A 55,965-nucleotide genomic window follows, 5' to 3' on the forward strand; every position below is an offset into this window, starting at 1 on the left:
CTTTTGTCTCGCGTCCCAGCGGTAGCGACTAGCGACTGCGTCGCATGCGCTTCGACCGCTCGGACGCGAGACGGGCCGCGAACGGGCTCGTAAGACTCGCCCTCGACGTGGTTGGGAGTGCGCTGTGCCGGGTTCGTTCGACGGCTTGCCGGTGTGCGGCGGTTTGGCGATCCGGGGGTCCTGGCGCGAGGATGTACGCCATGTCGGATCCAGTCGATGTGCCGATTGATGACGACGTCATTCGGCTCGGCCAGTTCCTCAAACTGGCGAACCTGATCGATTCCGGTTCGGAGGCCAAGACGGTGATCGCCGCGGGCCTGGTCCGGGTGAACGACGAGGTCGAGCTGCGCCGCGGACGTCAGTTGCACGTCGGCGACGTGGTCGCCCTCGCCGGTCACAAGGTCCGGGTCGCCCCGGACTGATCAGCTCAGGATTCGGCGCGCACCACGATGCCGTCGTGGTCGCTGTAGAGCATGTCGCCGGGCACGAAGGTGACGCCGCCGAACTCGACGATCACGTCGCGCTCACCGCTGCCGGTCTGGGTGCTCTTGCGGGGGTTGGTGCCCAGCGCTTTGATGCCGATGTCGAGGGTGCGCAGGATCGCCGAGTCGCGCACCGCGCCGTTGACGATCACGCCCGCCCAGCCGTTGTCCACGCCGCGGCCCGCGATGATGTCGCCGACCAGGGCGGTGTGCACGCTGGCGCCGCCGTCGACCACGAGCACCGCGCCGTTGCCCGGCTCGCTCAGCGTCTGCTTGACCAGCAGGTTGTCCTGGAAGCAGCGGATGGTGGTGATGCGCCCGGAGAACACCTCGCGGCCGCCGAATTGGATGAACTGCGTGTCGCAGCTACGGATCTCGGGGCCGATCTCGTCGGCCAGATCGGCGGTGGCAATGTTCACTGATTCGGTCACGGGTGTCAGCTTAGGGGTGGCGGGCCGAGCGGTGGCCGCGACCGGTTGCTCGATGTGAGCTCGGTCGCTACTCGCGCCGCGAACGCGCTGTTATGTCTGGCCCTCGTGATGGCGATAGCGCAATTCGTACCGCTCCCGATCGCGGTCGGTGATCCTGTTGTGGTCGAGCAGGTCCGGGCTCAGTCCATGCTGGATCAAGCGGAAGCGGCGCCACACGTAGCTCAGCGCCACCGTGAAAACGACCAGCGGGACGATCATCATCACGATCATGCCGATCTTGAGCGGCATCGGTCCTGGGAACAGCAGCACCAGCGCGAAGAACGGGATGATCGGCACGAGGAATCGGACGAGGTACCGCTCCATGGCCCCGTGTCCGACGAGGTCGTGGACGACCCACTCGTGAAACTCCTCCGGGAGTTCGCGGCCCAGATCGTAGGTGATCCGCTGCCCAAATGTGGGTTTGTTCATGCATACAGGCTATGCCCGTGATATATGCCACCGCCAGCGTCGCGACTGCGGTCAGCCGCCTCCGACCACGGGTTTTCCGGCCGCCGAGCGGGCGCGGCGCCCTGCATGGTTTCCGCGCCTGCGCCCGAACCGCGGCCGGATCAGGCGCGGCTCGCGTGGTACGCCGCGATCTCCTTCACGAGATTGTCCGTGGTGTGCTTGACCGCGATCTTCACGAACGGCTCGATGGTCTTACCGAGCGCCTTGCCCGCGAGCCCGCCCGGCACGCGGAAATCGATGATGGCGTCGACGGTGCACAGCGCGTCGTCCTTGGCGTGGAACAGGAAGGTCGACACGATCTCGAAGCCCTTGATCGACTTGATGCCGATCGCGTAGTTCTCCTCCCACCGGATCACCTCGACACGCGAATGCAGCGAGGCGGGACCGAGCTTCATGTGGCCGTCGAAGACGGCGCCGACGCCCTCGGTCTGCTCGCCGATCGGAGTGAAGGACTGGATGCCGTGCAGAAAGTTCGGCAGGTTCCGGTAGTCGTTGACGTACTGAAACGCTGATTCGGCCGACGCGGCACAGTCTTCCACGATCTTCACTTCGGTCATGCGGGCAACTGTAACGGGTTTCCGAAGGGGGAGCCGATCACGCCGTGACGGCGAGGGTCGCCGCCAAACCGAAGGCCACGGCCATGACGGTCACCTCCAGCACCGCGCGGCGCAGCGAACCCGACGCGTCCATCCGGTGGTCGGCGGCCAAGCGGACCCAGCCGCGCCGCCACCACCAGCCGAGCACGAGCAGACCGGCGAGCACCGCCGTCTTCGCCAGCAGGATGCGGCCGTACCCGGTGCTCAGCAGCGGTTCGAGGCCGCCGAGGCGGACGATTCCGTTCACCACGCCGGTCGCCGCGACCACCCCGATCAGCGGCAGCGCCAGCGCCGAGTACCTCGGCAGCGTCGCCGCCCACTCGCCGCGCGTGCGGACCACCAGCGCGAGCGCCACCAGCACGCCGAACCAGGCCGCCGCCGCCAGCGCGTGCACGGCGGCCAGCACCGAGCCGAACGGTTGCTGCGACATGTGCCCGGTGATCGGCCGCAGCGCGAGCGCCACCGCGGCGAAGACCAGCACCAGATCGGTGGAAGCGGCATCGGAACCGCGGAAGGCCAGTGCCGAATATCCGGCCACCGCGGCGGTCGCGACCAGGATGGCGATGCCGACCTGACCGCCGCTGATCTCGGTGAGGAAGGTGCCGAACCGATCGGCGGACAGCTGCCGCACCGGAACCCCGACCACCTCGGCCGCCTCGAAGACCAGCACCGCGAACTCGGTCACGAACCAGGCCCCGGCCAGCGCGGCGAGCATGCGCCACGGCGGCGCCAGCCGTTCGTGCAGCCGGGGCAGCGCGGCGAGTCCGAGCACCGTCGCGCCCAGACCGTCCGCGAGGACCCGCACCGCTCCCTCGGTGGGCGCCGTTCCCGCGGTGAGCAGCCAGGCCAACCCGACTCCGAGCAGTCCGGCCGGGACGATCAGCAGCAGTGCCCCCGCGTCCCGGCCGCCGGTCGCCCCGCCGCTCACCTTCTTCTCACCGCCGCTGCCCGCCGCGGAAGCCGATCAGGGCCACGGCGAGACCGCCGCCGAACAGCACGACCGCGCCGAGCACGAAGATCCACACCGGGATGCCGTCGGAGCCGTCGTCCTCGGTGGCCCTGCCCTTGGCGTCGGCGCGCGGGCCCGGCGTCCCCTTACCCGCCTGGCTGAGCGTGAACGTCCGCTTGCCCGTGACCGGATGACCGTCCGCGGAGGTCACCCGGTAGGCGATGATGTACTCGCCGACCGGGCCGAGATCGCCCACTTCGACGCTCACCGACTTGCCGTCGACGACCGGCTCGCCCTCCGACCAGAGGTTTCCGTCCGGGCCGGTGAGGGTCAGCGACGGGAAGTTCGGCTGCAACTCCTCGTTGAAGGTGACGCTGATCCGGCCGGGGCTGGTGTCCACCGTCGAACCGTCCTCCGGCACGCTACCGACCGCCGCCGAGTGCGCGGCGGCGACGCCCGCGGTGGCCAGCCCGACGCCGAACAGCAGCAGCACGGCGGCGAGCGCGGCGCCGAGGCGGCGAATCGCCTTGGCGGACGGTCGAATCGCGGTACTCATGAGCGCCTCCTGAACAGGCTGCCGAGGCCGAGCGAGATACCGAGCACGCCGAGGGCCAAGCCGATGCCCGCCAGCCAGCGGGCGGTGTCGTCGGTGTCGTCGTCCTGCTCCGCGGCGCCGCTGTCCACGCGGTGGCCGTCGGCGTTGTCGTCTCCGCCCGCCGCGAGGGTCAGCGTGGGCGCGGGGTGCTCCGGCTCCGCGCCGTCGGGGCCGACGGGCTGGTTCCAGTCGACGACCTTGCCGTCGCTGTAGGTCTGCTTGGCCGGGAAGCTGACCGTCTCCGCGCTGGGCAGCGGGCCGAGCGAGACGACGAAGCGCTGGAACTGGCCGGGGCCGACGCCGGGCGCGCCGGGGTCCGCGGTCCAGGTCACCGCGACGGCCTCGGATTTGTCGTTGCGCTCCACCCGTGCCGTCCAGCCCGGCATGGGCTCGGTGCGGGCGCTGCGCACGTTGGGCAGCGTCACGGTGAGCGCGGTGGTGGACGCGGTGTCCGATTCGGTCGGCACCCGGAAGGTGACGACGGAGTACTTGCCCTGCTGGGCGCCGGGCGCGTCGACGGTCACGTGCGCGGCGGCGACACCGCCGGAGAGCAGCACGAAACCCGCGGTCGCCACGGCGCCGCAGGCGCGCGAAAGTGAACTTCGCATGGGAGAGGCTTTCTGTCCGAAGGGAATTGGGAGCGGGTCAGGCGAGCGCGGGCGGGGCGCGCGGCCCGATGGGCCCCTGCGGAGGAAAGCGGTAGGTCGGAGTCGAGGGATCGGTCCAGCGGCTGAACCGCGCGACCGGGACATTTCGCGGTGCGTTCAGGGCGGCACGAACCGCGCGGGTGATGATTCCGTAGAGGCGCTCTGCGGCCATGATCAGGACCGCGCAGACGATGGTCGCGAGCACGTGCGCGCCCAGCATCCAGCCGGTCGGCAGGAAGCCCGCCACCGGGGCATCGCCGCGTGCGATGTGCGATGCGCGCTCCCCGTGCGTGTGCCCGAGTAGCCCGGCCAACACCGCGTGCCCGCCGAGCTGTCCGGCCGCGAGTGCGGCGAGCAACCGTCCGGCCCCACGTCCGCTGCCGTGCGCGGCGAGTTGTCCGGCCGCGAGTAACCGCTCGCGTCGACGTCCGTTGCCATGCTCGGAGCGATGGCGGCTGTCGCGGCCGACCGAATCGCGGTGTCGTGCGGCGTCTTCGGGTCGCCAAAAGCCGCTGCTGCCAGGCGATTTGCCACGCCGGACGACTCGTCGTTCGCCGGAGCCGAAGCGCTGCCCGTCGCCCGGCCGCCTGCGATCGGGCGTGCGAGCGGCCGACGTCCGACACGGTGCGCCGTTCCGTGCGAATCCGGTCGCCGCGCACCCCGCCGCGACCGAAATCGTTAGCAGCAGGGCGAATTCCGGTGAATCCGGGTAGCCCCCGCCCGCGGCGCCGTGCGCGGCGACGCTGAGCAAGCCGACCAGCGCGCCGACCGAGCCGCCGCGCGGCAGGCCGGTGCTGGGGTGCATGGCGGGGACGGCGTTCAGTTCACACCGAGGCGGGCGAGCACATCGGCCTCGATGCCGGACAGCTCGTGCGAGATCGAGGTGTGCACCGCGCGCCTGCGCGAGGCGGGCATCTGCTCGGCGGTGCGGACCGCGGCGCCGAGACTGTCGAGCCGGGCGCGGGTCGCGGTGACGAACTTCTGCGTCTCGCCGCCCTTGTCGTCGATCTTGCCGAGCGCCGCCTCGGCGTTGGCGAGGCGGGCCTGCAGCTTCGCGCCGTGCCCGGTGTAGTCGCCGAGCTGGTCGACGCCGATGCCGAGCTGCTGCGCGCGCCGGGTGTCGAGCTGGCCGCGGACGAAGGTCGCGCCGCGGTAGGCCAGCGGAGCGAGCACCGGAACGAGCACCCGTGCCACGCCGAGGTACTTGCGCACCTGGCCCGCGCTGAACACGTCACGTTCGGCCTTCGCGGCCAGCTTCAGCGCGGCCTTCTCCTCGGCCTGCAGCGTGGCGATCTGTGCTTTGGCGACCTTGGCCTGGGTGCGGGCCTCGGCGCGCTTGGCCTTGCGATCGTTCTTGGCGAACAGCTTGGCCTCCATCGCGGCCTTGTGCTTGAGGGCTTTGGCCTCGGCCCGGCGACTCGGACGCCGCTTGCGCTTCGTGAACAACCCCATCGGAAGGCCCTCCGTCAATGCTGTGTGCCAGGGCAGCGCTCTCGGCGCGAGGCCGTCTGCCGTCTACCACGCGGTTTGCGCCCACCTTATCGGGTCGACGGCGGCGGCAGCGAGGGCACACCGTGTCCTGTCGGGGGTCTGGACCATACTGCATACGTGTATTCGGGCAGCGGTGACCGCGAGGGTCGCAAGGAGGACGGCTCGGCCGCGGACCGGTCGGGCGAGCTCACAGCCGCGCCCGTGGAGCCCGCGCCGAGCGCGCCGATCGAAACTGCGCCCGGCGCGCCGATCGAGGACTCCGCGCTGAGCGCGCCGATCGAAACACCGCCGCGCGCATCGATAGAAGCAGAGCCGCGCGCGCCGATCGAAACGGCGCCGGTCGCGTTCATCGACGCGCGGGCCTTGATCGGATGCCGACACCGCCTGCGCTTGGACGCGGCCAACCCGGGGCTGCTCACCGACGTCGCGGAGGATCCCGGCGTGCGCCAGCGCCGGGAGGCCGCGACAGCGCACCGCAACCGGGTGCGCGACGCGCTCGTCGCCGCCGATCCGGACAGCTGGGTGATCATCGACCCGGCGACGCGCGCGTCGGATCGCGCCGCGGCCACCATGAGCGCGTGCGCCGCTGGGACGCAACACATCTGGGGCGCGCTGCTGCCGCAGGAACCGGACACCGGACGCCGCGGCGGTTCGGAGATCCTGCTCCGCGACCGCGATCGCGGCGGCTACATCCCGATCATCGTGGTCAACCACAAGGTCACCGACCCGCGCAAACCGGAACCGGCCGACTTCCACCCGACCACCTCGGACCTGTATCGCTGGGACCCGCGCCCCGATCCGTCGCGCAAGCTGCGCCAGCAGCCGCGCGATCAGCAGCGCCTCGCCCACCTCTACCGGATGCTGCAGCGCCACGGGCTGGCCAGTCCCGCGCTGGTCGGCGGCGTCATCGGCTACCACTTCGACCGCATCCTGGTGCACGACCTCGGCCCGGTGCTCGACGATTACGACCGCCGCTACGCCGACCGCATCGCGGTGGTGCGCGGCGAACTGCCCACGGTGCCGTCCAAAGTGCCCGAGTGCAGGCAATGCCCTTGGTGGACAAGGGGAGTCGAGGGACCGAGCTGCGAGGGCTGGCTGGCCGAGCACCGCGACGTCAGCCTGGTCGCGCCGGGCTCGCGGGCCGACGTGCTGCGCGGGCACGGCGTCGAGACCATCGACGACCTGGCCGCCTGGACCGGCGACGACCCGGAGGACTGGCAGCACGGCCCGTTCGACGAGGCCGTTGTCACCGCGCGCGCCTGGCTGGCGGGCGCGCCGCTGGTCCGCCGCTTCGACCGGGTGCACGTGCGCCGCGCCGACGTCGAGGTGGACGTCGACCTGGAGAGTTTCCAGGAGCACGGCGCGTACCTGTGGGGCACGTTGCTGGACGGGCGCTACCGGCCGTTCGTCACGTGGGACCCGCTGCCCACCGAGGACGAGGGCCGCTCCTTCGGCGAGTTCTGGACCTGGCTGATGACGGTGCGCGCCGAGGCCGCGACGGCCGGGAAGACCTTTGCCGCGTACTGCTATTCACGCACCGCGGAGGACAAGTGGCTGTACGAGTCGGCGCGCAGGTTCGCGGGCCGACCCGGGGTCCCGACGGTGGACCAGGTGCGCGCGTTCGTGGACGGGCCGGAGTGGGTGGACATGTTCCAGGCCGTCACCGACCAGTTCATCTGCCCGAACGGCAAGGGGCTCAAGAAGATCGCGCCGGTGGCGGGCTTCGCCTGGCGTGATCCGGAGGCGGGCGGCGAGGCGTCGATGAGCTGGTACCGCCAGGCCGTCGGCTACGACGGTGCGCCCGATCTGACCCAGCGCACCCGCCTGTTCGAGTACAACGAGGACGACGTGCGCGCCACCCAGGTGCTGCGCGAATGGATGATGCCGCGGGTGCCGAATCCGCACTGCGCCGAGCTGGAGGTGCCCGCGCTCGCCGACTTCGGGCGCGCGCCGGAGTTGCCCGCCGGTGGCCGCGGCGCGGCGCCCTCGCTCGGCCGCGGCGCCTGATCGGGTGTTCGGCCGCGCCGTCGGTGCGCGGCGGTAACATCGCGTCGTGACTCAGCACGTCGAACAACTCGAGTTCCAGGCAGAAACCCATCAGCTGCTCGAGCTGATGATCCATTCCGTCTACTCCAACAAGGACACGTTCCTGCGGGAGCTGATCTCGAACGCGTCCGACGCGTTGGACAAGCTGCGGCTGGCGTCTTTTCAGGACAAGGACCTGCACGTCGACACGTCCGACCTGCACATCGAGCTGGAGGTCGACAAGGACGACAGGGTCCTCACCGTCCGGGACAACGGCATCGGCATGTCCCGCGCCGAGGTCGTCGACTTGATCGGCACCCTGGCCAAGTCGGGCACCGCGGAGCTGCGCAGGCAGCTGAAGGACGCGAAGACCGACGCCGCGGCCGAGGAGCTGATCGGCCAGTTCGGCATCGGCTTCTATTCGACCTTCATGGTGGCCGACAAGGTCACCCTGACCACCCGTAAAGCAGGCGAGACCGAGGGCACCCGCTGGGAGGCGGGCGCGGGCAGCTCGACCTACACCATCGAGGCCGTCGACGACGCGCCGCAGGGCACCTCGGTCGCGCTGCACCTCAAGCCCGCCGACGAGGAGGACCACCTCTTCGACTACACCCTGGAGTGGAAGCTCAGGGAGATCGTCAAGAAGTACTCCGACTTCATCGCCTGGCCGATCCGCATGCAGGTGGAGCGCACCGTCACCGAGGGCGAGGGCGAGGACAAGCAAGAGAAGACGATCCTCGAGGAGCAGACCCTCAACTCGCAGAAGGCGCTGTGGACGCGCCCGAAGAGCGAGGTCTCCGAGGAGGAGTACAAGGAGTTCTACAAGCACGTCAGCCACGCGTGGGACGATCCGCTGGAGATCGTTCCGCTCAAGGCGGAGGGCACGTTCGAATACCAGGCGCTGCTGTTCATCCCGTCGCACGCGCCGTTCGACCTGTTCACCCGCGAGCACAAGCGCGGCGTGCAGCTCTACGTCAAGCGGGTGTTCATCATGGACAACTGCGAAGAGCTGATGCCGGAGTACCTGCGCTTCGTCAAGGGTGTGGTGGACGCGCAGGACCTCTCGCTCAACGTCTCCCGCGAGATCCTGCAGCAGGACCGGCAGATCCAGATGATTCGCAAGCGCCTGGTGAAGAAGGTGCTCTCGACGGTCAAGGAGCTGCAGGGAGCCGAGGACCAGGAGAAGTACCAGACCTTCTGGAAGGAGTTCGGCCGCGTCCTCAAGGAGGGCCTGCTCTCGGACTTCGACAACCGCGAGACCATCCTGCAGGTCTCCTCGTTCTCCTCGACGAACTCCGAGAACGAGCTGACCACGCTCGCGCAGTACGTCGAGCGGATGAAGGACGGCCAGGACGCGATCTACTACATGACGGGCGAGTCCCGTCAGCAGGTGGAGAGCTCCCCGCACATGGAGGCCTTCCGTGCCAAGGGCCTCGAGGTGCTGATCCTCACCGATCCCGTCGACGAGATGTGGGTCGGCTCGGTGCCGGAGTTCGACGGCAAGCGGTTCCAGTCCGTCGCCAAGGGCGAGGTGGACCTGGAGACCGAGGAGGAGAAGAAGGAGTCCGAGGCGCTGCGCGAGCAGCAGGACAAGGACTTCGCCGAGCTGCTCGGCTGGCTCGGCAAGACCCTGGAGGAGAGCGTCAAGGAGGTGCGCCTGACCAACCGGCTCACCACCTCGCCCGCCTGCCTGGTCGGCGACGTCTTCGACTTCACGCCGATGCTGGAGCGGATGTACCGGGCCTCGGGCCAGATCCTTCCCGAGACCAAGCGCATCCTCGAGCTCAACCCGACCCACCCGCTGGTCACCGGCCTGCGCGACGCGTACGACACGCGCAAGCAGGACGCCGACGAGGGCAAGGTCCCCGAGCTCACCGAGACGGCCGAACTGCTCTACGGCACCGCGGTGCTCGCCGAGGGCGGTGAACTGAAGGACCCGGCGCGCTTCGCGCACATCCTCACCGATCGGCTGACCCGCACGCTGTGATTCGCTGAACCCGAAGGCCCCCTCCCAGGAGGGGGCCTTCGTCGTCTGCGCCCCCTGGTGCCGTAGCGATGCTCCCACACGCCGCGTATACGCCTCACATAGGCGGTGGCTATGTGAGGCGTGCCGTACTTGTGTGCGGGAGACCTGTGGCTCCCGGCGGTGCGGTCGGGCGCGGTTCGGTTTCGAGTCCACGGACGGGTGTCCGGATGCCTTCGTACGAGGTCCCTAGTCCGCTGATGAGGGTTTGCTGCCTGGGCCGTGCGGGTTACCGAAACCTGTGGGTAGGAGTGCCAAACTTATTGTGCGCATTGCGATTTGGCTTACATCGGGTTGGCGTCCACGAGATTGCTGGGGTAGGGTCGGATGTAGCGAAGGGGAGTAGCCCCCAATCACACAGTCGACATACTGACCCGCCGCCTCCCCGAGGCTCGGGTCCGGTTGTGTGAACCGGGTTTTCATCCGGTGGGCGAGACCTTCGGCCTGAACAACCATTCGTTGTCGGCCGGAGGCGTACCCAGATCTCCGGCAGGCAGGCCGGAGACCCGGGAGTACGTCACACAATGATCGCCACCATCCTGCTGAGCATCGGCATCGTCTTCCTCGCCGAACTCGGGGACAAGTCCCAGCTCATGGCGCTGACGTTCGCGTTGCGCTATCGCTGGTGGGTGGTGCTCGGCGGCATCGCGACCGCGACCGCCGGTGTGCACCTGATCTCGGTCGCGGTCGGTTACTTCCTCGGCGCGGCCCTGCCCACCCGCGCCATCTCCTTGGTCGCCGCCCTCACCTTCCTCGCCGTCGGTCTGTGGACGTTGCGCGAACACCTCGGCGCCCCCGACGAAGGCGACGAGCCGCGACCGCCCCGCTCCACCGCGGCCCCGTTCCTCGTCGTCCTCTCGGCCTTCCTGCTCGCCGAACTCGGCGACCGGACCATGTTCGCCACGGCCGCCCTCGCCACCGACAACAGCTGGTTCGGCGTGTGGCTCGGATCCACCGTCGGCATGGTCGCCGCCGACGCGCTCGCCATCGCGGTGGGCATCGCGGTGGGCAAGCACCTGCCGGAGCGGCTCATCGGCATCTGCTCGGGGCTGTTGTTCCTCTACTTCGGCAGCACCACGTTGCTGGGCGCGGCGGTTCCGTCGCTGGGTATGTGGGCGAGCGCGGGGATCGCGGCGGTTGTTCCGGTGACGGTGGGCGCTGTCGTCCTGATGCGCCGCGTTCGGGCGGCGTCGGTGGTCGCGGTCGAGGGCGTTGTCGCGGAGTCGGCCGACGGCCAGTTCTCGGGACGGTGATCAGGCGCGGATCTCGTCGGCGACCATCGCCGACCCGTAGAGATCACCGCCCCGCCGGACCATGTCGAGCAGCGGCGCGGACAAACCGCGCAGACCGTCCAGGTCGTCGGCCGCGATGCGGGCGGTGACCATCGCGCTGACCGCCGCCGCGAAGGTCTGGCAGGCGAAGCGCTGCTGTTCGGTGTGGGCGTCGAGCACCTCGGCGATCAAGGCGACGAAGGAGTCCTGGAGCTGGGCGCGGCGGGCCAGGGCGTTGGAGCCGACCGCGTAGACCTCGACCAGGTAGAGCCGGGCGTAGGCGGGGTCCTCGATCAGGCCCTCGAAGTACGCGTCGAGCAGCCGTGCCATGCGGTCGAGATCCGGTCCGCGCGTGGCGTTCTCGTCCTCGGGGCCGGACGCCTCGGCGATGCGGGCGACCAACCGCTCGACGGCGCGCTCGTAGGCGGCCTCGAAACAGTCCTCCTTGGAACGGAATTGCTCGTAGAAGGTCTCACGAGAGACGCCAGCCACCTTCAGCACGGCCGCGACGGAGGTGCCGACATAACCGGTGACCGCCATGGTCTCGGCCATCGCGTCCAGGATCCGGTCCCGCTGGGACGCGATCACCTGCTCCCGAGGTAAACCGTGCCTGCCCCTGGGGAGTTGGCGGGCGGTGCCTGCGGTGTCGGTCATGCGGTGGCTCCGGGTGTTCGGTGGGGCAGGTGTTCGACGGGCGGGTGCTGTGGCAGCGCCGCGCCGATCAGGCGGGCCGCTCCATTCTGCGGGGTCGGGTGGGCTGGTCGGTGGTCAAGGGTGTGTCCTCCGTGCGGGCGATCTCCAGGGCCTCGGCGACTCCGCGGCGCAGCGCGGCGTCCACGAGGCGCTGGGCGAGCGGGCGGAAGGGCAGCACGACGGCCACCCACCAGGGCGAGACGACCTGGCGGCGGCGCCGGACGATGGCCCGTTCGGTGGCGTCGATGGCGGGGCCGAGCGGTGCGACGCCCGAGACCGTGGCGCGGCCCAGAATCGCCCGCGCCGCGGCCGTGCCGAAACCGCGGGTGGTCATGTCGGTGTCCAGCTCGGCGAAGTAGGCGACGCCGACCTTGGCGCCGGTATGCCTGATCTCGTTGCGCAGGGTGTGGCCGAGCGCCTCGACGCCCGCCTTGGACGCGCTGTAGGCGCCCGCGAGCGGCAGATTCACCACCCCTGCCAGCGACGAGACGATCAGCGCGTACCCCCTCGGATGGCAGATGTGCGGACCGGCGGCGCGCAGCGTGTAGTAGACGCCGAGCACGTTCACCGCGAGCGTCTCCTCCATCACCGAGGGATCGCCGCCGATCAGCGCGAGCTGCTTGGCCACCCCGGCGTTGGCGACCACCACGTCGAGCCCGCCGAGTTCGCTCGCCAGCGTCGTCACCACCCGCTCCACCTGGGCGGGGTCGCCGATGTCGCAATAGCGCCACGGCGCGTCGCCGCATTCGCGCGCCACCTCGGCCAGCAGATCGGGTTCGAGTCCGAGCAGCGCGACCGAAGCCCCGTGCGCGTACAGCTGCCTGGCGAGCGCGGCTCCGATGCCCCGCGCCGCTCCCGTGATCAGCACCTTCCTACCGGCGATCGCTGGGCCGGAGAACAGCTTCATGCAGCGACGATACCACCGATGAACAGCGATGTTCGCAAATATTTCGCCGCGCGCGAACCACGATCATGGAGTCGTTCCCGACCCCTCCCGAGTTACACACCGGGCGCACCTTCTGCTCGCTCCGGCCGTGAGAGGGAGTCGTGCTGTATCTCTCACCGCGTACCTATTAGGGTGCAATTGACGAAGGGCCAACTGGCTGTCACGAACGAGAGGACCATCGTGGAGATTTCGGGTTCCGCCGCCATCATCACCGGAGGCGCATCCGGCCTCGGCGCCGCCACCGCCAAGCGGTTCGCCGAGCTGGGCGCCACCGTCTTCGGCCTGGACGTGCCGCAGTCGATCGAGCGCGCCGGTGACAACGTGCCCGCCGGAGTCACCCTCATTCCGGCCGACGTCACCAGCAACGACGAGGTCGCCGCCGCGGTCGCGCAGGTGGTCGAGTCGGGCGCGCCGCTGCGCATCGTGGTCAACTGCGCCGGTGTCGGCTGGGCCGGTCGCATCCTGTCCAAGAACGGCCCGCACGATCTGGAGCTGTTCCGCACCGTCATCACCGTGAACCTGCTCGGCACCTTCAACGTCATGCGCTTGGCCGCCGACGCCATCGCCAAGACCGACCCGGTCGACGAGTACGGCCAGCGCGGCGTCGTCATCAACACCGCCTCGGTCGCCGCCTTCGAGGGCCAGGTCGGCCAGATCGCCTACTCCGCCTCCAAGGGCGGCGTGCACGGCATGACCGTCCCGGCCGCGCGCGATCTCGCGCAGTTCGGCATCCGCGTGAACACCATCGCCCCCGGCATCATCGACACCCCGATGCTGGCCGGCGTCACCGAGGAGTACCGCAAGGGCCTCGAGGCGGGCGTGCCCTTCCCGTCGCGCCTCGGCCGCCCGGAGGAGTACGCGCAGCTGTCGCAGTACATCGTCGAGCACGACTACCTGAACGGCGAGACCATCCGCATGGACGGCGCGCTGCGCATGGCGCCGCGGTAATCTCCGCTCGAAAAGCCGTCTCCGATTCGCTTCGGGGGCGGCTTTTTTCGTGGTCAGGGCAGGGGCTTGTGGCCGATGCCGAGGAAAGCGGTGGTGGCCAGCGGGGTGTTCGGACGGTAGTTCTCGACGAGGTAGGCCCGCATGGCCTCGGAACGCGCGGCCCACTCGTCCTCGCCGATCGAGCGCCGCAGCACCGCCATCGGCGCGCTGCCACGCGACATCTGTTCCCAGAGCCGATCCGCGTCAGGGTAGGACACCGATGTGGTGTGGCGCTGGATGGACACCCCGGCGAACCCCGCGCCGCGCATCTCGGTGGCGAACACCTCCGGATTCTCCAGGCTCAGGAAGTTCGGCTGTGGCTCCTGGATATTCGGATCGCCCGCCGCCAACGCGCCGAAACGCATCCGCATCAAGGGGGATTCGGCGACCGGCGCCCAGCTCGACACCACCGCGACACCGCCTGGCCGCAACACCCGGAACAGTTCCGCGAAACCCTGGATCCGGTCGGGGAAGAACATCAGGCCGAACATGGAGAAGCCCGCGTCGAATTGATCGTCCTCGAACGGCAGCTGCTGACCGTCGCCGACGCGCACGTCGACGTTGGTCAGCCCGGCGTCGCGCGCGGCGGCACGGAGGCGTTCGAGCATGTGCTCGGCGAAATCCACGGCCTGCACCCGGCGGACCCGCGCGGCGGCGGGCAGGCTCAGCGTTCCCGGCCCCGCCGCGACGTCGATGATGTGCGCGTCGGCGGGCAGATCGGCGATTTCGAGGGCGCGGTCGGAGAAGGGCGCCATGATCGCGAGCGCGGATTCGGCGTAGCCGTCGGCGACCAGATCCCAAGGTTCGGCGGCGGCGAGGGGATTACCGGACATGTCTTCCACGATCCTTTCGACCGTCACAGGCTAACTGTGTAGCCCCCTCGCAAACCACCGACTCGCGCGAATGTCGCTGTGCGCGTGCGTGTTCGCGCACGGTTCACGGCGAAGTGGCGCCGTCCGCATCCGCGGAGCAGCGCGCGCAGCCGTAATGGTGCCGGATCGAGTGGCGGATGTGGCCACTCGGTCGGCGGTCGACGGTGCGTTTCAAGCGGCGAGCAACATCGCGAGCACGGCGGTGTCCGGATCGCAGATCGGATCGAGGCCGACCCGGCTGACCAGCGAGGTGACGGTGCCGTCGGATTCCGCCTCGGCCCAGGCCGCGCGGTGTTCGAGGCCGAGGTGCGGCACGCCGGGCAGCAGTACGCAGCCCGAGGCCGCGCCCGCGCATTCCGGCAGCGACGGGCGGGTCTCCGAGGGCGGGTGCAGCATGAGCAGCGCGGGCGGCACGTGGTCGGCGAACCGGCCGGGCTCCAGCGCCTGCTCGCCGAGCACCGTGCCCTCGGCCAGCACCAGCCCGACCGTGCCCGGCTCCGGATCGTCCGGCAGCTCCTCGCGGACGCCGAAGACGGTCGAGGTGGCGAGCAGGCCAGGCAGACTCGCGACCCGCACCGCGAGCACGAGCACCTGCGCCCATTCCTTGGTGGTGTCCGGCCAGCGACCGGAGATGACGAAGCCGCGCAGCGATCCGCGCGAGTGAAACGGCGTGACGCCGATCGGCCCGTTGGTCCGCATCGTGCCTCCCGAGATGAACCGGGGGCGGTCTTGCCCGTCCTCGAACTGTTGGATTCAGAGGATGACTCACGGATCATCTGGCACACAAGTACCAATGAGTGCTAATCGGCAGCGGACGCCCTGATCGGGCGGCAGACACGAAAAAGCCCGCCGGGCGATCCACTTCCCGACGGGCCAACTCGTAATCCAACTCGCCGCCCGAGCACTCCCAGCCACCTCGAGGGCGAGTCTCACGAGCCCGTTCGCGGCCGTCTCGTTTCCGAGTGGTCGAAGCGCATGCGCCGGAGGCGCGAGTCTCGACCGCTCGGAAGCGAGACATAAGGGCCGCGAACACGCGCGCGCCAGCGCGCCAACAACTCAGCCGAAGATCAGGCCCTTGCCCTGGGTGACGGCGCGAGCGAAGCGCTCCTGCACGTCCTCCCAGTTGACGACGTTCCAGAACGCGGTCACGTAGTCGGCCTTGACGTTCTTGTACTGCAGGTAGAAGGCGTGCTCCCACATGTCGACCTGCAGCAGCGGGATGATGCCCAGCGGGACGTTGGCCTGCTGGTCGTAGAGCTGGAAGGTGAGCAGCTTCCCGCCGAGGGTGTCGTAGCCGAGCACCGCCCAGCCGGAGCCCTGCAGGCCGTTGGCGGCCGCGGTGAACTGCGCGCGGAACTTGTCGAACGAACCGAACTGGTCGTCGATCGCGGCGGCCAGGTCGCCGACCGGCTTGTCGCCACCGTTGGGGGAAAGGTTCTTCCACCAGATGGAGTGGTTCACGTGGCCACCGAGGTGGAACGCGAGGTTCTTCTCGTAGAGGAAGATCGCGCCGTGATCACCGGACTCACGAGCCGCCTCGAGCTTCTCGAGAGCGGTGTTCGCGCCCGCGACATAGGCCGCGTGGTGCTTGGAATGATGCAGCTCGTTGATCTGCCCGGAGATGTGGGGCTCCAGGGCGCTGTAGTCGTAATCCAGATCTGGCAGCGTGTACTCAGCCACGATGTCCCTTTCTCAGTTGTCGGGCTGTGGCGCCCGGATCGGGCGCTTCCAACCATCATTCGTACACCCGCTCGGTTCCAACCGGGTGGTGTGCCCCCACATTCCATCGGAGATCTGATGATCACGCAGGGGTTGCTTGCGGCGTGAGCGAACGCAGTGAGCGAATCATGTGCCAGCGCGCACCGCGCATGCCGGAGCCGAGCGCCAGCGAGGCGCAGGCGTGAGCGGAAGGGCGATTCGACCGCGAGCATTCGTGAGTAGCATCGAACCATGTCGTTCTTCGACGAACTGGTCGGACGGATCCGCCTCCCCGAGCCGGTGATGGTGGCGCCGGACCAGGCGCTCCCCGGCCGCGAGGAACCAATTCTGGTGCCGGATACCCACTTCGTGAACGGACATCCCCTCCGTCCGCCGTTTCCGGAGGGCATGCGGGTGGCCGTCGTCGGTATGGGTTGTTTCTGGGGCGCGGAGAAGGGTTTCTGGGAACTCGACGGCGTCTTCACGACGGCGGTCGGATACGCGGGCGGGTACACCCCGAACCCGTCCTACGAGGAGGTGTGCAGCGGCCGCACCGGCCACACCGAGGTGGTGCTCGTCGTCTTCGATCCGGCGGTGCTCGATTACGCGAACGTGTTGCGGCACTTCTGGGAGGAGCACGATCCGACCCAGGGCATGCGCCAGGGCAACGATCGCGGAACGCAGTATCGGTCGGCGATCTTCACGCTGGACGACGAACAGGCCGAGCTGGCCAGGGCTACCGCGGAGCACTACGGAAAGCGGCTGGCGGAGGCGGGATACGGGTCGATCACCACCCAGATGGCTCCGCTGCCGACGCCGGGCGCGGATGGGCCGGGACCGAATCTGTCCGGGTTCTATTACGCCGAGGCGTATCACCAGCAGTACCTGGCGAAGAACCCGGGCGGTTACTGTCCGGTGCACGCCACCGGGGTGAGTTGCCCGGTCGGGCTCGGAGCCTGAGAGTCCTTGTGCCACGGGCCTCGTGCCGTGCTCGGCGGTCTCCAGATGCTGCCGTTCTCGGTGGTGACGCGCGTAGACGCCTGAACACGAACCGCCGCGCACCCGGTGTGATCGGACGCGCGGCGGTCGCGGAAATCTCTACAGCGGCGGAACGATTCCGGGGCGGATGGTGCGCGGATCGCCCGCGTCGTGCGCCTTCCACCAACGAACACCGCCCGCGATGAAGTCGGCGGGCGCGATCTCCTTGCCCTTGGCGTCGTGCACCGTGAGGCTGTCGAACCACACTCGGACGTCGAGTTCGCGCGGGTCGATGCCCTCCTCCTGGGAGAACTCCAGCACGTGCGAGGGGGTGTGGTCGTCGATCTTGGTGTCGAAGCTGAGCAGTTCGCGCCACAGCGCCCACCCGCTGTCGTCGACGTCGATGAATTCCCAGCCGTGCAAACGGCCGCCGCCGAAGCTGCGGATCGCCTCGTCGAGGCCGTCGAGCTGCAACGGAAGGATTCTCGCCTCGATGTCGTCCCAGCGCTGGACGCGCAGCGAGGCCGCGACCCGGCTGACGCCGGTGAAGGTCAGGCGGACTTGGTGATCCTGCGGCGCCGCCTTGTCGGCGGGCAGCGTCAGAACGGTCAGATCGAGGCGCAATATCGCCGCCTCGGTATCGACCTCGAGCCCGAGGCAGGTCGCCTCCGAGATCGCGGTGTTGAAACCGGTGGAGTCCAATCCGTCGAGTAGCCCCCTGCGCACGTCCATGGCCCCAGGCTACCGACAGCTCCAGCTGGAACCCGGTATTTCATTTTTTCTAGTGTTCTCGTTTTTTCTGGAACCGAATCGTTCCCCGCGCCGTCCAAGTAAGTGTCGGGACCCGCTCGGCCGCGGTTCCGAGGCGGCGGCGAACGACCGCTCCGGGATGGATCAAGGAGGGGAGTCCCGGATCGGTCGTTCGTGACGCGCGCTTCGCCGCGGATCAGCTGAACCGGGCCGGTGGGTCCCGATCCCGTCTGGACGACGAGGGAACGGATTCGCGGGACGATTGCTTATAGCCGCGTCCTGTGAGTGTCCGAGAACCTGATAGGTCCCGCCTGTGGATCAGCTTGTGGATTATGTGGATAACTCTCATGGAGAGGTCGAGGCCGCCCCGGACGCGCGCGTGACCGCAACGCGGGCGACGGCACGTACGTGCGCCGATCATGGCAGGATCGAATCGTGACGAGCTCCGAGATCCCGTCGGTGTCGGTGGCGGACCTGCCCGGCGAATTCGACCACAGCGAGCGACCGGACCAGGTCCGGGCCATCCTGCTCGACGTGCGCGAAGACGACGAGTGGCAGCTCGGGCACGCCCCTGGCGCGATCCACATCCCGATGGCCGATGTGCCGGCCCGCACCGAGGAGCTGGACTACGACGCCGAGGTCTACGTCGTGTGCAGGCAGGGCGGCCGGTCGATCGAAGTGGTGAAATACCTGGCCTATATCGGTTTCGAGGCCGTGCAAGTCAGCGGTGGCATGGTGGCCTGGCAGAAGTTGGGTCGCCCGCTGGTCGGCGAGAGCGACCAACCGGCGAAGATCTACTGACGAAAGAGCGAGGTGCCCAGGCAATGAGCGTCAGGCCGGGAAGCGGCTGCCCGCGCGACCACGCCGGGCGAGCGAAGGACACGCTGTGAGTACCATGCTGCAGCCCTGTGCGCGCTGCGGCGCGCGGTGGGCCGTGCACGGGACCCCGATGCACTGGTGCCCGCGCTGCCACGGCGTGCTGCTCTCGCCGGGCCCCCTCGACGCTCCCGCCGAACGGCGCAATTACCGCTGGGTCGCGCGCCGACCCGACCAGCGGCACGGCAGGCCCGTCGCGACGGGGGCTCGCAAGCCCGCCGCGCCGACCCCGCGCTACACGCAGATTCCGCGCTGGGGTTTGCGCGACGAACCGGCCGCCGCGGCCGACGCGACCCCGCGTCGGCGCACCGCCGTGCTGGCGGGCTGGGTCACGCCGCTGCTGCTCGTCACCGCGGGGATGTTCGCGGTCGCCGCGGTCGGTGAGCTGGTGCGTTACGTCATCCTGCTGGTCAACCGGACCCGTCTCATCGATCCGTGGGCGCTGCGTTTCTCGGATTGGCTGGTCACCGGGTCGTCGCTGCTGGCGCTGGCCTTGGCGCTCGGCAGCGGCGTCGCGCTGCTCGGCTGGCTCGTCGAGACCCGCCGCGCGGTATTCGCGAAGGCGGGCCGCAGCGATCCCCGTTCCGCTCCTGCGCTCGTCCTCGGCTGCCTGATACCGGTGGTGAATCTGGTCTGGCCGGGTGTGTTCCTCACCGAGATCGCCACCGAACGCGACGACCCCAGGGCCCTGCGCGCGATCCGGATCTGGTGGTGCGCTTGGGTTTTCGGCGGACTGATGGCCGCAGCCGCGCTGCTCTGGCGGACCGCGGATTCGCTGCAGGTCAAGGCGGACGGCGTGCTGTTCGCGGCGTGGACCGACGCGGTCGCCGCGGCGGTGACGGTGCTGACGCTCTGGGCGCTGCGACTGCTGGACGGGCGCGACCTGTTCGGGCGGCTCCGGTTGGCGCGCCGCTGGGTGGTCGCAGTCGATCCGCCGGTGCCGGTCATCGAGCCGGTGCACCCCGCCCGCGCCGCGGCGCCGGTCCGGGATGCGGCCGACGCCGACATCATCGAGGATCGGGATACCGACAGCGGTGCCGTTCAGCACGAGGAGGTCATGGCCAAGTGAGCCAGAGCAGTCGCGCACCGTTCGTCGTCGCGCACCGTGGCGCTTCGGCGGCGCGTCCCGAGCACACGCTCGCCGCGTACGAACTCGCGCTCCAGGAGGGCGCGGACGGCGTGGAATGCGACGTCCGGCTGACCAGGGACGGACATCTGGTCTGCGTGCACGACCGCACGGTCGACCGCACCTCCACGGGTTCCGGGCTGGTCAGCGAGATGACACTGGACGAGTTGCGCTCGCTCGATTTCGGCGGTGACGGCCAGCCTGCCTCGGTGCTGACCCTCGGCGAACTCATCGAGCTGGTGCTCGACTGGCGCAGCAGGCCGACCAAGCTGTTCATCGAGACCAAGCACCCCGTCCGCTACGGCGCGCTCGTGGAGAACAAGCTGCTCGCCGAGCTGCAGCGCTTCGGCATCGCCACGCCCGCCTCGGCGGACCATTCGCGCGCGGTCGTCATGTCGTTCGCCGCGACCGCGGTGTGGCGGATCCGCCGCGCCGCGCCGCTGCTGCCCACGGTGCTGCTCGGCGAGTCCTCGCGATACCTCGGCGGCGGTGCGGCGACCACCGTCGGCGCGACGGCCGTCGGGCCGTCGGTGAAGACGTTGCGCGAGCACCCGGATCTGGTGGACCGGGCCGCCGCGGCGGGTCGCGCGACCTACTGCTGGACCGTGGACGATCCCAAGGACGTGCGGCTGTGCGCCGATCTCGGCGTCAGCTGGGTCGCGACCAACCACCCCGGCCGCACGAAAACCCTGCTCGCCGCCGCTTGATTCGTACTGCCAGACGCCGATACGACCATGTTTGGCGCCGTGCGAGATTCGCGTTCCGCGATTCCCGCGTTCCGCGCCGTGGCGCATCGCGGCGACAGTCACAGCACCCTGTAGTTTGAGCCCTCGTGGGTAAGAGCAAGCGCAACAGTCCGAAGCCCGGAGGGAACCGGGCGCAGCGTCTCGCCGAGCGCAAGGCGGCGCAGGAGCAAGCGGCCAGTGCCGTCACCCGGCCGTTCGAAGGGTTGGCCGCGGAATGCGATCTGGTCGCACTGCGGGAATTCGTGCCGTCGGCGACCGCGACTCTGAAGCTGTCGCCCGAGGTGGCCGCCGAGCGTTCGGTCGTGCTCGCCACGGTGCTGCCCGGCGCGGTGGCCGCGCTGGTCCGCGCCGGTGACGAGCCGACCGGTTACGTCGGCACCCAGGTGCAGTTCCAGGGCGCCGACCCGGCCGCCGATATCGCCGCCGCGATCCTGTGGACCCAATCCGCCGAGCCCGGTGACTCGCTGACCTCCGTCGAGAGCGTCGCGGGCGGTCCGCGGCTGGCCGACGTCATCGATCCGGGCGCCGACCTGGAACTCACCGTGCACCAGGACTTCGACTGGTGGGTGCCGGAGGGCGTGACGCCCGATCCGCAGGTCGCCGCCACCATCGAGCAGGCCAAGCAGGCGATCATGCCGTCGGCGCGGCTGGAGCTCGGCGGCGATGCCGTCGGTGCGGCCTGGTGGGTCGACGCGGGCGAGAAGGCGCACGTGCGCTGGGTCCGCCCGGAGAACGAGGACGATTTGATGCTGGCGCTGGCCCGGCTGCACGCCTCGGGCGGGCTGCACATGGGCGAGGGTTCGCGCTTCGCGGGTTCGTTCCGCACGCACGGGCTGCTGGTGCCGGTGTTCGACCTGGATCCGGAGCGCCACCCCAGCGAGTGGACCGAGACCGCCGCCGAGTTCGGCGTCCGCCTGCTCGGTGCGCTGGCCACGGACGCGCCGCTGACCGCCGACGAGCGCCGCTCGCGCGATGGTCTGCGCTCGCGTCAGGTGACCCTGCGCTGACTCCGGAAATTCCCCGGAGCAATTTTGTGAAAAACTCTTCTTTCGGATCTGTCGCGGGATAAGTTCTCACCATCACCGTTACTGGTGATGGTGCGGTTTACCGCACCGCACAGATGAGGAAAGTAGGGAACACCATGGACGCCATTCTTGCGCTGCTCAAGACGCTGCTCAGCTCGTTGAGCGCCAGCTGAGGCAACCATCTCGGTCCGAACAGGCCCAGCTCGTCGCGAAGAGCTGGGCCTGTTTGCCGAAATGCCTTTTCAGATGTGGCCGCCCGCTGTCGAGGGCGCGCCCGAGGTATCGGCGGGAGAACTCATCTCCCGTGCGATGAAATTCTCCAGGTCGAACAGGTTCGAGCCGGCGCGGTCGGCGATGTTGAGCAAGGTCGTCATATTCGCGACCTCCTCGACCTGTTCCTTCAGGAACCACTGCATGAACTGCTCGCCGAGGTAATCGCCCTCTTCGCGGGCCGTGCTCGCCAACCGGATGATCTGGTCGGTGACGGTCTTCTCCTGGTTGAGAGCCAGGGCGATCGGTTCCCGAACATCGTCGAAATGCGACTTCGCCGGATCGATGCCGGAAAGCTCGATGCTGATATCCCGGTCGAGGAAGTACTGCACGATCATCATCGCGTGATTGCGTTCTTCCACGGCCTGCGCGTAGAACCGCTTGGCCAGCTGCGGCAGATCCGCATTGTCGAACCACACCGCGATCGCGATGTATTGGTGTTCGGCATTGAATTCGTGCCGGATCTGGTCGTGAAGCAGGCTGTGGAATTTGCTGCGTGGGGATTCCGGATGGCTGGACATGACGCCACATTAACGCTGGTCAGGGCGCGTGTCATCCAAGTGCACCCTTATTGAGGCTAGTATTGCCTAATTAAATGTTCGCTGCGCCAGCCATTTTCGGCGCCGAAATGTCGGGCTTTGCCGGAGCGCGTACCTCGCGCGCCACGAACTGTTCGACGTCGAAGAGGTTGCCCTCCCGGTCGAGCACCGTCAGCAGCGTCGTCATCCCGGCGACGTTGTCCAGCTGCGCTTTCAGGAACCACTGCGTGAACCGCTCGCCGAGGTAGTCGCCGCTCTCCCGCGCGGCCTTCGCGAGCGCGGTCACCTGTGCGGTGTATCCGCGCTCCGCCTCGAGCAGGAAAGCCATTGCGGCGCGCGGAGATTCGAAGTCGGAGCGGATCGAGTCCAGCCCGCCGACCCGGATCTCCAGATCCCGGTCGAGCAGGTACTGCACCATGCGCAGCGCGTGCCCGCGATGTTCCTCCGAGCGGGCATAGCAATGTCGGGCCAACTGCGGGAGCCGGTGCGAGTCGAAGTAGACCGCGCCGGCGAGATACTGCTGCGCGACGGTGAATCCGTGCCGGATCTGATCGCGCAGCAAGGCCGGGAAGGGCGGGGCGCCATCGGTGTCGGACATACTCCGACGCTACCGCGTGAGCAGCTCTTCCGGGATGGATCTGTCGTCCGCGAGCGCCTCGAAGAACGCGCCCGCCTTCGTCTTGTCCCAGAGCAGCACGTTGCCGATGCCGGAGACGTCGTCGAATCCGCCGACCGGCACCGTGGTCGCGACCGTGTCGCCGCGCATCGCCCAGCCGAGGCGGCCGAGGTCCCAGATGTGATCGCCCTCGTCGACTTTCAGCGAGCGCGCCGTGTCGCCCGCCAGCGGCCACAGCTTGAACGGATTGGCCAGGGTGGCGCCGCTGGTCGCCTTCTGCAGCAGGGCGGCCATGAAGAGACGCTGGTTGTTCATCCGGTCGATGTCGGCGAGCGCGGTCGCCCTCGACCGCACGAAGCCGAGCGAATCCGGTCCGTTCAGCTTCTGGCAGCCCGCCTCCAGGTTGATCCCGGCGAGCGGGTCGTCGATGGGCTTGGGCACGCAGACGTCGATACCGCCCAGCGTGTCGACGATGCCCGCGAAACCGGCGAAGCCGATCTGGGCGTAGTGGTCGATACGCAGGCCGGTCGCGACCTCCACGGTCTGCACGAGCAGCTGCGGCCCGCCGATCGCGAACGCCGCGTTGAGCTTGTCCTTGCCGTGGCCGGGGATGCCGACGTAGGAGTCGCGCGGCAGGCTGACCAGCGTGGTCGGGCCCGACTTCGGGATGTGCACCAACATGATCGTGTCGGTGCGCTCCGGCCCGACCTCGCCGCCGGTGGCCAGCTCCTGCTCCTGTTCGGGGGAAAGCCCGCCGCGACCGTCGGAGCCCACCAGCAACCAGTTGGTGCCCGGGGTGTTGCCGACTCGGTCGGTGTATCCGGCCAGGGCGTCGATGCGGGTGAGCTTGCCGTCCAGGTTGATCACCGCTGCGACCGAGCCGACGACCAGGAGCAGCAGGAACACCAGGAACCAGCGGAACGGACGCCGCTTGCGGCGCGGGCGCGGAGCGCGATCGGCGCGCGGGGGAGCGGCGGGCGGCGGCGGTGTGCCACGGCGTCCGCGCGGGCTCGGGGCGTGGGTGCGCGGGACGGGATCGTGGAATGGCTCGGGTTGTTGCGTCGGTGCGTACTCGGGTTCGGCTTTGCGCATGCGCGGGGGTGCTTCGTGCGAGTCCCGGGGGACCTGCGAATAGGCGAGGGCCTGGGCGTTGGGGTCGGCACCGTCGCGGCGGAGGATTTTGGTGGTCCGATCGATTCGGCCGTGCGGAGGGTGGCCGTGTTGGGCGGCCGCGTCGCCGTGCGGCGGGGCGGCGCTGTAGCCCGCAGCGGCGTGACCCGGGCCGGGAGCGTCGGCTCGGCCCGAGCGCGGGATATCACCTCGGCCATGGGGCGGTGGCGGGACGGCGGTGCGGCCGTGCGGCGGTGCACCGGCGTGGCTCGATCGCTGGGTAGCGGCTTGATCTGGGGGAGGCGCGGCGGACCGGCCTCCGGGCGGGGCGGCGCTGGCCTGCGGGGTCCGACCTGGCGGCGGTGCGGCGTGGCCCGGACGTGCGGTGGCAGCGTGGCCTGGCGGCGACGGGTGCCCACCCTGTGGCGGTTGTGCGGGGCGGCGCTGTGCGGGCGGAACGGCATCGCGGCCGTGGGGCGGGTTGGCTCCTCGGCCGTGTTCTGCGGGCGGGATGCCCTCGCGGCCGTGCGGCGGGTTGGCCCGGCCGCGTTCCGAAGGCGGGACGGCGCCTCGGGGCGGTGGCGGGGCGGCGGCGCCTTGCTGGGGTGGTTGCGGCACGCCGGGTCGGCCCTGCGGCGGCGGCACCCGGCGCGTCCGCGCGTTGCGGGGGTCGTCGCCGTTCATCACACTGACTCTACTGATCGGGGGCGGCACTGGTTTCTTCGATAATCACCCGGCCGGGGGTTTCCGTTACGGCAGCCAGGAAACGTGTCCGCGCAGCGCCGTGTAGCCGATGTAGGCGACCGCGTCGATGGTCGCGTGCGCCAGGATCAGCGGCCACAGCCGGTTGGTGCGTTGCCAGTAGCGGCCGAAGATCAAGCCCATCACGAGGTTGCCCAGACCGCCGCCGAGCCCCTGGTAGAGGTGATAGCTGCCACGTAGCAGCGCCGAGGCGGCCAGCGCGGAATTCTCCGTCCAGCCGAGTCTGCGCAGCCGAGTGATGAGGTACGCGACCACCAGGATCTCCTCGGCGAACGAATTCGCGCAGGCGGACAGGATCAGCACGGGCAGCCGCCACCAGTGCTCGTCCAGCGAACTCGGCACGATCGTCACGCTGAACCCCATCGCGTGCGCGACCAGATACAGCCCGAGCCCCGGCAACCCGATGATCGCGGCCAGTACGAGTCCGGGCACCCCGTCCGCCTTCGGACGGAACCGCGCGAGTCCGATCAACCGCGGCCCGATCCCGCTGCGCCACAACAGGTACAGACCCAGCGCCGCCCACCCGGCCAGCCGCAGCACCCCGAGCACCTGGAACAGCAGATCGATCAGCGAATGGTCGGAGCGCGAGGCGTTCAGCGCGACCGTCCGCCCACCGACGCCTCCCGGCCCCAGCGCACTGTCCACCAGCGAAAGCGCCGCGCTGACCCCGCTCAACCCGAAGGTGACGGTCAGCACGATCGCGATCTCGATCCGAATCCCGAGACGCTCCCGGTCCGTCAACTCGGATTCGCCAGGGGCATCCGACTCAGCGCGCATGCGTCGAATCTAGCGACGGGTCCGCGTCCGGGCGCTCGTCACCCGTTTTCGACGAGGCCACCACGCAGGCGCCCACTTCCGATGGGGGTCGATCGGCCGAGTCGCGGTCGCTTCTGCCAGCTCCGGCGGAGGCGACCGATCCACGGCCGCGGTCATATGCGGCGGAGGCCGTTGAGGAAGGGGCAACCCGCCAGGGTGCGGACGGCGCGGCTCAGGGATTCGATGTCGTTGGCCGGGGCGCTGAACGGAAGGCGGAAGTCGTGGTCGCCGTCGTGACCTTCGACGCGCAGGGTGACGCCGTAGCGGTCGATGGCGAGCGGGTGCACGGTGCCGGTCTGCAGGCGCGGCGGCAGGTGGCGGGCGAGCTGGGCGATGACGTCGGCGTGGTCGGCGTCCATGTGCTGCAACCAGGCCGACTCCATCGTGCAGAACGGGTCCGGCTGGGCGAGCCGCAGTTCCTCGACGCAGACCGCTTCGGCGCCGGTGGAGTCGGCCATGACGGCGCTGTTGATCACCAGGCGCAGCAGCGTCGAGGTGTGCCCGACGTCCAGCAGCGCGGGGTCCGGGTTGTCCTTGGCGACCTCGCCCGCCAACGCGCGCTGGGCCTGCACCGGCACGGAGCGCACGGTTCCGCGCAACCACACCAAGGCGCGGACCGGCTCGCGCAGCGGCAGCGGCGCGTGATCGGTGAGTTCGAGCACCGCCGCCGCGCCACCGGGCCCGGAGTTACCGATCAGCACCGCGGCGAGCGAGCCGTTCGGCACCGCCACAACCACATCCCCGCACTGGCGCAGGTGATGCACCGACGTCGGGGTCGGGTCGATGCCCGGCAGCGCGAGAACCGCCTGCTCCGCGTGGGCGCACGCGCTGCGCACCCGCTCGGCGGTGCTAGGCGCGACGGTCGGATTCGGCATGCGGACCTCCGTGGTGATGGCGGCGGCGTCAATTAGGTAAACCTAAGCTAAGTGAGCCGCCCTCGATCTGCAAGCGTTACCTTCCGGCTGATTCCAGAATCTGGGCCCGCTACGGTGATCTCGTGGGAGATGCGACACCAACGGCAGGCCACGGCGCGAACGAACCGGTGCTGGTCACGCTGTCCACCCCGGCCCGGCGCAGCCTGGTCGACGGGCTCGTCCGCCCCGTCGGCTCGGTTCCCGAGGTCCCGGCTTTGGACGCCGCCGCTCCCGACTCCGAGATCGCCGACTTCCTCGCCGCCATCGCGCACTCCGATACCGGATTCGTCGCGCGCACCGACGATGGTGAGCGCGCGGTCGCCATCGTTGCCGCGACCGCTGCGGCGTTGTGCGGTGAGGACATTCGGGATGCGCTGGTTCGGCCGGACATCGGCTTTTTGACGGGGTTGAAACCGCCGGCGGTCGAGGCGGTTCGGGGGGTTCTGCTTGCTGTGGAGACCGGTGCGTCGGATCGGGTTCGCGCTGCGTTGGATGTGCTTGCGCCCTGAGTTGTTGTCCGCTTCGGGGGTGTGGCGGTCTGGTGAGCTGACGGTTTCCGAAGTGGGCGGCTTCGGAAGGGCGCGCTGCCTTGTTCGAAGCTGACTGCTTTCTCTCACCTCCTTCCGGAAATCACCAGCTACTCACCCCGAAGAACGCGACCACAGCCAGATGACCACGCCGGGAGACGCGCCTACGTCCAATGACGGCGGGAGGTAAGTCGGGTACGGCACCCGACGTGCCCAGCACCGTTCGAGGAGAACCTGGGTAGGAGCTCGTGAATGCGCAGGTGAACCCGAGGAACAACGTCCCTCGACACACACGCACACCAACTCGACGACGAACGCCCGATCAAGCACCGGGACCTGACGCGCACTAGATTCAGGACCGCTGACCGGCACCCCCAGCGAAGGACGCACCCCCACGAACCGGTTTGCTGTCTCCTCACCGCTTGTAATGTCGTAGGCGTGCCGCGCATCGCGTATTTCGGACCGTCCGGAACCTTCACCGAGATGGCCCTCGCCAAGCTCGAGTCCTCGGCGGTCTTCGACGGACCCGTCGAGCGGGTCGCCGCGCCCAGTCAGGGCGCGGCGCTGGATCTGATCCGGTCCGGTGATGTCGACGGCGCGGTCGTTCCGATCGAAAGTTCCGTGGAGGGGTCGATCTCGGCGACGCTGGATTCGCTGGCCATCGGGCCGCGGTTGCAGATCGTCGCGGAGACCGAGCTGGAGGTCAGCTTCACCATCCTGGCGCGGCCGGGCACCGAGCTGGCCGACGTGCGCACGCTGGCCGCGTACCCGGTGGCCGCCGCGCAGGTGCGGATGTGGATCGCGCGGCGCTTGGCCGACGCGGAGATCTACACCTCGGCCTCGAATGCCGCCGCCGCCGAGGACGTCGCGGAAGGGCGCGCCGACGCGGCCGTCTCCACCGCGCTGGCGGGGGAGCGGATCGGGCTGACCGCACTGGCTTCCGGTGTGGCCGATCACGAACAGGCGATCACCCGCTTCGTGCTGGTGACCCGGCCGCGTGTGGCCCCGGCGGCGACCGGCGCCGACCGCACCTCGATCGTGTTGGAGCTGGCGAACGAGCCCGGCTCGCTGATGCGCGCGTTCGCCGAGTTCGCGACGCGCGGCATCGACCTGACCAGGATCGAATCCCGGCCCACCCGAACGGGTATGGGTACCTACCGGTTCTATCTCGACTGCGTCGGGCATATCGATGACACTGCGGTGGCCGAGGCGCTCAAGGCGCTGCACCGCACGGCCCGGATCCGTTTCCTCGGTTCCTGGCCCGCGACTTCGGCGACCGGGACGCCGCCGCCGTCCGACGAGGCGGCCGCGGAGTGGCTGACTCAGTTACGAAAGGGGGTGGCGGACTTATGAACGAGATCGCGGGCAAGCTGATCCTGGTCCGGCACGGGGAGACCGAAGGCAACGTCGCCAAGATTCTCGACACCAGGGTGCCCGGACTGCCATTGACCGAACGCGGTGCGGCCCAAGCGAAGACGTTCGGTTCGAACCTGATCGCGCCCCCACGCGCGCTGCTCTCCTCGGCCGCCCTACGCGCCAGGCAGACCGCGAGCTACATCGAAGCGGCGACCGGCGTCGCGGCCGACGTCCTCGACGACGTGCACGAGGTCCAAGTCGGCGAACTGGAAGGGCTGAACGACCCCCATGCGCACCGGACCTTCCAGCGCATCTACCGCGCCTGGCACGAGGGCGACCTGACCGAGCGAGTCCCCGGCGGCGAAAACGGCGAGGACGTCCTGGCGCGATTCCTCCCGGTCATCGAAACCCTGCGCACGTCCTTCCTGCTGCCCGAGGCGGGCGGCGGCGACGTGCTGCTGGTCAATCACGGCGCGGCGATGCGATTGGTCGCGCGCACCCTCAGCGGAGTGGCGCCGCCGTTCACCACGAACAACCACCTCGACAACACCGAAACCATCGAACTGGTCCCACGCCCCGACGGCGGCTGGGACTGCATCCGCTGGGGCCGCTTCGTCCCACCCTTCGGCTACGAGGTCTCACCCACCGCCGACGACCCGATGGGCTGAGAACCTGAGTTCGCCGCCATGCGCGGGCCGCTGACGGACCAAGTCCGCCAGAACCCGAACCCTCGAGCCTTCGACCCCCCCGAACCGCCGAACCTCGCTGAGCCCCGAACTACTTCGCCACTCCCCGCGGAAAATCCTCCCGCTCCGGCAGCGTATTCATCAGATCCAGCAACGCCGTCCGCAGCCGCGCCGTCGTACCCGAACTGATCGACGACCACTTCGTCCCGTCGTCGGCAACACTGGCCGTGATCAGGAACCGCCCGTTGCGCGTATTGAAGATCGCGATGTGATTGTCCGAGATGTCCCGGGTCCCGTCGCCGTACGCCACGCCGGAAATCTGTGCGTGCGAATGGATTTCGACCAGCGCCGAGGCCAGCGTCTGCGCGTCGCGATTCGGGTTGCACACCTTCGCCAACCGGTTGGCCGTCGCCGCGGCGTCGCCGGTCTCGTTGAATATCGGGGCGAGCAACTCGGTCTCGACGTTCATGCTTTCCAGCTCGAGCGGCTCGGCCGGACCGAGCGCCGCGACGATCGGTCCCGGCAGATCCTCTTCCACCTCGTCGATGACGTAGGACTCCGGCCCGCGGAGGGCGACGACCACCAGGTCGTCACCCTTCGCGAGACACAACCGGCTGACCTGTCCCTCGACGTTCCACCGCAGCGCGAGCACCCAGTGCGGCCGGTACAGCGTCCGCAACCGGTCCTCGAGCTCCCGGTGGACGATGCCGTCGATCAGGAAGTCCCGCTCGGTGAGCGACTGGGCGGCCACGTCCATCGCGGCGTCGTGGTCGGTCTGGTTGTCGTAGCGACCCATCGCTTGCAGCACGACGGGAAGCTCGTCGAACTCCAGTTTCTCCAGGAGAAACTGCATTTCGTCGAGCGACAACGTGACGCCCCCGAGCATCGACGGGCCGCGGCCCGCACCCAGAATCGTCACTTAGCCGTCCCGGCAGGGTCGGCGCCGATCACGCCATCGGCGGAGAAACGACCGTCGGTGAAGTGATCGCCGCGCAGGTAGTCCGCGCTCTTGTGCACCGACTCGTCGTCCTCGGCGCCGCGCGTGTTCCCGAGCAGCGGGCTGCCCGCGGGGTTGGTGGCGGCCGGACGGACCGGCGCGGCATCGACCCGGGCGACGACCTCGGCCACCGGAGCCGCGGCGGGCGCGTTGGTCGGCAGACCCGAACCCCAGCCGTCCGGCAGCTTCAGCGAGCCGTTGTTCAGGTTGACGCTCGGTCCGAAGGTCGCCGAGCGGGTCGAGGCTGCGGTCGCCGCGGCGCCCGCCATGCCGCCCGCCATCATCGTCATCGGCGCGGCTGGCGCGACGCTCGGCGCGCCCACGCTGGTGACGGCCGCGATCGCGTTGGCGCCGAGGTTGCCGACGGTGCTCACGCCACCGGTGGCGACGGTGCCCGCCACGTTGGCCACCTGGGTCGCGACGCTGGCGACGGCCGGGTTGTTCACCACCGAGACGGCGGTCGCGATGGCCGACTGCACCGGGTCACCCTGGAAGGTGGCCTCGGCCGAGCCGGGATCCGCGGCGCCCGCGCCGTTGGCGATCGGCGGCGGGTTGTAGAACTCGCCGGGGGTGGTGACGGTCGCGGTGGTCGCGGCCTCGTAGGTCTCCATGACCAGCGCGGCGCGGATGTCCATCGCGTGCTTGGCGAGTTCCGCCGCCTCCCACGCGCCCGACACCGCGCCCGCGGGGTTCGCGGAGACGAAGACGGCGGTGTTGGTGGCGACGATCTCCGGCGGACTCGGCATGGTCAGCGCGGCGACGGTGTAGGCGGTGGCGTTCGCCGCGGCCTTGGCTCCCATCGAGGCGGCCATCACGCCCTGCTGCTCCGCCCAGCCGGTGAATCCGACCAGCCGGGACAGCGCCGCGATGCCGTTGACACCCTGCATGCCGACGCCGAGCTCGGCCATCACGCGGGTGACGGTCGCGGTCGCGTCGACCCAGGCCGCGGTGAGCCCGCCCCACGCGGTGGCGGCGGCCGAGATCGGTACGGCGTGCGCGCCCGAATGGAGCAGCGCGGAGTTCACTTCGGCCATGCGGGGCAGCCAGAACACCCCGGTGATACCTGCGGTCATGCTTGTTTCTCCCCTTGTGTCTCGATGTCCGCGATCAGGCGCCGATGGTGCCCGCGACGCCGTGCATCACGCCCGCCTTGACGACGTCCTCGGCGACGTGGGTGGCGAGCTGCATGCGCAGGACGGCGGCGGCATGGTGCAGCTCGAGAATGCCCTGGGCGACGGAGCCGTCGTGCGTCGCGGCGGCCTTGTTGAAGTGGTGTGCGGCGAGCAGCGACACCTCGTCCGCGCCGGACGGCAGGACATGCGTCGCCGGGGCGGTCACCGCCGCGGCGGCAGCCAGTCGTTCGGCCAGCAAGTCCAGCTCGGCAGCGGCGGCGAGGATGATCTCGGGCGAGATCGAAACGTGGCCAACCATTACTCGACTCCTTCTAGTGGCGGCTATGGGGCGGAACCACGAGAATTCCCCCTACGAGTGATAGGACGCGACAGCCACGCGATCGGTTCCATCGAATCCCCTACTTCTTTGCGATCTTGCCAGCCGTCCGCGCTCCCCTGCGCACCGTGTCCGTCCGGATGAACGCGGCTCGCACAGACGACTTGGTAAAGACTAGCCCCATCCCAGCTGATGCAACCGGTCTTCGTCAATGCCGAAATAGTGTGCGATCTCGTGGATCACAGTGACAGCGACCTCTTCGACGACCTCCTCGTCGTCGGCGCAGATCTCCAGAATCGCGTCGCGATAGATGGTCACGGTGTCGGGAAGGGAGCCGCCGTATTGACTGTCCCGCTCGGTCAACGCGATTCCGTGATAGAGCCCGAGCAAATGCGGGTCTTCCATATTGCGAGGTTCGATCAGCACGACGACATTGTCGATGGCGCGCGCGAGCTCGGCCGGAATCAAATCGAGTGCGTCGGAGACCAGTTCCTCGAACCGGTCTTCGGACATGAAGACCGCCATGGGTACACGCGCCCTACCGCGGCCGCGGTTGCGGCGGCAGCGGAGCGGCGCCGGGCAGCGGCGCGGGGGTGGAGCGACCCGAATTCGGCGGCGGCACAGGGGCTTGGCCGTTGATCAGGATCTCACCCTTGGCCGTACCGGTGATGGGCGCGAAACCCTCACGGTCGGTGCCCTTGCCGATCATGCAGTCCAGCTTACGGCTGCCCGCGAGCCAACTGCGCGCGTCGACGTAGTCGAAGAACAGCGTCAGCGTCTTGTCGCGGATCGCCTCGGGGGAGCCGAGGTAGTCGGTGGCCGCGTTGGCGCACTGCTCCTCGACGTACTTGTCCTGCTCCTCCTTGGCGGGCGGACCGCCGGTGAAATGCGCGCCGAGATCGACGGTCGCGATGATCTCCACCGCGTGCGCCTGCGCGCAGTCCACCGGATCGGTCGGCAGATTCTGGTTGATGCCGAGACAGGTGCCCGCCTGGAAGACTCTGGACTGGTCGTGTTCCACCGCGCTGCCCTGCGAGGGCAGCGGCGTTCCGGTGCTGCCGGAGAACTGAAGACCGCAGCGCAGGGTGCGGTCGCCGTTCTTCCAGCCCTCCGGACTCGGATACATCAGGCCGACGACATAGCGACCGCGCGGGTCGAACTTCCCGTTCATGTACTGCTGCACCGAGGGCACGCAGTGCTCTTCCTTGAGCTCGGTGAGTCGCAACGAGTCCGGGAAGCGCGAGCCGGGCCCGAATTCGACGCCCGGGTACCTGCTCATGTCGATGTCGGCGGCGACCTCGAACAGGTGCCTGCTGCCGCAGGACACCTTCACCAGGTCGCTGCGGTCGGGTTTGGTCCAGCTCAGGCAGTCGCCCTTGGACGCGGTGCCGAACTCCTTGTCCAGCACGGTGTGCGCGGGCGCGCCCGGGTTGTGCGCTTCCAGGCCTGCCTCGTTGTCGAAGCCGGTCACGAAGAGCGTGACCAAAGCCGCGGTGACGGCGCCCGCCGCGACGGCGAGCAGACCCCAGCGCAGCGTCGGCGCGGACAGGTGCAGTCCGCCGCCGTCGGTCAGCGCTTGGCGCGCGGACGTCAGGGATCGAGGGAACGAACCCGAGCGCGCCGATGCACCCGCCGGCGACTTCTCGGGCTGCGGAGTCTGGGACACATCATCGGAGGACATCGCGGTCCATCATGGCAGCGTCTGCCCTCCGGTGCCACGACCTGGCCGAATCCGCGCGTCTAGGTTCTGTCTCGAGTTTCGTCCGGCGCATCCGCGGATGATCCGGCCGGACTGCGAGACAGGGCCTAGCCGCGGAACGCGGAAAGGAACAATCCGGGCAGCCGCGCCGGATTTCGGTCGGCGTAGAACTCGGTGAGCTTGCGGCCGGTCGTGGCGGCGGTGCTGTTGTCGACGAACCACGGCGGTTTGGGCGAGAGCGCGAGCTCGCCGCCGAGCAGCGACCGAGGCGCGGGCCGGAACGGTCCGCGCACCACGGTGCGTTCGACGTCGTCGAGCAGGAAGGCGTTGTGCACCACGCCGATTCCGCTCTGCACGTCGTCGACGGTGTGGCCGGGGAAGGCGCCCCAGCTCGCGCGCGGTGACAGGAAGGCGAGGCCGGTCCACGCGTTCACCGCGACGGTCCCGTAGCGAAGACGCTCCACCGCGCGATCGAAGGCGGTGCCGAGCCTGCCGATCGTCTTGGGATCGGCGAGCACGTTGGCGCCGAGGGTTCCGGTCAGCTCGGTGTTGGCGAAATCGACCGCGCGTTCGAGGAATTCGCCGCCGCGCCCGGGCAACTCGACCACGCCGAGCACCGGCGAGAAGTACTCGGTGCGCAGCAGGGGCGTTTCGGCCGACGGCAGACCGTCGATCAGCACCCGGCCTTGGCCGAGCCGCTCTGCCGTCGGATAGGAGGCGAGCGCGTCGGCGACGCGGGTTTCGCTGCCCGGGTAGTAGGCCGTCCGCTGCGGCGCCAGCTCGAGCGCCGTGCGCAGTTCGTCCAAGAAGCGGTCCTTCTGCGGCCAGTCGGCGGCGAGCACCACGGCTTGCGCGGCCACGCAGTTGTAGCCGCCGTTGTGCAGCCGCTGGGTCGCGATGTGCCGGGCCTGGTAGCTCAGGTCGGCGTCGGACCAGTCGCCGGGGACGACGATGGTCGGGGAGACGCCGCCGAGCTCGCTGGTGATCGGCTTGTCCAGCAGCGGCGTGCCCGCCCGCCGGTTCGCCTCGCCCTCGGCCCCGCGTCCCCAGACGATCGCGTCGTGGGTGTTGGCGCTTCCGGTCATGTGCACGTGCGCGACATCGGGATGGCGAACCAGGTAGCCGCCCGCCTCCGCGCCGCCGACCAGGATCCGCAGCACGCCGAGCTCGATGAGCGGCGCGAAGATCATCTCGAACACCGTGAACAGCGGATCGGTGATCGGGTTGAGCTTGAGCGCCACGACGCGGTTGTGCGCGTACAGCTCGTAGAGGGTGTCCAGCGGCGGGATCGAGGTGATGTTTCCCGCGCCGAGCACCGCGCCGATGCCGCCCGTCGCGGCGGGATCGAGCTGACCCAACCCGGCCTGGCGGCGTGCGGTGGCGGCGTCCACCCCCGGTCGCAGCCAGACCTCGCCGCGGAAGCCGCTGAGCAGCAGCCGGTCGTAGACGTCGAGGGGCAGGATCGGCACCGCGACCCGGTCGCCGGGCGCGGTGGTCAGCCGGACGCCGTCCAGCGGGCTGCGCCCGGCCTCCAGTTTCGCCAGGGTGGCCGAGAGGGCTGCGGTGGCCTGCAGGAGCGTCAGCGGGCCGGACATCCACTCCTCGCCGACCAGCGGCGAGTCCGCGTCCAGGTCCTTGACGGTGCGAGCGGCCTGCACCCAGTCACCGGCGAAGCGGCCGGTGCGTTTGTGGATCTCGTCGAGCAGTTCCCTGCGCTTGCCCAGCGGGGTGGCCGCCCAGGTCTTCTCGCCCGCGGCCAAGTCGGCCAGGGCATTGTCGATGGTCGTCTCGTCGAAAGTCGTGCCCACAAGCCAACTATGCGCGCGCAGCGCCCCGAGTGGCCAGGAACTGGACATATCGGCGCAAACAGGTCGGCGGAGCGCGCCGGCCGGAGTCCATCGGCGGTCACGACGGAAGGCCGAGCTACGCCGATCGGACCCGCTGAACCCGCAGACCGATATCGGGGTGAAGTGCCGACGGTCCGCCGACTAGGCTGATAGCCCATGATCGACCTCCGACTCCTGCGGGAAGACCCCGACGTGGTGCGCGCCTCGCAGCGCGCCCGCGGCGAAGACCCCGCCCTCGTCGACGCCCTCCTGGAGGCGGACGCCGCGCGCCGCGCCGCGGTCGCCACCGCCGACAACCTGCGTGCCGAGCACAAGGCGATGGGCAAGCTGGTCGGCAAGGCGTCCAAGGAGGAGCGCCCCGCGCTGCTGTCGCAGGCGCAGGAGATGTCGGTGAAGGTCAAAGAGGCCGAGGTGGCTCAGCACGCCGCCGACGCCGACCTGGACGCCGCGCATCGCGCGATCTCGAACGTCGTGCAGGACGGCGCGCCCGCGGGCGGCGAGGACGACTACATCGTCCTCGAAACGGTCGGCACGCCGCGCGAATTCGATTTCGAGCCGAAGGACCATCTGGAACTCGGCGAGGCGCTCGGCCTGATCGACATGGAGCGCGGCGCCAAGGTGTCGGGCGCCCGGTTCTACTTCCTCACCGGTTACGGCGCGCTGTTGCAGCTGGGTCTGCTCCAGCTGGCCGCGCAGAAGGCCGTCGCCAACGGCTTCACCATGATGATCCCGCCGGTGCTGGTGCGCCCGGAGATCATGGCGGGCACCGGCTTCCTCGGCCAGCACTCGGCGGAGGTCTACCACCTGGCCGACGACGACCTGTACCTGGTCGGCACCTCGGAGGTGCCGCTGGCGGGCTACCACTCGGGCGAGATCCTCGACCTGAGCGGCGGCCCCAAGCGGTACGCGGGCTGGTCGTCGTGCTTCCGCCGCGAGGCGGGCAGCTACGGCAAGGACACCCGCGGCATCATCCGGGTGCACCAGTTCGACAAGGTCGAGATGTTCGTCTACACCACGCCGGACCAGGCCGAGGCCGAGCACCGGCGCCTGCTCGACTGGGAGCGCGAGATGCTCGCCGCCATCGAGGTGCCTTACCGCATCATCGATGTCGCCGCGGGCGATCTCGGCAGTTCGGCCGCGCGCAAGTTCGACTGCGAGGGCTGGGTGCCCAGCCAGCAGACCTACCGCGAGCTCACCTCGACCTCCAACTGCACCACCTTCCAGGCCCGCCGCCTCGCCATCCGCTACCGCGACGAGAACGGAAAGCCGCAGATCGCAGCCACTTTGAACGGAACGCTGGCGACAACACGCTGGATCGTCGCGCTGCTGGAGAACCACCAGCAGGCCGACGGTTCGGTGCGCGTGCCCGAGGCGCTGGTGCCGTTCGTCGGCACCGACGTGCTGCGACCCGCGGGCTGACCACGGGCAATAGCCACTGGTTCGCCACGGGTGGATTCCGGGGATGTGGCAACCAGTGAGATGCCTTGTGTCTAGGCTGTTCCCCGTGCGAGGAATCGGGGCGCGCGGCGATACCCGAACCCGGGTGCGGGCGGCATCGGCGCTGGCGACGGCAATGGTCATGGCTCGAACCACCGGGGCGTTCTACGTCATGGGTGGTGTGCTTGGCCTGGTGATCACGGCCATCGCACCGGGCGACGAGGGTAATCGGCCACTGGTCGGGACGGCGGCGGCGATCGCGCTGGCGCTGGGTCTGACGCTGCTCGCGTGGGGTCCGCGCCTGCCGCATTCCATCCACCACGGCTACGTGGCGATCGCGACCGTGCTGGTGACGATCGCGGTGCATTCGTTCCCGAACACGGTCGGCGGCATCAGCCTCGCCTCGTTCTACGTCTTCATCGCCTGCGACGCGGCCCTGTTCTTCCGGTGGCCGCAGGCGATGGCGCACATCGCCTTCGCCATGGCGCTGTGTCTGTGGGCGCTGCCCGCACGCGACCTGCCCTGGTGGTCGGGCATGATCCCGGCGGGCGTGACATTCGGCGTCGGCGTCGTCGTCGGCATCCTGACCAGGATGGCCTCGGAAGCCGATATCGACGTGCTCACCGGACTGTTGAACCGCCGCGGCTTCGACCGCGCGCTGAACACCGCGATCGCGCAGGCCACCCGCAACGGGCAGGGCCTTTCGCTGGTGCTCGTCGACCTCGACCGCTTCCAGAAGATCAACGATCATCTCGGCCACCGCGCGGGCGACGCGGTCTTGCAGCGCGTGGCCGACACCTGGTCCAAACTGCTGTCCGAGGAACAGCGGCTGGCGCGCTACGGCGGCGACGCCTTCGCGCTGCTGTTGCCGAACACCACCGAACAGGCCGCGATCCTGCTCACCGAGCAGTTGCGGGCGGCCGTCACCACCGGCTGCTCGGCGGGTGTCACGTCGTGGCAGCCCGGCGAGTCCGGCTCGCTGCTGGTGAGCCGGGCCGATGTCGGTCTTTACCGCGCCAAGCAGGCCGGTCGCAACCGGACCGTGCTGGAGTCCTCCAGGCAGCTGCCGCTGGCGGTCGAACTGCGCGAGGCCATCGACCGCGGCGCGCTGGACGTGCACTACCAGCCGATAGTCAGCCTGACCGAGGGCGGCGGCAAGGCGGTCGGCGTCGAGGCGCTGCTGCGCTGGTCGTCCAGCGCGCAGCCGGACGTCACCACCGAGGGACTGATCCGGGTCGCGGAGGAATACGACCTCATCTCCGATCTGGACGAACTCGTGCTGCGCCGCGCCTGCGCCGACGCGGCCCGCTTGCAGGAGACCTTCGCGCAGCTGGACCTGACGCTCAACGTCAACGTCAGCGGGCTGGAACTGGCCGAAACCGGTTACGCCGACCGGGTTTCCGACATTCTCGCCAGCACCGGATGGCCCGCCGACCAACTGGTGCTCGAGGTGACCGAGAGCGAACTGGCCGCCGAATCCCAGACCGCCATCGCGAATCTGCACACCCTGCGGGACCGAGGCGTGCGCATCGCCATCGACGACTTCGGCACCGGCTACTCCTCGCTCAGCCGCCTCGCCACCCTGCCGAGCGACATCATCAAGGTGGACCAGTCCTTCGTGGCGGCCATCCGCTCCGATTCCCCGGCCCCGCCGCTACTCGGCGTGATCGCGGCGCTCAGCAGCGCGCTCGATCTACAGGTCATCGCCGAGGGCGTGGAGACCGAGTACCAGGCCGCGGTGCTGACCGAGCTCGGTTTCGCGCTCGCCCAGGGGTACCACTACAGCGATTCGCATCCGGTGTCGGATCTGATCAACGACCTGAACGAGGGGCAGGGCCGGGTCGGCTCCGGGTTCGCCGACCGGGAGATCGGCGACGATCCGATGCCCGCGGCGAACGGCTGGCTGCCGCTGGGCTGAGCCCCGGAAAATCGCTTGACGCGGACGCGGCCCGGCGTCGAAGCTGGAGGACATGCGCTTGATCATCAACGGTTATTGAGCTGCACGCGCACCCTCCACGCGACGTGGTCGTGATCACGGTGTCCGTGGTCTCACCGCGCGTGCGGTGCTGTTCAAGGGATCGCGCGATCTCATCCCGCTCTACGCGCTCTACGCGCTGCTGTTCGCCGAACACGGCCTGAACACCGCGCAGATCTCCTCGCTGCTCGCACTGTGGTCGATCACCGCGTTCGTCCTGGAGGTGCCCTCGGGCGGCTGGGCCGACACGGTGTCCCGGCGCGGCCTGCTGATCCTCAGCGGCGTGCTGGTGCTCGGCGCGTTCACGCTGTGGACCGTCGCGCCGTCCTATCCGGGCTTCGCGATCGGCTTTGTGCTGTGGGGTGTGTCCAGCGCCCTGGAGTCGGGCACGTTCGAGGCGCTGATCTACGACGACCTGGTCGCCAGGGACGAACCCGCCGTCTACCCGCGCATCATGGGCTACGCCCGCGCGGCGGCGGAAGCCGCGGTGGTGGTGGCGATCCTGGCCGCGACGCCGTTGTACGCGGTGGGCGGATACGCGCTGGTCGGCTGGTCCAGCGTGGCGATCGCGGCGTTGCACGTGCTCGTCGCGGTGTCGCTGCCGAGTGCGCCGAAGGCGGCGTCGGTCGACGATCTGACCGACGACGCGCCCGATGCCGTCGCTGTCGTGCCCGGTCATCCCGTCGTGCCCGGCGACGGCCGAGCCCCGGCGGCGGGCGAACGGATCGGTGTGCGTACCTCCGCCTTCGCTCCGGCCATGCGCGTCTTATTGACCCGGTACCTGACCATGCTGCGCACCGGCGTCGGCGAGGCGATCCGGGTGCGGCGGGTGCGCAACGGCGTGCTGCTCGGCGCGCTGCTCTTCGGCATCACCGCCTACGACGAGTACTTCGCGCTGCTCGCGCAGTCCGCGGGCGCGCCGACCGTGGTGGTTCCGCTGCTGGTCGGGCTCACCGTCGTCGGCTCGCTCACCGGTTCGCTGCTGGCCGGGCACACGGCTCGGCTGTCGGCCCGCACCATCGCCGCGGCCGTCGCCGTCGGCGGATTGCTGTTCATCGGCGGCTCGCTGATCTCGGGACTGGCCACCGATCGCCCGGCCGCGGTGTACCTGCTGACCGGCATCGGTTTCACCGCGATCGGCATCGGCTACGGCGTCGTGCTCAACGCCGAGGTGGTCGCCGAATCCCGATTGCAGGACGCGATCGAGGGACCGGCCCGCGCGACCGTCACCTCGGTGTCCGGTCTGCTCTCTGAGGTGGTGTCGCTGGTGATCTTCGGCTTCGTCGCGCTGGCGACGATCCGGCTCTCGATGGCGACGACCTTGGCGCTGCTCGGGCTGGTCATGTTGGCGATCGCCGCGCTGACCCCCGCTTGGTTGCCGCCGCCGGTGGTGCGCTCCGCGGCGGGACAGCGGTGATCGGCGCGTTCCTATGAGCTGGGCGCTCGCATCTGGCAGAGCATATTGCCAGATATGGGAATTTGTGGGACGGTCGAGTCCGAACGCGCTGATATCGGGCGCGAACCTCGAAGTGATGGGTGCAATGCAATGGCGCATGACAACCGGAAGTTCCTGCCGACTCCGAAGCTGTTCACCGAGTTCCCGTTCAAGTACGCGGTGCCGGTGCTCGCGCCGGGCGACCTGCGCTGCACCGCGACGCAGCGGGACTCCTTCCGCCGATTCGCCCAGGTCGGCGACCCCCTCGCGGACGACGTGGTGGCGATGATCCAGCGGCTGCCGGTCGGCGAGGGCCGCCGGATGTTCGAGACCGCCGTGGTGCGCGGCATCGCCGAGGTGCCCGACGCGCCGCGCGAGCTGCGCGCGTTCTTCGAGCAGGTGGAGGCCGAGCCGTACTGGCTCGACCGGACCAAGATCGAGCGCGGGGCGCGGGTCGTCGGCCGGACCAGCGTCTGGGGCGGGATCGCGATGGGGATGTTCGCGCTGATGGGCGGCTATCTCGCGTCCCGCGCGGACAAAACGCTCGTCGGCACCGGCGATCTGGACGCGATGGCGCCACGCAGGCTCGCGGAGACCACGCAGTGGTGGCTCGATGTCACGACGCCCGGCTCGCTGGAGCGCAACGGGGTCGGCTACCAGAGCGTGCTGCGGGTGCGGCTGATGCACGCGCTGGTGCGCTCGGGCATGAACCGCCGCCCCGACTGGGATTACGCGGCCTGGGATCAGCCGGTCAACCAGGTGCTCACCGTCGGGACCCTCGGCCTGTTCTCGATGGCGAACCTGGTCGGCGCGCAGGCGCTCGGCCTGCGGTTCTCCGCTCGCGAGAAGGACGCCGTCTTCCAGCTGTGGCGCTACGTCGGCTTCCTGCTCGGCATCGACCCGCAGATCCTGCCGACCTGCGAGACCGACACCTGGCGCTCGTTCTGGATCCTGGCCGACACCGAGTTCATCCCCGACGAGGACTCCCAGCGCCTCGCCCAAGCGCTGATCCCCGCGGCGGGCGGACTGTTCATCGGCGACCGCACCCCGGCGCAACGCGCGATCCGCCACCTGCTCACCCAGTACATGGTCGCTTACAGCCGAATCGTGCTCGGCCGCACCAACGCCGACTTCCTCGGCCTGCCAGACAGCCGCTTCTTCCAGTCCGCCGTCCTGGCCACGGCCGTGCTCAACGGCGCGCTGGAAGTCCCGCGCCGCGTCATCCCGGGCGCCACCCGGCTGAACGAGAACGTCGGCGCCCGCGTCCGCACCCGCCTCGTCCGCGGGTCGATCGCCCGCAACGGCGGCGACCGCACGTACGCCAGGCACGACCGCTTCGCCGCCGACCGCGAGGCTTTGCGCGCGGGTTGACGTGGCGCGCATCGCTCCTGCGGCGGCCCTCCACCCAGCGGGTACGGTGCGGAAATGAGCGGGCGGACGAGACTCGGGTTGGGGTGCGGGTTCTGCATCGGGGCGGGTGTGGCGGTGCAGGCGCGGGTCAACGGTGCGCTCGGGGTTCGATTGCAGGATGGGATCGCCGCGGCCACGGTCAGTTTCGGGACCGGGTTGATGTTGCTCGCCATCGCGTTCCTGCTCAGTGCACGGCTGCGCGCGGGGCTCGGGGCGGTGGGGCGGGCGTTGGGTGATCGGACGTTGCGCTGGTGGCAGCTGCTCGGTGGGTTGTTCGGCGCGTTCTTCGTCGCGTGCCAGGGGCTGACCGTGGCGGCGATCGGCGTCACCGCGTTCACCGTCGCCGTCGTCGCCGGGCAGCTGTCGAGCAGTCTGGTCGTCGACCGGCTCGGTCTGGCGCCCAGCGGCGCGACTCCGGTCACCGCGCTGCGGGTCGGTGGTGCGGCGCTCGCCGTCGGTGCGGTCTTCGTCGCCGTCGCCGACCGCTCGGGCGCGACGCCGGGCGCTCTCGCCCTCCCCGAATCGCTGCGCGCGGTCCCGTCCACGCTGCTCATCGCGCTGCCCGCGCTGGCGGGCATCGGCCTGGCTTGGCAGCAGGCCGTGAACGGACGCGTCGGCGCGGTCGGCGGATCGTTCTCGGCCGCCCTGGTGAACTTCGCCGTCGGCTTGCTCGCCCTACTGGTCATCGAGTCCGCCCTGCTGATCGGAACCAGCGGCCTCGGCGAATTCCCCACCGAACCGTGGCTCTACCTCGGCGGCGCGATCGGCGTCGCCTTCATCGCCCTCGCCGCACTCACGGTCCGCTGGATCGGCGTGCTGCTGCTCGGACTCACCTCGGTCGCGGGCCAACTCGCCGCCGCCATCGCCCTCGACCTGCTCACCCCGACCGGCCCGCCCCTGTCACCGTGGTCGATCCTCGGCTGCCTGCTCACGTTCGCGGCGGTCGCTCTCGCCGCGAAGCAGCGGCCCGGCGCGGACTTCACATCTCCCGAGTCCGAGTCCACAAACTGACCAACTTCCCGGGCATGCCGGGTCGGCGCGCGGCGGCCCGGTCGACTGGCGTACAGCAACTCGTGACGTAGAAGCGGCCGGAAACCGGCCGAGTTCGAGCGCGGCAGACCGGCGCTTGTCGTTTGCTCTCCGCAACACCTCGAATACTCTTCCGGCGATTCCGTTTTGGAATAACCGCTGATGTGGGAGGGTGCGGCCCATGCTGATCGAATACGGGGTGTGGGTGACGCGGTTGGCGCTCGCCGCGGTGTTCGGGTTGTCGGCCTGGGGAAAGCTGGCCGATCGCGCCGGGACGCGGCAGGCGGTGGGGGACTTCGGGGTGCCGGTGCGGTGGGTGCCCGCCGTGGCGTCGGGACTGCCGGTCGTCGAGGCGGTGCTCGCGGCGGGCGTCGTCCTGCCGTGGACGGCCGCGGCGGCGGCGATCGGCGCGCTGCTGCTGCTGACGGTGTTCACCGCGGTGATGGTCCGGCTGTTGCGGCTCGGGGAACGTCCAGCGTGCTCGTGCTTCGGTGCGGCCAGCGCGATGCCGATCGGCGCGCGCAGCATCGCACGCAACGGTGCGCTGATGCTGCTCGCGGCGCTGGCGCTGTGGGGCGCGTTCGCCCATCCGTCGGTTCCCGCCGGGCTGCCCGCCGATGCCGCGACCGGGCTGGCGCTCGTCGCGGCGCTGTGCGGCGCCATCGCGTGGCTGGTCGGCCAGGTCGGAGCGCTGCGCCGACGGCTGGACGAGCAGGCGCTGTCCACGCTGGGCGCCGAGGGCCTTCCGGTCGGATCGGTCGCGCCGGAGTTCGAGTTGCTCGACGTCGCGGGTGACCGCACGAACCTCGCGGACCTGCTCGCGGCGGGGCGGCCGGTGCTGCTGGTCTTCGTGCATCCCGGCTGCGAGCTGTGCGCCGCGCTGGCCCGCGAGCTGCCGCGCTGGCAGGCGCGTACCGCGCTGACCATGGTGGTCGTCGGGAACGGTGACGCCGTCGAGCAGGCCGCTTGGGGCGTCGAACAGGGCCTCGGCGACATCCCTTCGCTGGTCCAGCAGGGCAACGAGGCCGCACTGCGGTATCGCGTCCGCGGTACACCGTCGGCCGTGCTGATCGACGCCGACGGACGGGTCGCCGCGCCCGTCGCACGGGGCGCTATCGCGACCCGCGAGCTGATTCTCGCCAGGAAATCCGTCCGCGCTCAGCTTTCCTCTCGAAGCAACGGCCAGCGCGCCGCCGCCAACGGCCGGAGCTGACCCACCCGGCACGTTTTCCGTCGAGGAAACCGACCGAAAGTCCAAATCAATTGTCGCGCATCGAATTTCGCGAACAGCAGCCCTCGTCCACCGATACGATCGGACAGCATCGATGCAGAACCGCGCGGACCAACCAACCACCTTCGGTAGGGAGATGTCATGGCGGACTTCGCATTCACCGATTACTCGGGCAAAGAATTCATCATCCGGCTGACCAACGAGCAGCGCATCGAAGAAGCGCGCCGCATCCTGTCCGGCCAGGAGACGATGTCGACCCATGTCATGGGCCGGATCAGGAAGACTACAGCCGACTACAACCCGGGGTGGAGCTTCCACTTGGACCCCGACACGATCACCTTCTTCACTGTGGCGATCGAGGTGTGCGACTCGAGCATCTACTACGTCGAGGACCATCTGGACGAGGCGTGCGGCGCCTTCCTACCCGGCTGCTTCTGGTGTCCGTGGTCGTCCAAGCTGACCCGAGAGATCCGCTGATCAGCGAAGTTGTTCGCAGCGGACCCCGGTCGACGACCACCGGCCGGGGTCCACTGAAAACCCGGCTCAGAGCTTGCGTGACCGCAGCTCGTGCCCCTTGGACGTCTTGCACCGGCCCGACTCCAGATCCCACTGCCAGCCGTGCAGGTTGCAGGTGAGGGTGTTCCCCTCCACCACACCGAACTTCGACAGGTCGGCCTTCAGGTGCGGGCAACGCCGCTGCACTTCCCAGCCCGCGAGCTCGGTCGAGGCCGAATCGTCGTGCGCCTCGGAGAACCAGCCGTCGGCGTAGGCGATGCGCTCGTCGGTGAGGCACTTGAAGAAGGTGTAGAGGAATTCGTTGTAGCCGCCGATGCGCCACGCCTGGAACCGGGTGGACAGGAAGATCGTGTTCACCCAGTCGGGCTCGTCGTCGCGCAGCACCGTGCGCACCAGCTCCGGCGCGATGCGGAAACCGTAGCGGTACTTGCCTTCACCCTCGATGGGGGCGCGCACCGCCCGCTTCGGGAAGTCGAGCACCACGGTCTCGTCGCCGATCACCAGGCCGACGGGGTAGCCGATGCCGTCGCAGATCAGGTCGCTCTGCGCCATGATCGGCTCGAACAGTTTCTTCAGCGGCTCCAGCAGCGAGCCGTCGCCGGTCGCCCAGGACGCCTTCTCGGCCTCGATCACCGGAGCCAGACGCTCGGCCATTCGCTCGATGTAGCCCGCCTTGTCGGCGTATATCTCGGCCGGGTCGAACGGGTGGGTGAGCGACAGTTCCTTGCCGTGCACGTCGGCGACCGAGCCGGGGATCATCAGGATCCCGCCCTCGTTGCCGTGGATCTCCATCTGCTCCAGGAACACCATCTGGTCCGGGAAGATGTTGCCCTCGTCGCCGCGGTCGTCGTTGAGGTAGCGCAGTTCCGGGTCGAGGAACACCGGCGGACCCGCCGACGGCACCACCCAGGTCGCCCCGACCTGCTCGATGTAGCTGCGCGCCCGGTCCATGCCGCGCTGGCGCTTCTGCTTGCCGAAGTTGGACTTGGTGCGGGACGGGATGTCGTAGACCATCGGGTACCAGATGGCGCCCGAGTACTGGAGCAGATGGATGTCTACGTGGCCGAACGCGTCGTGCAGGACGTCCATGTCCACCGGGCGGGCGTCGTTCATGTTGAAGCAGACCGTCTCACCGTCGGAGACGACCAGGCCCGAATCGCCGATCGGTCCGTCGGCGGGCGCGCGCAACGCGATGATCATGATGTCCAGCTCGCCGCCGGGACCGGTCACCGTGTGCTTGACCGAGTCCTCGGTCTCGACGAACTTGTGGAAGCCCAGCTTCTCCAGCTCGCGGCGCAGATCCGGCACGGGGTAGTCCGGCAGCAGCACCGTCGCGTCCTTGTTGACGTGCTCGGCCAGGTGCTTGGCGTCGAAGTGATCGCGGTGCAGATGCGAGACGTAGAGGAAATCGCAATTGCCCAGCTCGTCCCAGTCCAGCTGGGTGTTGTCGGGGAACGGGACCCACGAAGCGAAGTACGCGGGGTTGACCCAGGGATCGCAAAGGACCGATCCCGCCGCGGTTCGAATGTGGAATCCGGCGTGTCCGACGCTGGTGATCTGCACTAGCTGTTCCTCCTACGCCTGAGGGGCGTTGCCAGCCACCCAGGTTAATAGCTGCATTCCCATGACGACGCTCACGGTGCCCGCTACGGGGAGACGTCGCCGATGCAGTAGCCCTCGTCACCCTCGGCCAGCGTGAACGTGCGGATCTTGGTGACGCCGGAGGAGTTGGTGATCGGCACCTCCACGGTGAGGTAGCCGGAGCCGAGGCGATCCGAGAAGATCTGCTGACCGGCGAAGTCGGTCGCGCCGGTCAGCTTGCCCGGGTTGTTCGCCAGCGGCGGCTGGGTCGGGCTTCCGGTGCCGTCCGGGTCCCATTCGGCGGGGGTGGCCTTGCAGACCAGCGGGTAGTCGCCTTCCTTGTCGGCCGGGTCGAGCGGTTCGCCGACGAAGCGGGCCAGGTAGCGGCGCACCATGTGGCGGGCGTCGGCGTCGTTGGGGCCGATCTCCGTGCCGGCGGGGAACACGCGCGGACAGGCGTAGCCGGTGGCGATCGCGTCGCGCTCCACGGTGACGGTGACCGCCCTGCCCTTCCAGGTGACGGTCTTCGCCGTGGCGGTGCCGGGCTGGGCGATGGTGGCGAGGATGGTCTGCTTGTCCTCGTACATGTCGGCCACATTGCCCGGCGCCATGGTCCAGCACTTCTCCTGGAGTTCGGCGATGGTGGCGGACTCCAGGTCGGCGGCCCAGCGCCGCAGCGCGGTCGCCGCCTCCGGGACGCCGGGCACCGCGCCGACCTCGGGGGCGTCGGCGGGCGGCGGGGGGAGGGTGCTCGTTTGCGCGGTGGTGGGGGCCGCCGAGGGGGTCGCGGCGGGTGGGGTCGTCAGCGCTCTCGCGGGCGCGGGGTCGTCGCCGGGGATGCCCGAGACGGAATCGCACGCGCTCAGGAGTAGCGCGCCGCCGAGTGCCAGCGCACCGGCGAGCGTCCGCGCGCCGCGGGGTCGTCGGCCCACCGTGCTCGAGTGGGCGTGTTCGTCAGGCGCGCAGGTCCGTCCGGCCACGTGTTCGCGAACGGCGGCTCGGCGTCGGCTGGGTGCCGCGGGTTGGTCGGTGCCGAGGGCGGCGCTGTCCGGTGCGGCCGTGCTCCGGCGGCCCTGTTCGTCAGGCGTACCGGTCTGTCCAACCACGTGTTCGCGCGTGGGCGCGTGGGCGCCGGGCGCGGTGCGGCCGTTCGCGATCGGGAGTCTCGGCTCGGATGATGTCGCGGAACTCTCGCTCGATGCTGCGTTCCTGATGGTCCGGTCGCCGCACGGCAGCGGTCGGGCGCGTTCCACTTCGACGATCCTCTTTCTAGGCGCGATCGGTGCGGATCCCGGATCCGGCGGGCGTCGCAGCTGCCGGATGGGAAAGTCTGCGACTACGCTAGCGGAATTGTGGAACCCGTCTACCGGACGATCATCGGGCTGGCCCGGACCGTCTTCTTCGTGCAAGGTCTGAAGTTCACCGTCAAGGGCGCTGAACATATTCCGCCGACCGGTGGTGCCGTCATCGCGGTCAACCACACCGGCTACATGGACTTCACCTACGCCGGTCTGCCGGTGCGCAAACCCAAGCGCTACGTCCGGTTCATGGCGAAGAAGGAAGTCTTCGACAACAGCATCTCCGGCCCGATCATGCGGGCGCTCAAGCACATTCCGGTCGACCGCGGGGCGGGCGCCGACTCCTACAAGGCCGCGGTGGACTACCTGCGGCGCGGGGAGCTGGTCGGCGTCTACCCCGAGGCCACCATCAGCCGCAGCTTCGAGATCAAGGAGTTCAAGTCGGGCGCGGCGCGGATGGCCATCGAGTCGGGCGTGCCGATCATTCCGATCGTCATCTGGGGCGCGCAACGCGTCTGGACCAAGGGGTTCCCGAAACGCTTGGGCCGCACCAACACTCCCATCTCCATCATCGTCGGCGAGCCCATCCAGCCCTACGAACCCGCCGCCGACCTCACCGCCGAACTCCGCACCACCATGCAGCGGATGCTGCTCGAAGCGCAGAACGGCTACGACCACGAGCCCGGCGCCTACTGGGTGCCCGCGCGCCTCGGCGGCAGCGCACCGACCCTGGAGCAGGCCGACGCCATGGACGCCGCCGAGGCGGCCGAGAAGGCGGCCCGCCGCACGACCCGCACCGACTGACGCCTACGCGGGCGCCTGGCACGGCGTCGGGGCGGGCAGGTGCCCGCGGAAGAACTTGTGGCGTTCGCTGACGGCGAGGTCGGCGGCCACGGCCGGGATCGACCGCCCGGTCGGCTCGGCGAGCGCGGCCGCGGCGCCGAAGTTCGCGAAGCGCGTCGGCGAGTTCGCCCGCCGGGCCCGGCATATCGGCGAGCCGCACGACCCGATCGGTGAGTTCGCTCGCGGGGACGCCCAACATCGGGTTGGCGGCGCCGGGAGCCAACCGCAGCCGCACGCAACTCGCCGGCGCTTTCGCCACGGAGTACGTCGCCCTGGTCCGCGGCCCGAGCACCAGCGCCTCCCGCCGCCCACCCTGCTCCGCGCGCAGCACGATCGTGGTCGCGGTGTGCGGGATGTGCGCGAACGGCTCGGACAACTCACGCACCAACGGAATTCGCCCGAGTTCGGTCAGCCACGGGCGCAGCGATGCTGGTGTGCGTTCTGGTCACCGGTGCCACGGGCACCATCGGCAGTGAGATCGTCCGTCGGCTGGCCGCGCGTGCGGTGCCGGTCCGCGCGGTGACGCGCGACCCGGCGCGGGCACGGATGCCCGAGGGCGTCGAGGTGGTGCGCGGCGACTACAACGACGCCGCTTCGATGGCGGCGGCCATGACGGGCGTCGAGGCGGCGTTCCTGGTCGGCGTTCTCGGTCCGGAGGACGCCGACACCGACCGCGCGCTCATCGCCACGGCCCGCGCGGCGGGCGTGCGGCGCATCGTGAAGCTCTCGGCGATCGGCACCGGTGAGCCGGACCTCGGCCGTGTCGGCACCTGGCACCTGCCCGGCGAACAGGCGGCAAGGGAAAGCGGACTCGAATGGACCGTCCTGCGGCCGAGCACCTTCGCCTCCAACACCCTCAGCTGGTCCGAGCCCATCCGCGCGGGGCAGCCGGTGCCCAACCTCACGGGAGCCGGAGCGCAGGGCGTCGTCGACCCGCGCGACGTCGCCGCTGTCGCCGTCGAAGCCCTCCACTCCGCCGCGCACGCGGGCAACACCTATACCCTCACCGGTCCCGAGCTGCTCACCGCCGCCGACCAAGCGGCCGCGCTCGCCGCGATCCTGGGTCACCCGATCGAGGTCGTCGACGTCCCCGAGGAACAGGCCCGCGGGCACATGCTCGCTGCGGGCATGTCGGCCGAGTACGTCGACGGCGCACTCGCCGGACAGGCCTACGTCCGCGCGGGCCGCAACGCCGTCCGCACCGACGACGTGCGAACCGTCCTCGGCCGCCCACCCCGCGCCTACGCCGACTGGGCCGCCGCCCACATCGCCGCGTTCCGCCGCGCACCGGAACCGGTCGGCTGAAGCACGGCGACCTCGATCACCCCTCACGCACGCAGCCCAACCCGTGTGAGGAGGGCCGATTTTGAATCATCCGCACGCGCCGACTAAAGTTGCCCCTCGCACGGCAACGCGCCCTCGGGTCGTCACGCGGTGCATGCGGATGTAGCGCAGCTGGTAGCGCATCACCTTGCCAAGGTGAGGGTCGCGGGTTCGAATCCCGTCATCCGCTCTTCCCACTCTTTCGGTCGTGCGTTTTCGACATCAATCCATCACAAGGGCCTCAGGTGTGTGCCGCGCCACGTGCCCAAGATCGGCTACGATCACTCCTGCCTCTCGGTCCAGCAAACGGCCGCTGAGTATGTCGGCGTGCTCCTTGGGGTAGCGCCAGTTCGTCGTGATCGGAGGCCGTGGTGTCGTTGCACACCCACGATCCTGATATCGCTGTCGACGCGGGACGGTTGGACCGGGAACCGACGATGCTGTTGGTCGAGGACGATCCTGGCGACGCCCTGCTGGTCGAAGAACTCGTCGCCGATGTCGCGCAAGGTCTGCGCCTGGAATGGGTTCGGACGCTGGCCGAGGCGGGTGAGCGGATGCGCGTCTCGGTTCCCGACTGCGTGCTCCTCGATCTGCATCTGCCCGACGCCCAGGGTTTGGAGGCGCTGGCCAGGATCCGCGCGTACAACGATCAGGTCGCCGTCGTGGTGATGACGGGCCTCGACCAGGAGCGCACCGGCTTGGACGCGGTCGCCTCCGGCGCGCAGGACTATCTGGTGAAGGGCCGGGTCGAACCCGAATTGTTCGTGCGCGCTGTGCGTTACGCGATCCAGCGCAAGCACGCCGAACGCACCAGCGCGGCACTTCAGGCCAGCCAGATGCGGGCGCAGGAGAACGCCCGACTGGAGCGCGGCCTGCTGCCGACACCGCTGCTCGGGCCGGGCCGGACCGTCGACGTGGTCTCGCGGTACCGCCCCGGACGCGCGCATTCGCTGCTCGGCGGCGATTTCTACGACGTGGTCCAAGGCGAGGACGGCACGGTGCACGCCGTCATCGGCGACGTTTCCGGACACGGGCCCGATGCCGCCGCCGCCGGCGTCGCGTTGCGATTGGCTTGGCGCACACTGGTTCTCAGCGGCGTCACCGGACTGCGGCAGCTGCGTCTGCTGGAGCAGGTGCTGCTCGCCGAGCGCACCGATCGGCAGACCTTCGCGACAGCGACCAGCCTGGTCCTCGACCCGCGGACCCGCCGAGTGCACGTCTGGCGCGCCGGGCACCCCGGCATGCTGCGTCAGCGCGGCGACGAGTTGCACTGGCTCGAGGTGCCGGGCGGACCCGCCCTCGGCTTCCTGCCCGGACGCGCCCAATGGTCGAGTCACGAGGTCGATCTGCCGGACGACGCGGGCTTGATGCTGTTCACCGACGGCCTCTTCGAAGGCCACGTCGGCGCTGCCGGGCAGCGGCTGGGTGAACAGGGCCTGCTCGAACTGGCGGGCACGGTGCCCGCCGAACGAACCGAACCGTTCGTCGACGAGCTGATCCGTCGCGTCGAGGAATTGGCGAGCGCCGCAGGCGGTTTGGACGACGACGTGGCGATCTTGTATCTGCGCTGGGCAGCGGACGGGAGGCTGGACCGATGACGAGAACGACCGTCGGCAGGCTGACCGCCCAGGGCTGGTTCCAGCTCGTGCTCGCCGTGATGATCCTGGTGGTGATCGTCGGCGCGATCGCCGGCGGACAGGTCATCGCGCACACCAACCGCGTCACCGACCGTCTGCTGAGCCAGACCATGCCCGCGGCCGCCCAGGCGTACCGCCTGGAGAGCGCGCTGGTAAACCAGGAAACCGGCCTGCGCGGCTACGCCATCGCCGCCGATCCGCGCTTCCTCGAGCCGTACGACGAAGGCAAACGGGAACAGGAACGCGCCGCGGCCCGGCTGCGCGAGCTGCTCGCCGACCGGCCGGACCGGATCGCCGATCTCGAGACGGTGGAGCGAGCGGCCGCGCGGTGGCGCGACGAGTACGCCGACCCGCTCGCCGCGACCGTGACCTCCGGCACCACCCGTCCGGTCGAGACCACCGCGGCGCTGCGCGGCAAGACCATCTTCGACGAGGTGCGCGCCGCCTCCACCGCGCAGCACGACAACATCGCGGCCGAGGTCGCGCGGGGCAACGAGGAACTCGAGCGTGCCCGCACGGTGCGCAACGTCGTGCTCTCCAGCATGATCGCGGCCTTCCTGCTGACCGGAGTCGTCTTGACCGAGCTGCTTCGGCGGCTGGTCGCGCGCCCACTCGGCTACCTCACCGATTCCTCGAAGCGGGTCGCCGACGGCGATTTCGACCATCGCATCGATGCGCACGGTCCCGCCGACCTGGCCCTCGTCGCCGAGGCCGTCGAGGACATGCGTCGCCGGATCGTCGCCGAGCTCGGCGCCTCCCGCGGGCAGCAGGCGCTGCTGGAGCAGCAGAAGGCCGACCTCGACCTGCAGGCCGAGGAGCTGCGCCGCTCGAACGCCGAGCTGGAGCAGTTCGCCTACGTCGCCTCGCACGACCTGCAGGAGCCGCTGCGCAAGGTCGCCTCGTTCTGCCAGCTGCTGGAGAAGCGCTACGGCTCGGAGCTGGACGAACGCGGCAAGCAATACATCGACTTCGCGGTGGACGGCGCCAAGCGCATGCAGGTGCTCATCAACGACCTGCTGACCTTCTCCCGCGTCGGCCGGATCAGCGACGGCATCGAGCCGACCCGGCTCGACCAGCCGTTGCAGAAGGCGCTAACCAACCTCTCGTCGGCGATCGAGGAGAACGGCGCGACCATCGAACTGCCGGACGAGCTACCCGAGATTCTCGGTGAGCCGACCCCGCTGACGATGTTGTGGCAGAACCTCATCGGCAACGCCATCAAGTTCCGCAAGCCCGACGTCCCGCCGGTCGTGCGCGTCCACTGTGAGCGCGCGGCGGAAGCGACCGAGGGCTGGCAGTTCTCGGTGACCGACAACGGCATCGGCATCGCACCGGAATTCGCCGAGAAGGTGTTCGTCATCTTCCAGCGCCTGCACGGCCGCGACGAATACAGCGGCACCGGAATCGGATTGGCCGTCTGCAAGAAGATCGTCGAATATCACGGCGGCAGAATCTGGATCGATACCGACTATCGCGACGGCACCCGCCTCTGCTTCACCCTCCAGGCCGTCGAAACCGCGAGCACGGAGTCCAGCCCCCTCACCGAAGGAGCCAGCGCATGACCATTCCCGGCCAGCCGATCGACATCCTGCTCGTCGAGGACGATCCCGGTGACGAGTTGATGACGCGGGAGGCGTTCGAGGACAACAGGATCGGCAACACGCTGCACGTCGCGCACGACGGGCAGGAGGCGCTGGACTTCCTGTACCGGCAGGGCGACTTCACTGACGCGCCGCGACCCGATCTGATCCTGCTCGATCTGAACCTGCCGAAGTACGACGGCAGGCAGGTGCTGGAGAAGATCAAGGCCGATCCGGAGCTGACGCACATCCCGGTCGTCGTGCTGACCACCTCGGCGGCCGAGGAAGACATTCTGCGCAGCTACAAACTGCACGCCAACGCGTACGTGACCAAGCCGGTGGACCTGGACCAGTTCGTGGCCGCGATCAAGCAGATCGACGAGTTCTTCGTACAGGTCGTCCGGTTGCCGCGGCAGCGCTGAGGGCGTACCCCGGCCGTGCGCGGGCTGTAGACAAGCCTCGGCAGCGCTGACCGGGCGAGCTCAGCTCGGAGTGCTGCTCTCGTCCGCGGCGAGCGCGGCGTCCAGCGAGGGGAACACCGAGAGCAGCTCGTCGAGCGCGGTGAGTTCGATCGGGCGGCGCACCGCGTCGGAGGCGACGACGCGCAGCCGGGTCGGCTGCGCTTCGGAGGCGACGAGCAGCACGCTCAGTCCCGCCGAGCCGAGGAATCCGACCGCCAACATGTCGATGACCAGCGACTTTCCGCCGCGCTGAGCTTCTTCCAAGGCGGCTTGCAGCTGCGGCGCGGAAGCCATGTCGACCTCGCCGTGCACGGTGACGACGGCCACGTCGCCGTGTTCGCGCACCTCCACGTCGAGAACCTTGGACGCGCCCTCGCCGCTCACCGCCGGCCTCCCAGCTCGCAATTCGCCACTTTCCACCTCTGCAGCATCGAGCCTCGTCACGCTGGGCGCGACAAGGCTGTGAGCGTCTCCCAAGTCAATTTACCCGATCGTGACTGTCGTAATCGCCGCGTCCAAATACGGAGACGGACACCACTATCGGCCACCTCATACCGGGTGATCGGGCATGCGCGGTGTGCGAATGGGTATTGCTCTGGGCGAGAAGGCAATCGACATGGACGTTGCAGGGAGGCAGCGAGGTGACCACGTCCCGCTCACTTCGGCTTCGAACGCCGCCGAGACCGTTGGAGCTGGACTTTCCGGCAACCGCCGATCGTTTGGCCCAGGTCCGGCACACTTTCCAGGACTGGCTGGAACGGTGCGGCATCGGTTCCGACCGCGCTTACGACGTGCTGCTGGCGGTCGGTGAGGCGTGCACCAACGCGGTCGAGCACGGACATCGCGGCGACGGCGGCACCGTGCGCGTGCGTGCCGCGTGCACCGGGGCCGAGCTGAATGTGACGGTCGCCGATCACGGCCGCTGGAAGCCTCCCGACCCGCAGACGCGGTCCGTGCGCGGTCGCGGGCTCGCGATCATCCGGGCGGTGATTCCCGACGTCGCTGTGACCACCGGGGAAGGTGGGACCACTGTGGCGATGCGGCTGCCGCTCACCGCGTGATTCCCCGGACATAAGCCCGCGCTTTCCGGCCATAGCCGGAATACTGGTCGTGTGATCGAGGGCAGGGAACTGAGCCCGCGTGCGATCGGCGCGCTCGGCAGTGTGATCGGCACCGAGTCGTGCGCGAACGCCGGAGAGTTCCGCTTTTTCTTCGCGGACCAGCGATGGGAGTGGTCCGACGAGGTGGCCCGCATGCACGGCTACGAGCCGGGCGCCGTGGAACCGACGACGGCGTTGCTGCTCTCGCACAAACATCCCGACGACCGCGAGCTGGTCGAATCGATGATCGCCAAGGTGGTGGACACCGCCGAACCTTTCTGCAGCAGGCATCGCATCATCGATACCGAAGGCCGGGAGCATCCGGTCATCGTCATCGGCGACTATCAGACCGACGAGAACGGCGCCGTGATCGGCACGGCCGGGTATTACATCGATCTCACCGATGCCCTCGAGGGTGAGCGCGAGGACGTCATCGAGGACGTGCTGCCCGAGCTGATCGAGTCGAGAGCGGCGATCGAACAGGCCAAAGGCGTGCTCTCGCTGGTCTACGCCGTGTCCGTCGACCAGGCCTTCGCGATCCTGCGCTGGCGCTCCCAGCACACCAACACCAAGCTCCGCGACCTCGCGCAGCAATTGGTGCTCGACGCGCGGAACATCGACGCCGACCTGGCAGGTCTGCGCACGCGGTTCGATCACGTACTGCTGACCGCGCACGAGCGGGTCGTGCCGGAATAGGCTTGCCTCCGCCTTCGCTGCGGGCGTCAGCAGGACTCATCAGGCGAAGCCGCGGGCTTGGTGCAGGGTCAGCGGTGGGAGGTACTCGTCGACCAGGTCGCGGCGCCAGCAGGTGTGGTCGCGTCGGAGTTCGCGCAGGCTGGTGTAGCGGTATTCGTACAGCCGGGCGCGGATATAGCGGGGCGGGTCGTCGGGGAACGGGCAGCGGCGCAGCAGACGCAACGTCGCGGGGTCGTTCTGGAGCAGTCGCACGACGAAGGGGAGCAGCCAGGATCGGGCGTAGCGCGGCGAGATGGCGGCGAACCACATCAGCCAGTCCAGTCGCAGGTGGTAGGGCGCGAACTGGCGGGGCCAGCGGCGCGGGTCACCGGGTTTGCCCTTGAATTCGTATTCGCGCCACACCGTTTCGTCGGAGATCGAGGCGTCGGCGGTGCCTTCGATCACCACCTCGTTGCGCACCCGGTCGATGCTTCCGAAGGCTCCGTAGGTGTTGACCAGGTGATACGGGTTGAACGAGGTGTTCATCCGCTGGTTCTTGGAGAGCAAGTTGCGCACCGGCCAGTAGCTGAGGCCGATGGTCACCACGGTCAGAGCTATCACCGCGCCCGCGAACCAGAGCGGCGGCTCGGACAACGCGGGCGCGCCGGGCAGTGGGCCGAACACGCGCGCGTCCAGTGCCGTGACCGCGAGCAGGATCGTCAGCCAGTTCAGCCAGGCGAAGTTGCCGGAGAGCACCAGCCACAGCTGCGTCACGATGACGAGTCCCGCGGCGATGCTCGCCACCGGCTGCGGCGTGAACAGCCCGAACGGCACCACGAGCTGGGCGAAGTGATTGGCCGCCACCTCCGCCCGGTGCAGCGGCCGAGGCAGGTGGTGGAAGAACCAGCTGAGCGGGCCGGGCATCGGCTGGGTCTCGTGGTGGTAGTAGAGGCAGGTCAGATCGCGCCAGCACGGGTCGCCGCGCAGTTTGATCAGCCCGGCGCCGAACTCCACCCGGAACAGCAGCCAGCGGGCGAGCAGCAGAACCAGCAGCGGCGGCGCGACGGTGTCGTTGCCGAGGAAGATCGCCAGAAAACCCGTCTCCAGCAGCAGCGACTCCCAGCCGAAGGAG

The 55,965-nt window shown here is 69.3% G+C and carries 56 protein-coding genes, 1 tRNA gene and 1 pseudogene (1 of these 58 only partly in view); 28 read left to right on the top strand and 30 right to left on the bottom strand.

Translation table 11 applies throughout. From position 1 onward, the window contains the following. Positions 1–200: 200 nt before the first annotated feature. Entirely contained in the window at positions 201–422 is a 222-nt protein-coding gene (locus AB0H49_RS29645; RefSeq protein ID WP_354998235.1) for an RNA-binding S4 domain-containing protein, read from the top strand. A gap of 5 nt (positions 423–427) precedes the next feature. Here AB0H49_RS29645 and rraA read toward each other — a convergent pair whose 3' ends face one another. The 8 genes from rraA to AB0H49_RS29685 all read right to left on the bottom strand — a co-directional run bounded on the left by rraA (position 428) and on the right by AB0H49_RS29685 (position 5,659). Beyond that, positions 428–913 carry a ribonuclease E activity regulator RraA gene (gene rraA, locus AB0H49_RS29650; protein ID WP_357256126.1) on the bottom strand — a complete coding sequence of 162 codons (486 nt, stop codon included), beginning with the start codon at positions 911–913 and terminating at the stop codon, positions 428–430. A gap of 90 nt (positions 914–1,003) precedes the next feature. Next, positions 1,004–1,381, bottom strand: coding sequence for a DUF5313 family protein (locus tag AB0H49_RS29655; RefSeq protein ID WP_354998233.1), 378 nt, complete (start codon positions 1,379–1,381; stop codon positions 1,004–1,006). Positions 1,382–1,521: 140 nt separating this feature from the next. Beyond that, a complete protein-coding gene (locus AB0H49_RS29660) occupies positions 1,522–1,977 on the bottom strand; it encodes an SRPBCC family protein (protein WP_354998232.1) in 456 nt (151 codons plus the stop codon). Positions 1,978–2,014: 37 nt separating this feature from the next. Next, the gene (locus tag AB0H49_RS29665) at positions 2,015–2,944 is read right to left on the bottom strand and encodes a CopD family protein (protein ID WP_357256128.1); all 930 of its coding nucleotides are present in this window, start codon (positions 2,942–2,944) and stop codon (positions 2,015–2,017) included. Positions 2,945–2,951: 7 nt separating this feature from the next. Then, positions 2,952–3,521, bottom strand: coding sequence for a copper resistance CopC family protein (locus AB0H49_RS29670; protein WP_354998230.1), 570 nt, complete (start codon positions 3,519–3,521; stop codon positions 2,952–2,954). Continuing rightward, positions 3,518–4,168, bottom strand: coding sequence for a YcnI family protein (locus tag AB0H49_RS29675; protein ID WP_357256130.1), 651 nt, complete (start codon positions 4,166–4,168; stop codon positions 3,518–3,520). The genes AB0H49_RS29670 and AB0H49_RS29675 overlap by 4 nt, the downstream gene beginning before the upstream one ends. Positions 4,169–4,205: 37 nt before the next feature. Next, a complete protein-coding gene (locus tag AB0H49_RS29680; protein ID WP_357256132.1) occupies positions 4,206–5,012 on the bottom strand; it encodes a hypothetical protein in 807 nt (268 codons plus the stop codon). Between the two features lie 14 nt (positions 5,013–5,026). Continuing rightward, positions 5,027–5,659: a DUF6474 family protein gene (locus AB0H49_RS29685; RefSeq protein ID WP_354998227.1), complete on the bottom strand. Its 633-nt coding sequence runs from the start codon at positions 5,657–5,659 to the stop codon at positions 5,027–5,029. A 339-nt stretch (positions 5,660–5,998) separates the two neighbouring features. On the opposite strand from AB0H49_RS29685, the gene AB0H49_RS29690 reads away from it, so the two are divergent. From AB0H49_RS29690 to AB0H49_RS29700, 3 genes are all read left to right on the top strand, one after another. Beyond that, positions 5,999–7,705, top strand: coding sequence for a TM0106 family RecB-like putative nuclease (locus tag AB0H49_RS29690; protein WP_354998995.1), 1,707 nt, complete (start codon positions 5,999–6,001; stop codon positions 7,703–7,705). Between the two features lie 46 nt (positions 7,706–7,751). Beyond that, a complete protein-coding gene (gene htpG, locus AB0H49_RS29695) occupies positions 7,752–9,710 on the top strand; it encodes a molecular chaperone HtpG (protein ID WP_357256134.1) in 1,959 nt (652 codons plus the stop codon). Positions 9,711–10,270: 560 nt separating this feature from the next. Further along, positions 10,271–10,999: a TMEM165/GDT1 family protein gene (locus AB0H49_RS29700; protein ID WP_357256136.1), complete on the top strand. Its 729-nt coding sequence runs from the start codon at positions 10,271–10,273 to the stop codon at positions 10,997–10,999. Here AB0H49_RS29700 and AB0H49_RS29705 read toward each other — a convergent pair whose 3' ends face one another. After that, positions 11,000–11,671 (bottom strand): TetR/AcrR family transcriptional regulator, encoded by a 672-nt coding sequence (locus AB0H49_RS29705; protein WP_357256139.1) that lies wholly within the window; start codon positions 11,669–11,671, stop codon positions 11,000–11,002. It abuts the gene before it with no gap. A gap of 67 nt (positions 11,672–11,738) precedes the next feature. Next, the gene (locus AB0H49_RS29710; protein ID WP_357256141.1) at positions 11,739–12,617 is read right to left on the bottom strand and encodes an SDR family NAD(P)-dependent oxidoreductase; all 879 of its coding nucleotides are present in this window, start codon (positions 12,615–12,617) and stop codon (positions 11,739–11,741) included. Positions 12,618–12,836: 219 nt separating this feature from the next. Between AB0H49_RS29710 and AB0H49_RS29715 the strand changes: the two genes are divergently transcribed. Next, complete coding sequence (locus AB0H49_RS29715; RefSeq protein ID WP_354998222.1) at positions 12,837–13,604, top strand: SDR family NAD(P)-dependent oxidoreductase; 768 nt, start codon at positions 12,837–12,839, stop codon at positions 13,602–13,604. Positions 13,605–13,657: 53 nt separating this feature from the next. Here AB0H49_RS29715 and AB0H49_RS29720 read toward each other — a convergent pair whose 3' ends face one another. The 3 genes from AB0H49_RS29720 to AB0H49_RS29730 form a co-directional block, all read right to left on the bottom strand. Further along, positions 13,658–14,476 carry a class I SAM-dependent methyltransferase gene (locus tag AB0H49_RS29720; RefSeq protein WP_357256143.1) on the bottom strand — a complete coding sequence of 273 codons (819 nt, stop codon included), beginning with the start codon at positions 14,474–14,476 and terminating at the stop codon, positions 13,658–13,660. Between the two features lie 210 nt (positions 14,477–14,686). After that, positions 14,687–15,214, bottom strand: coding sequence for a peptidase (locus AB0H49_RS29725; protein ID WP_354998220.1), 528 nt, complete (start codon positions 15,212–15,214; stop codon positions 14,687–14,689). 357 nt (positions 15,215–15,571) lie between these two features. Then, on the bottom strand, positions 15,572–16,195 hold the full coding sequence (locus tag AB0H49_RS29730) for a superoxide dismutase (protein ID WP_354998219.1): 624 nt from the start codon (positions 16,193–16,195) through the stop codon (positions 15,572–15,574). A 270-nt stretch (positions 16,196–16,465) separates the two neighbouring features. Here AB0H49_RS29730 and msrA point away from each other — a divergent pair, with 270 nt between their 5' ends. Next, complete coding sequence (msrA, locus tag AB0H49_RS29735) at positions 16,466–17,173, top strand: peptide-methionine (S)-S-oxide reductase MsrA (protein ID WP_357256146.1); 708 nt, start codon at positions 16,466–16,468, stop codon at positions 17,171–17,173. Positions 17,174–17,311: 138 nt separating this feature from the next. Here msrA and AB0H49_RS29740 read toward each other — a convergent pair whose 3' ends face one another. Beyond that, the gene (locus tag AB0H49_RS29740) at positions 17,312–17,923 is read right to left on the bottom strand and encodes a hypothetical protein (protein WP_354998217.1); all 612 of its coding nucleotides are present in this window, start codon (positions 17,921–17,923) and stop codon (positions 17,312–17,314) included. Positions 17,924–18,376: 453 nt separating this feature from the next. Between AB0H49_RS29740 and AB0H49_RS29745 the strand changes: the two genes are divergently transcribed. The 4 genes from AB0H49_RS29745 (at position 18,377) to AB0H49_RS29760 (ending at position 21,696) form a co-directional block, all read left to right on the top strand. Beyond that, positions 18,377–18,742 carry a rhodanese-like domain-containing protein gene (locus tag AB0H49_RS29745; protein ID WP_354998216.1) on the top strand — a complete coding sequence of 122 codons (366 nt, stop codon included), beginning with the start codon at positions 18,377–18,379 and terminating at the stop codon, positions 18,740–18,742. 94 nt (positions 18,743–18,836) lie between these two features. Beyond that, positions 18,837–19,886: a DUF4328 domain-containing protein gene (locus AB0H49_RS29750; RefSeq protein ID WP_357256238.1), complete on the top strand. Its 1,050-nt coding sequence runs from the start codon at positions 18,837–18,839 to the stop codon at positions 19,884–19,886. Continuing rightward, on the top strand, positions 19,883–20,650 hold the full coding sequence (locus AB0H49_RS29755) for a glycerophosphodiester phosphodiesterase (RefSeq protein ID WP_354998215.1): 768 nt from the start codon (positions 19,883–19,885) through the stop codon (positions 20,648–20,650). The genes AB0H49_RS29750 and AB0H49_RS29755 overlap by 4 nt, the downstream gene beginning before the upstream one ends. A 125-nt stretch (positions 20,651–20,775) precedes the next feature. Further along, positions 20,776–21,696, top strand: coding sequence for a DUF5926 family protein (locus AB0H49_RS29760; protein ID WP_357256148.1), 921 nt, complete (start codon positions 20,776–20,778; stop codon positions 21,694–21,696). 260 nt (positions 21,697–21,956) lie between these two features. Here AB0H49_RS29760 and AB0H49_RS29765 read toward each other — a convergent pair whose 3' ends face one another. The 5 genes from AB0H49_RS29765 to AB0H49_RS29785 all read right to left on the bottom strand — a co-directional run bounded on the left by AB0H49_RS29765 (position 21,957) and on the right by AB0H49_RS29785 (position 26,702). After that, the gene (locus AB0H49_RS29765) at positions 21,957–22,505 is read right to left on the bottom strand and encodes a ferritin (RefSeq protein WP_354998213.1); all 549 of its coding nucleotides are present in this window, start codon (positions 22,503–22,505) and stop codon (positions 21,957–21,959) included. Between the two features lie 70 nt (positions 22,506–22,575). Continuing rightward, complete coding sequence (locus tag AB0H49_RS29770; RefSeq protein ID WP_354998212.1) at positions 22,576–23,121, bottom strand: ferritin-like domain-containing protein; 546 nt, start codon at positions 23,119–23,121, stop codon at positions 22,576–22,578. A gap of 9 nt (positions 23,122–23,130) precedes the next feature. Next, on the bottom strand, positions 23,131–24,336 hold the full coding sequence (locus tag AB0H49_RS29775) for an LCP family protein (RefSeq protein WP_357256239.1): 1,206 nt from the start codon (positions 24,334–24,336) through the stop codon (positions 23,131–23,133). Between the two features lie 663 nt (positions 24,337–24,999). After that, entirely contained in the window at positions 25,000–25,788 is a 789-nt protein-coding gene (locus AB0H49_RS29780) for a CPBP family intramembrane glutamic endopeptidase (RefSeq protein WP_354998210.1), read from the bottom strand. A 152-nt stretch (positions 25,789–25,940) separates the two neighbouring features. Continuing rightward, the gene (locus AB0H49_RS29785; protein WP_354998209.1) at positions 25,941–26,702 is read right to left on the bottom strand and encodes a DUF2470 domain-containing protein; all 762 of its coding nucleotides are present in this window, start codon (positions 26,700–26,702) and stop codon (positions 25,941–25,943) included. Positions 26,703–26,824: 122 nt separating this feature from the next. Here AB0H49_RS29785 and AB0H49_RS29790 point away from each other — a divergent pair, with 122 nt between their 5' ends. From AB0H49_RS29790 to AB0H49_RS29800, 3 genes are all read left to right on the top strand, one after another. Next, positions 26,825–27,250, top strand: coding sequence for a hypothetical protein (locus tag AB0H49_RS29790; protein WP_357256151.1), 426 nt, complete (start codon positions 26,825–26,827; stop codon positions 27,248–27,250). Positions 27,251–27,706: 456 nt separating this feature from the next. Next, a complete protein-coding gene (gene pheA / locus AB0H49_RS29795) occupies positions 27,707–28,621 on the top strand; it encodes a prephenate dehydratase (RefSeq protein WP_357256153.1) in 915 nt (304 codons plus the stop codon). Positions 28,622–28,626: 5 nt separating this feature from the next. After that, positions 28,627–29,292: a histidine phosphatase family protein gene (locus AB0H49_RS29800; RefSeq protein ID WP_354998993.1), complete on the top strand. Its 666-nt coding sequence runs from the start codon at positions 28,627–28,629 to the stop codon at positions 29,290–29,292. Positions 29,293–29,401: 109 nt separating this feature from the next. On the opposite strand, the gene AB0H49_RS29805 is transcribed toward AB0H49_RS29800, so the two are convergent. From AB0H49_RS29805 to AB0H49_RS29830, 6 genes are all read right to left on the bottom strand, one after another. Beyond that, a complete protein-coding gene (locus AB0H49_RS29805; RefSeq protein WP_354998206.1) occupies positions 29,402–30,229 on the bottom strand; it encodes an ESX secretion-associated protein EspG in 828 nt (275 codons plus the stop codon). Then, the gene (locus AB0H49_RS29810; RefSeq protein ID WP_354998205.1) at positions 30,226–31,380 is read right to left on the bottom strand and encodes a PPE domain-containing protein; all 1,155 of its coding nucleotides are present in this window, start codon (positions 31,378–31,380) and stop codon (positions 30,226–30,228) included. The genes AB0H49_RS29805 and AB0H49_RS29810 overlap by 4 nt, the downstream gene beginning before the upstream one ends. A 34-nt stretch (positions 31,381–31,414) precedes the next feature. Further along, the gene (locus tag AB0H49_RS29815; protein ID WP_141807961.1) at positions 31,415–31,738 is read right to left on the bottom strand and encodes a PE domain-containing protein; all 324 of its coding nucleotides are present in this window, start codon (positions 31,736–31,738) and stop codon (positions 31,415–31,417) included. A gap of 192 nt (positions 31,739–31,930) precedes the next feature. Beyond that, on the bottom strand, positions 31,931–32,281 hold the full coding sequence (locus AB0H49_RS29820) for a metallopeptidase family protein (protein WP_354998204.1): 351 nt from the start codon (positions 32,279–32,281) through the stop codon (positions 31,931–31,933). A gap of 13 nt (positions 32,282–32,294) precedes the next feature. Continuing rightward, positions 32,295–33,437: a septum formation family protein gene (locus tag AB0H49_RS29825; protein ID WP_354998203.1), complete on the bottom strand. Its 1,143-nt coding sequence runs from the start codon at positions 33,435–33,437 to the stop codon at positions 32,295–32,297. A 125-nt stretch (positions 33,438–33,562) separates the two neighbouring features. Further along, positions 33,563–35,263: an aldehyde dehydrogenase family protein gene (locus AB0H49_RS29830; RefSeq protein ID WP_357256157.1), complete on the bottom strand. Its 1,701-nt coding sequence runs from the start codon at positions 35,261–35,263 to the stop codon at positions 33,563–33,565. A gap of 195 nt (positions 35,264–35,458) precedes the next feature. Here AB0H49_RS29830 and serS point away from each other — a divergent pair, with 195 nt between their 5' ends. From serS to AB0H49_RS29865, 7 genes are all read left to right on the top strand, one after another. Then, a complete protein-coding gene (serS, locus tag AB0H49_RS29835) occupies positions 35,459–36,721 on the top strand; it encodes a serine--tRNA ligase (protein ID WP_354998201.1) in 1,263 nt (420 codons plus the stop codon). A gap of 85 nt (positions 36,722–36,806) precedes the next feature. Then, positions 36,807–38,657 (top strand): bifunctional diguanylate cyclase/phosphodiesterase, encoded by a 1,851-nt coding sequence (locus AB0H49_RS29840; protein WP_357256159.1) that lies wholly within the window; start codon positions 36,807–36,809, stop codon positions 38,655–38,657. A 145-nt stretch (positions 38,658–38,802) separates the two neighbouring features. Further along, positions 38,803–40,131: an MFS transporter gene (locus AB0H49_RS29845; RefSeq protein ID WP_357256161.1), complete on the top strand. Its 1,329-nt coding sequence runs from the start codon at positions 38,803–38,805 to the stop codon at positions 40,129–40,131. 129 nt (positions 40,132–40,260) lie between these two features. Further along, positions 40,261–41,520 (top strand): oxygenase MpaB family protein, encoded by a 1,260-nt coding sequence (locus tag AB0H49_RS29850; protein ID WP_357256163.1) that lies wholly within the window; start codon positions 40,261–40,263, stop codon positions 41,518–41,520. 54 nt (positions 41,521–41,574) lie between these two features. Beyond that, positions 41,575–42,570: a DMT family transporter gene (locus AB0H49_RS29855; protein ID WP_357256165.1), complete on the top strand. Its 996-nt coding sequence runs from the start codon at positions 41,575–41,577 to the stop codon at positions 42,568–42,570. 199 nt (positions 42,571–42,769) lie between these two features. Beyond that, positions 42,770–43,801: a MauE/DoxX family redox-associated membrane protein gene (locus tag AB0H49_RS29860; protein WP_357256166.1), complete on the top strand. Its 1,032-nt coding sequence runs from the start codon at positions 42,770–42,772 to the stop codon at positions 43,799–43,801. A gap of 159 nt (positions 43,802–43,960) precedes the next feature. Then, positions 43,961–44,296 carry a calmodulin gene (locus AB0H49_RS29865; RefSeq protein ID WP_354998195.1) on the top strand — a complete coding sequence of 112 codons (336 nt, stop codon included), beginning with the start codon at positions 43,961–43,963 and terminating at the stop codon, positions 44,294–44,296. 66 nt (positions 44,297–44,362) lie between these two features. On the opposite strand, the gene AB0H49_RS29870 is transcribed toward AB0H49_RS29865, so the two are convergent. Beyond that, positions 44,363–45,898, bottom strand: coding sequence for a Rieske 2Fe-2S domain-containing protein (locus AB0H49_RS29870; RefSeq protein ID WP_354998194.1), 1,536 nt, complete (start codon positions 45,896–45,898; stop codon positions 44,363–44,365). Positions 45,899–45,981: 83 nt separating this feature from the next. Beyond that, positions 45,982–46,848, bottom strand: coding sequence for a hypothetical protein (locus AB0H49_RS29875; RefSeq protein WP_357256168.1), 867 nt, complete (start codon positions 46,846–46,848; stop codon positions 45,982–45,984). Between the two features lie 420 nt (positions 46,849–47,268). On the opposite strand from AB0H49_RS29875, the gene AB0H49_RS29880 reads away from it, so the two are divergent. Further along, positions 47,269–48,018 carry a lysophospholipid acyltransferase family protein gene (locus AB0H49_RS29880; RefSeq protein ID WP_354998192.1) on the top strand — a complete coding sequence of 250 codons (750 nt, stop codon included), beginning with the start codon at positions 47,269–47,271 and terminating at the stop codon, positions 48,016–48,018. A 208-nt stretch (positions 48,019–48,226) separates the two neighbouring features. On the opposite strand, the pseudogene AB0H49_RS29885 reads toward AB0H49_RS29880, so the two are convergent. Continuing rightward, positions 48,227–48,442 (bottom strand): annotated as a pseudogene (locus AB0H49_RS29885) (hypothetical protein); the annotation flags it as partial. Positions 48,443–48,483: 41 nt separating this feature from the next. Between AB0H49_RS29885 and AB0H49_RS29890 the strand changes: the two are divergent. The 5 genes from AB0H49_RS29890 (at position 48,484) to AB0H49_RS29910 (ending at position 53,019) form a co-directional block, all read left to right on the top strand. Beyond that, positions 48,484–49,362 carry an NAD(P)H-binding protein gene (locus tag AB0H49_RS29890; protein WP_354998190.1) on the top strand — a complete coding sequence of 293 codons (879 nt, stop codon included), beginning with the start codon at positions 48,484–48,486 and terminating at the stop codon, positions 49,360–49,362. Between the two features lie 135 nt (positions 49,363–49,497). Further along, a tRNA-Gly gene (locus AB0H49_RS29895) sits at positions 49,498–49,570 on the top strand. A gap of 247 nt (positions 49,571–49,817) precedes the next feature. Continuing rightward, entirely contained in the window at positions 49,818–50,978 is a 1,161-nt protein-coding gene (locus AB0H49_RS29900; RefSeq protein WP_354998992.1) for a fused response regulator/phosphatase, read from the top strand. Beyond that, a complete protein-coding gene (locus tag AB0H49_RS29905; protein WP_354998189.1) occupies positions 50,975–52,579 on the top strand; it encodes a CHASE3 domain-containing protein in 1,605 nt (534 codons plus the stop codon). Before AB0H49_RS29900 ends, AB0H49_RS29905 begins: the two co-directional genes overlap by 4 nt. Further along, a complete protein-coding gene (locus AB0H49_RS29910; protein ID WP_354998188.1) occupies positions 52,576–53,019 on the top strand; it encodes a response regulator in 444 nt (147 codons plus the stop codon). Before AB0H49_RS29905 ends, AB0H49_RS29910 begins: the two co-directional genes overlap by 4 nt. 60 nt (positions 53,020–53,079) lie before the next feature. Here the strand turns inward: AB0H49_RS29910 and AB0H49_RS29915 are convergent, their stop codons facing one another. Further along, positions 53,080–53,442, bottom strand: a complete 363-nt coding sequence (locus AB0H49_RS29915; RefSeq protein WP_354998187.1) for an STAS domain-containing protein — start codon at positions 53,440–53,442, stop codon at positions 53,080–53,082. Positions 53,443–53,699: 257 nt separating this feature from the next. On the opposite strand from AB0H49_RS29915, the gene AB0H49_RS29920 reads away from it, so the two are divergent. Beyond that, positions 53,700–54,119, top strand: a complete 420-nt coding sequence (locus AB0H49_RS29920; RefSeq protein WP_354998186.1) for an ATP-binding protein — start codon at positions 53,700–53,702, stop codon at positions 54,117–54,119. A gap of 51 nt (positions 54,120–54,170) precedes the next feature. Beyond that, complete coding sequence (locus AB0H49_RS29925; protein ID WP_354998185.1) at positions 54,171–54,854, top strand: PAS and ANTAR domain-containing protein; 684 nt, start codon at positions 54,171–54,173, stop codon at positions 54,852–54,854. A gap of 39 nt (positions 54,855–54,893) precedes the next feature. Here AB0H49_RS29925 and AB0H49_RS29930 read toward each other — a convergent pair whose 3' ends face one another. Next, a protein-coding gene (locus AB0H49_RS29930) for a lipase maturation factor family protein (RefSeq protein ID WP_357256172.1) crosses the window boundary here: on the bottom strand, positions 54,894–55,965 show its 3' portion. Its footprint extends 362 nt past the window's final position; only the last 1,072 of its 1,434 coding nucleotides appear in the window; its start codon lies beyond the right edge, outside the window; the stop codon is at positions 54,894–54,896.

It is taken from the genome of Nocardia sp. NPDC050713, assembly GCF_040654315.1.
Lineage (GTDB): Bacteria > Actinomycetota > Actinomycetes > Mycobacteriales > Mycobacteriaceae > Nocardia.

Bases quoted from the DNA above. Each gene is read 5' to 3' on its own strand.
- AB0H49_RS29890 (WP_354998190.1), top strand. From the start codon at position 48,484: ATGCTGGTGTGCGTTCTGGTCACCGGTGCCACGGGCACCATCGGCAGT.
- AB0H49_RS29720 (WP_357256143.1), bottom strand. From the start codon at position 14,476: ATGTCCGGTAATCCCCTCGCCGCCGCCGAACCTTGGGATCTGGTCGCC.
- AB0H49_RS29660 (WP_354998232.1), bottom strand. From the start codon at position 1,977: ATGACCGAAGTGAAGATCGTGGAAGACTGTGCCGCGTCGGCCGAATCA.
- AB0H49_RS29670 (WP_354998230.1), bottom strand. From the start codon at position 3,521: ATGAGTACCGCGATTCGACCGTCCGCCAAGGCGATTCGCCGCCTCGGC.
- AB0H49_RS29780 (WP_354998210.1), bottom strand. From the start codon at position 25,788: ATGCGCGCTGAGTCGGATGCCCCTGGCGAATCCGAGTTGACGGACCGG.
- AB0H49_RS29655 (WP_354998233.1), bottom strand. From the start codon at position 1,381: ATGAACAAACCCACATTTGGGCAGCGGATCACCTACGATCTGGGCCGC.
- AB0H49_RS29855 (WP_357256165.1), top strand. From the start codon at position 41,575: ATGAGCGGGCGGACGAGACTCGGGTTGGGGTGCGGGTTCTGCATCGGG.
- AB0H49_RS29725 (WP_354998220.1), bottom strand. From the start codon at position 15,214: ATGCGGACCAACGGGCCGATCGGCGTCACGCCGTTTCACTCGCGCGGA.
- AB0H49_RS29865 (WP_354998195.1), top strand. From the start codon at position 43,961: ATGGCGGACTTCGCATTCACCGATTACTCGGGCAAAGAATTCATCATC.
- AB0H49_RS29710 (WP_357256141.1), bottom strand. From the start codon at position 12,617: ATGAAGCTGTTCTCCGGCCCAGCGATCGCCGGTAGGAAGGTGCTGATC.
- AB0H49_RS29900 (WP_354998992.1), top strand. From the start codon at position 49,818: ATGCTGTTGGTCGAGGACGATCCTGGCGACGCCCTGCTGGTCGAAGAA.
- AB0H49_RS29785 (WP_354998209.1), bottom strand. From the start codon at position 26,702: ATGCCGAATCCGACCGTCGCGCCTAGCACCGCCGAGCGGGTGCGCAGC.
- AB0H49_RS29675 (WP_357256130.1), bottom strand. From the start codon at position 4,168: ATGCGAAGTTCACTTTCGCGCGCCTGCGGCGCCGTGGCGACCGCGGGT.
- AB0H49_RS29740 (WP_354998217.1), bottom strand. From the start codon at position 17,923: ATGGACGTGCGCAGGGGGCTACTCGACGGATTGGACTCCACCGGTTTC.
- AB0H49_RS29685 (WP_354998227.1), bottom strand. From the start codon at position 5,659: ATGGGGTTGTTCACGAAGCGCAAGCGGCGTCCGAGTCGCCGGGCCGAG.
- AB0H49_RS29850 (WP_357256163.1), top strand. From the start codon at position 40,261: ATGGCGCATGACAACCGGAAGTTCCTGCCGACTCCGAAGCTGTTCACC.
- AB0H49_RS29820 (WP_354998204.1), bottom strand. From the start codon at position 32,281: ATGGCGGTCTTCATGTCCGAAGACCGGTTCGAGGAACTGGTCTCCGAC.
- AB0H49_RS29825 (WP_354998203.1), bottom strand. From the start codon at position 33,437: ATGTCCTCCGATGATGTGTCCCAGACTCCGCAGCCCGAGAAGTCGCCG.
- AB0H49_RS29810 (WP_354998205.1), bottom strand. From the start codon at position 31,380: ATGACCGCAGGTATCACCGGGGTGTTCTGGCTGCCCCGCATGGCCGAA.
- AB0H49_RS29905 (WP_354998189.1), top strand. From the start codon at position 50,975: ATGACGAGAACGACCGTCGGCAGGCTGACCGCCCAGGGCTGGTTCCAG.
- AB0H49_RS29910 (WP_354998188.1), top strand. From the start codon at position 52,576: ATGACCATTCCCGGCCAGCCGATCGACATCCTGCTCGTCGAGGACGAT.
- AB0H49_RS29860 (WP_357256166.1), top strand. From the start codon at position 42,770: ATGCTGATCGAATACGGGGTGTGGGTGACGCGGTTGGCGCTCGCCGCG.
- AB0H49_RS29765 (WP_354998213.1), bottom strand. From the start codon at position 22,505: ATGTCCAGCCATCCGGAATCCCCACGCAGCAAATTCCACAGCCTGCTT.
- AB0H49_RS29680 (WP_357256132.1), bottom strand. From the start codon at position 5,012: ATGCACCCCAGCACCGGCCTGCCGCGCGGCGGCTCGGTCGGCGCGCTG.
- AB0H49_RS29770 (WP_354998212.1), bottom strand. From the start codon at position 23,121: ATGTCCGACACCGATGGCGCCCCGCCCTTCCCGGCCTTGCTGCGCGAT.
- AB0H49_RS29815 (WP_141807961.1), bottom strand. From the start codon at position 31,738: ATGGTTGGCCACGTTTCGATCTCGCCCGAGATCATCCTCGCCGCCGCT.
- AB0H49_RS29700 (WP_357256136.1), top strand. From the start codon at position 10,271: ATGATCGCCACCATCCTGCTGAGCATCGGCATCGTCTTCCTCGCCGAA.
- msrA (WP_357256146.1), top strand. From the start codon at position 16,466: ATGTCGTTCTTCGACGAACTGGTCGGACGGATCCGCCTCCCCGAGCCG.
- AB0H49_RS29705 (WP_357256139.1), bottom strand. From the start codon at position 11,671: ATGACCGACACCGCAGGCACCGCCCGCCAACTCCCCAGGGGCAGGCAC.
- AB0H49_RS29750 (WP_357256238.1), top strand. From the start codon at position 18,837: ATGCTGCAGCCCTGTGCGCGCTGCGGCGCGCGGTGGGCCGTGCACGGG.
- AB0H49_RS29645 (WP_354998235.1), top strand. From the start codon at position 201: ATGTCGGATCCAGTCGATGTGCCGATTGATGACGACGTCATTCGGCTC.
- serS (WP_354998201.1), top strand. From the start codon at position 35,459: ATGATCGACCTCCGACTCCTGCGGGAAGACCCCGACGTGGTGCGCGCC.